This window comes from uncultured Campylobacter sp., assembly GCF_937959485.1.
Taxonomy (GTDB): domain Bacteria; phylum Campylobacterota; class Campylobacteria; order Campylobacterales; family Campylobacteraceae; genus Campylobacter_B.
This window is the reverse complement of sequence record NZ_CALGPY010000007.1, coordinates 1-55,693: the sequence shown is the minus strand read 5'-3', so window position 1 is coordinate 55,693 and position 55,693 is coordinate 1. Positions and strand designations below refer to the sequence as shown.

Annotated in this window: 60 protein-coding genes and 2 pseudogenes (1 of these 62 cut by a window edge); 13 read left to right on the top strand and 49 right to left on the bottom strand. The window is 47.6% G+C overall.

Annotation, left to right across the window (positions count from 1 at the left end; genetic code table 11):
- The 14 genes from hisC to Q0380_RS06400 all read right to left on the bottom strand — a co-directional run.
- Positions 1-620: the 5' portion of a histidinol-phosphate transaminase gene (hisC, locus tag Q0380_RS06465; RefSeq protein WP_298961596.1), read on the bottom strand. 490 nt of this gene lie to the left of the window's left edge; the window shows 620 of its 1,110 coding nt (coding positions 1-620); it begins with the start codon at positions 618-620; its stop codon lies off the left edge, out of view.
- The gene (pheA, locus tag Q0380_RS06460) at positions 620-1,696 is read right to left on the bottom strand and encodes a prephenate dehydratase (RefSeq protein ID WP_298961593.1); all 1,077 of its coding nucleotides are present in this window, start codon (positions 1,694-1,696) and stop codon (positions 620-622) included. Before pheA ends, hisC begins: the two co-directional genes overlap by 1 nt.
- Entirely contained in the window at positions 1,680-2,114 is a 435-nt protein-coding gene (locus Q0380_RS06455) for a hypothetical protein (protein WP_298961590.1), read from the bottom strand. The genes pheA and Q0380_RS06455 overlap by 17 nt, the downstream gene beginning before the upstream one ends.
- A complete protein-coding gene (lysA, locus tag Q0380_RS06450) occupies positions 2,111-3,544 on the bottom strand; it encodes a diaminopimelate decarboxylase (protein ID WP_298961587.1) in 1,434 nt (477 codons plus the stop codon). The genes Q0380_RS06455 and lysA overlap by 4 nt, the downstream gene beginning before the upstream one ends.
- Positions 3,545-3,589: 45 nt before the next feature.
- Positions 3,590-4,636, bottom strand: coding sequence for an LptF/LptG family permease (locus Q0380_RS06445; RefSeq protein ID WP_298961584.1), 1,047 nt, complete (start codon positions 4,634-4,636; stop codon positions 3,590-3,592).
- Entirely contained in the window at positions 4,633-5,190 is a 558-nt protein-coding gene (pth, locus tag Q0380_RS06440) for an aminoacyl-tRNA hydrolase (protein WP_298961581.1), read from the bottom strand. The genes Q0380_RS06445 and pth overlap by 4 nt, the downstream gene beginning before the upstream one ends.
- An 8-nt stretch (positions 5,191-5,198) precedes the next feature.
- Positions 5,199-5,735 carry a 50S ribosomal protein L25/general stress protein Ctc gene (locus tag Q0380_RS06435; protein ID WP_298961579.1) on the bottom strand — a complete coding sequence of 179 codons (537 nt, stop codon included), beginning with the start codon at positions 5,733-5,735 and terminating at the stop codon, positions 5,199-5,201.
- Positions 5,736-5,984: 249 nt separating this feature from the next.
- Positions 5,985-7,202: a PilT/PilU family type 4a pilus ATPase gene (locus tag Q0380_RS06430; protein WP_005869553.1), complete on the bottom strand. Its 1,218-nt coding sequence runs from the start codon at positions 7,200-7,202 to the stop codon at positions 5,985-5,987.
- A complete protein-coding gene (locus Q0380_RS06425; RefSeq protein WP_298961577.1) occupies positions 7,202-8,209 on the bottom strand; it encodes a transaldolase in 1,008 nt (335 codons plus the stop codon). Before Q0380_RS06425 ends, Q0380_RS06430 begins: the two co-directional genes overlap by 1 nt.
- Positions 8,202-8,825: a phosphoserine phosphatase SerB gene (serB, locus tag Q0380_RS06420; RefSeq protein WP_298961575.1), complete on the bottom strand. Its 624-nt coding sequence runs from the start codon at positions 8,823-8,825 to the stop codon at positions 8,202-8,204. The genes Q0380_RS06425 and serB overlap by 8 nt, the downstream gene beginning before the upstream one ends.
- 31 nt (positions 8,826-8,856) lie before the next feature.
- Positions 8,857-9,591 carry a metallophosphoesterase gene (locus Q0380_RS06415; RefSeq protein WP_298961573.1) on the bottom strand — a complete coding sequence of 245 codons (735 nt, stop codon included), beginning with the start codon at positions 9,589-9,591 and terminating at the stop codon, positions 8,857-8,859.
- Positions 9,592-9,634: 43 nt separating this feature from the next.
- Positions 9,635-10,642, bottom strand: coding sequence for an N-acetyl-gamma-glutamyl-phosphate reductase (gene argC / locus Q0380_RS06410; RefSeq protein ID WP_298961571.1), 1,008 nt, complete (start codon positions 10,640-10,642; stop codon positions 9,635-9,637).
- Position 10,643: 1 nt separating this feature from the next.
- A complete protein-coding gene (gene greA / locus Q0380_RS06405) occupies positions 10,644-11,135 on the bottom strand; it encodes a transcription elongation factor GreA (RefSeq protein WP_298961568.1) in 492 nt (163 codons plus the stop codon).
- Positions 11,136-11,183: 48 nt separating this feature from the next.
- Positions 11,184-12,371 (bottom strand): lipid-A-disaccharide synthase, encoded by a 1,188-nt coding sequence (locus Q0380_RS06400; RefSeq protein ID WP_298961565.1) that lies wholly within the window; start codon positions 12,369-12,371, stop codon positions 11,184-11,186.
- A gap of 68 nt (positions 12,372-12,439) precedes the next feature.
- Between Q0380_RS06400 and Q0380_RS06395 the strand changes: the two genes are divergently transcribed.
- The 12 genes and pseudogenes from Q0380_RS06395 (at position 12,440) to Q0380_RS06340 (ending at position 22,004) form a co-directional block, all read left to right on the top strand.
- Positions 12,440-12,940, top strand: coding sequence for a hypothetical protein (locus Q0380_RS06395; RefSeq protein ID WP_298961562.1), 501 nt, complete (start codon positions 12,440-12,442; stop codon positions 12,938-12,940).
- A 357-nt stretch (positions 12,941-13,297) separates the two neighbouring features.
- Complete coding sequence (surE, locus tag Q0380_RS06390; RefSeq protein WP_298961559.1) at positions 13,298-14,077, top strand: 5'/3'-nucleotidase SurE; 780 nt, start codon at positions 13,298-13,300, stop codon at positions 14,075-14,077.
- Entirely contained in the window at positions 14,070-14,735 is a 666-nt protein-coding gene (locus Q0380_RS06385; protein ID WP_298961556.1) for a ThiF family adenylyltransferase, read from the top strand. The genes surE and Q0380_RS06385 overlap by 8 nt, the downstream gene beginning before the upstream one ends.
- 688 nt (positions 14,736-15,423) lie before the next feature.
- Positions 15,424-15,921 (top strand): nitroreductase family protein, encoded by a 498-nt coding sequence (locus tag Q0380_RS06380; protein ID WP_291938251.1) that lies wholly within the window; start codon positions 15,424-15,426, stop codon positions 15,919-15,921.
- 2 nt (positions 15,922-15,923) lie between these two features.
- A complete protein-coding gene (gene modD, locus Q0380_RS06375; RefSeq protein ID WP_298961550.1) occupies positions 15,924-16,775 on the top strand; it encodes a ModD protein in 852 nt (283 codons plus the stop codon).
- 116 nt (positions 16,776-16,891) lie between these two features.
- Positions 16,892-17,137 carry a hypothetical protein gene (locus Q0380_RS06370; protein ID WP_298961547.1) on the top strand — a complete coding sequence of 82 codons (246 nt, stop codon included), beginning with the start codon at positions 16,892-16,894 and terminating at the stop codon, positions 17,135-17,137.
- Between the two features lie 44 nt (positions 17,138-17,181).
- A complete protein-coding gene (locus tag Q0380_RS06365; protein ID WP_298961774.1) occupies positions 17,182-17,595 on the top strand; it encodes a substrate-binding domain-containing protein in 414 nt (137 codons plus the stop codon).
- Entirely contained in the window at positions 17,592-18,260 is a 669-nt protein-coding gene (locus Q0380_RS06360) for an ABC transporter permease subunit (RefSeq protein ID WP_298961543.1), read from the top strand. The genes Q0380_RS06365 and Q0380_RS06360 overlap by 4 nt, the downstream gene beginning before the upstream one ends.
- 65 nt (positions 18,261-18,325) lie before the next feature.
- Positions 18,326-18,871, top strand: coding sequence for a superoxide dismutase family protein (locus Q0380_RS06355; RefSeq protein ID WP_298961540.1), 546 nt, complete (start codon positions 18,326-18,328; stop codon positions 18,869-18,871).
- A gap of 398 nt (positions 18,872-19,269) precedes the next feature.
- A complete protein-coding gene (locus Q0380_RS06350; RefSeq protein WP_298961537.1) occupies positions 19,270-19,803 on the top strand; it encodes a DUF1104 domain-containing protein in 534 nt (177 codons plus the stop codon).
- 518 nt (positions 19,804-20,321) lie between these two features.
- Positions 20,322-20,551, top strand: a pseudogene (gene nrdD / locus Q0380_RS06345) (anaerobic ribonucleoside-triphosphate reductase); the annotation flags it as partial.
- A gap of 232 nt (positions 20,552-20,783) precedes the next feature.
- Entirely contained in the window at positions 20,784-22,004 is a 1,221-nt protein-coding gene (locus tag Q0380_RS06340) for a hypothetical protein (RefSeq protein ID WP_298961534.1), read from the top strand.
- A gap of 352 nt (positions 22,005-22,356) precedes the next feature.
- On the opposite strand, the gene Q0380_RS06335 is transcribed toward Q0380_RS06340, so the two are convergent.
- The 6 genes and pseudogenes from Q0380_RS06335 to Q0380_RS06310 form a co-directional block, all read right to left on the bottom strand.
- Positions 22,357-22,953, bottom strand: a complete 597-nt coding sequence (locus Q0380_RS06335) for a phosphoesterase (protein WP_298961531.1) — start codon at positions 22,951-22,953, stop codon at positions 22,357-22,359.
- A gap of 84 nt (positions 22,954-23,037) precedes the next feature.
- A complete protein-coding gene (locus Q0380_RS06330; RefSeq protein WP_298961528.1) occupies positions 23,038-24,531 on the bottom strand; it encodes an RNA ligase in 1,494 nt (497 codons plus the stop codon).
- Between the two features lie 316 nt (positions 24,532-24,847).
- Positions 24,848-25,963, bottom strand: a complete 1,116-nt coding sequence (locus Q0380_RS06325; RefSeq protein WP_298961525.1) for a WG repeat-containing protein — start codon at positions 25,961-25,963, stop codon at positions 24,848-24,850.
- A gap of 24 nt (positions 25,964-25,987) precedes the next feature.
- Positions 25,988-26,236, bottom strand: coding sequence for an isoaspartyl peptidase/L-asparaginase (locus Q0380_RS06320; protein ID WP_298961771.1), 249 nt, complete (start codon positions 26,234-26,236; stop codon positions 25,988-25,990).
- Positions 26,225-26,536, bottom strand: a pseudogene (locus Q0380_RS06315) (isoaspartyl peptidase/L-asparaginase); the annotation flags it as partial. The pseudogene Q0380_RS06315 and the gene Q0380_RS06320, both read right to left, overlap by 12 nt.
- A 479-nt stretch (positions 26,537-27,015) precedes the next feature.
- Positions 27,016-27,453, bottom strand: coding sequence for a DUF417 family protein (locus Q0380_RS06310; protein ID WP_298961522.1), 438 nt, complete (start codon positions 27,451-27,453; stop codon positions 27,016-27,018).
- 242 nt (positions 27,454-27,695) lie between these two features.
- On the opposite strand from Q0380_RS06310, the gene Q0380_RS06305 reads away from it, so the two are divergent.
- Positions 27,696-28,802, top strand: a complete 1,107-nt coding sequence (locus Q0380_RS06305) for a PQQ-binding-like beta-propeller repeat protein (RefSeq protein ID WP_298961519.1) — start codon at positions 27,696-27,698, stop codon at positions 28,800-28,802.
- A gap of 295 nt (positions 28,803-29,097) precedes the next feature.
- Here Q0380_RS06305 and Q0380_RS06300 read toward each other — a convergent pair whose 3' ends face one another.
- The 29 genes from Q0380_RS06300 to obgE form a co-directional block, all read right to left on the bottom strand.
- Positions 29,098-30,318 carry a thiamine-phosphate kinase gene (locus Q0380_RS06300; protein WP_298961516.1) on the bottom strand — a complete coding sequence of 407 codons (1,221 nt, stop codon included), beginning with the start codon at positions 30,316-30,318 and terminating at the stop codon, positions 29,098-29,100.
- A gap of 656 nt (positions 30,319-30,974) precedes the next feature.
- Positions 30,975-32,339: a hypothetical protein gene (locus Q0380_RS06295; RefSeq protein WP_298961513.1), complete on the bottom strand. Its 1,365-nt coding sequence runs from the start codon at positions 32,337-32,339 to the stop codon at positions 30,975-30,977.
- A 624-nt stretch (positions 32,340-32,963) separates the two neighbouring features.
- Positions 32,964-33,266 (bottom strand): EexN family lipoprotein, encoded by a 303-nt coding sequence (locus Q0380_RS06290; protein ID WP_298961510.1) that lies wholly within the window; start codon positions 33,264-33,266, stop codon positions 32,964-32,966.
- Positions 33,267-33,403: 137 nt separating this feature from the next.
- On the bottom strand, positions 33,404-34,870 hold the full coding sequence (locus Q0380_RS06285) for an aldehyde dehydrogenase family protein (RefSeq protein ID WP_297942885.1): 1,467 nt from the start codon (positions 34,868-34,870) through the stop codon (positions 33,404-33,406).
- Between the two features lie 1,050 nt (positions 34,871-35,920).
- Positions 35,921-36,670, bottom strand: a complete 750-nt coding sequence (locus tag Q0380_RS06280) for an ATP-binding protein (protein ID WP_298961507.1) — start codon at positions 36,668-36,670, stop codon at positions 35,921-35,923.
- On the bottom strand, positions 36,667-37,365 hold the full coding sequence (locus tag Q0380_RS06275; RefSeq protein WP_298961504.1) for a 5'-methylthioadenosine/adenosylhomocysteine nucleosidase: 699 nt from the start codon (positions 37,363-37,365) through the stop codon (positions 36,667-36,669). The genes Q0380_RS06280 and Q0380_RS06275 overlap by 4 nt, the downstream gene beginning before the upstream one ends.
- The gene (locus tag Q0380_RS06270; protein WP_298961501.1) at positions 37,362-38,306 is read right to left on the bottom strand and encodes an ACP S-malonyltransferase; all 945 of its coding nucleotides are present in this window, start codon (positions 38,304-38,306) and stop codon (positions 37,362-37,364) included. The genes Q0380_RS06275 and Q0380_RS06270 overlap by 4 nt, the downstream gene beginning before the upstream one ends.
- Before the next feature lie 8 nt (positions 38,307-38,314).
- On the bottom strand, positions 38,315-38,965 hold the full coding sequence (locus tag Q0380_RS06265) for an FKBP-type peptidyl-prolyl cis-trans isomerase (protein WP_298961498.1): 651 nt from the start codon (positions 38,963-38,965) through the stop codon (positions 38,315-38,317).
- Between the two features lie 49 nt (positions 38,966-39,014).
- Entirely contained in the window at positions 39,015-39,833 is an 819-nt protein-coding gene (locus Q0380_RS06260; protein ID WP_298961495.1) for a tetratricopeptide repeat protein, read from the bottom strand.
- A gap of 1 nt (position 39,834) precedes the next feature.
- Positions 39,835-40,308, bottom strand: coding sequence for an OmpA family protein (locus Q0380_RS06255; RefSeq protein ID WP_177389412.1), 474 nt, complete (start codon positions 40,306-40,308; stop codon positions 39,835-39,837).
- A gap of 55 nt (positions 40,309-40,363) precedes the next feature.
- Positions 40,364-41,611 carry a Tol-Pal system protein TolB gene (gene tolB, locus Q0380_RS06250; protein WP_177389413.1) on the bottom strand — a complete coding sequence of 416 codons (1,248 nt, stop codon included), beginning with the start codon at positions 41,609-41,611 and terminating at the stop codon, positions 40,364-40,366.
- Complete coding sequence (locus Q0380_RS06245; RefSeq protein ID WP_297962711.1) at positions 41,608-42,021, bottom strand: hypothetical protein; 414 nt, start codon at positions 42,019-42,021, stop codon at positions 41,608-41,610. The genes tolB and Q0380_RS06245 overlap by 4 nt, the downstream gene beginning before the upstream one ends.
- A gap of 18 nt (positions 42,022-42,039) precedes the next feature.
- The gene (locus Q0380_RS06240) at positions 42,040-43,020 is read right to left on the bottom strand and encodes a TonB C-terminal domain-containing protein (RefSeq protein ID WP_298961490.1); all 981 of its coding nucleotides are present in this window, start codon (positions 43,018-43,020) and stop codon (positions 42,040-42,042) included.
- Positions 43,013-43,411: a biopolymer transporter ExbD gene (locus tag Q0380_RS06235; RefSeq protein ID WP_298961487.1), complete on the bottom strand. Its 399-nt coding sequence runs from the start codon at positions 43,409-43,411 to the stop codon at positions 43,013-43,015. Before Q0380_RS06235 ends, Q0380_RS06240 begins: the two co-directional genes overlap by 8 nt.
- On the bottom strand, positions 43,411-43,986 hold the full coding sequence (locus Q0380_RS06230; protein ID WP_177389416.1) for a MotA/TolQ/ExbB proton channel family protein: 576 nt from the start codon (positions 43,984-43,986) through the stop codon (positions 43,411-43,413). Before Q0380_RS06230 ends, Q0380_RS06235 begins: the two co-directional genes overlap by 1 nt.
- A gap of 3 nt (positions 43,987-43,989) precedes the next feature.
- Positions 43,990-44,394, bottom strand: coding sequence for an ATP synthase F1 subunit epsilon (gene atpC / locus Q0380_RS06225; RefSeq protein ID WP_295151009.1), 405 nt, complete (start codon positions 44,392-44,394; stop codon positions 43,990-43,992).
- A gap of 10 nt (positions 44,395-44,404) precedes the next feature.
- Positions 44,405-45,802, bottom strand: a complete 1,398-nt coding sequence (gene atpD, locus Q0380_RS06220; RefSeq protein ID WP_298961483.1) for a F0F1 ATP synthase subunit beta — start codon at positions 45,800-45,802, stop codon at positions 44,405-44,407.
- An 11-nt stretch (positions 45,803-45,813) separates the two neighbouring features.
- A complete protein-coding gene (gene atpG / locus Q0380_RS06215) occupies positions 45,814-46,722 on the bottom strand; it encodes an ATP synthase F1 subunit gamma (RefSeq protein ID WP_297883338.1) in 909 nt (302 codons plus the stop codon).
- 12 nt (positions 46,723-46,734) lie between these two features.
- A complete protein-coding gene (atpA, locus tag Q0380_RS06210) occupies positions 46,735-48,249 on the bottom strand; it encodes a F0F1 ATP synthase subunit alpha (RefSeq protein ID WP_298961479.1) in 1,515 nt (504 codons plus the stop codon).
- Positions 48,250-48,260: 11 nt separating this feature from the next.
- Positions 48,261-48,791 (bottom strand): F0F1 ATP synthase subunit delta, encoded by a 531-nt coding sequence (locus tag Q0380_RS06205; protein WP_295099002.1) that lies wholly within the window; start codon positions 48,789-48,791, stop codon positions 48,261-48,263.
- A complete protein-coding gene (locus Q0380_RS06200; RefSeq protein WP_298961476.1) occupies positions 48,791-49,306 on the bottom strand; it encodes a F0F1 ATP synthase subunit B in 516 nt (171 codons plus the stop codon). Before Q0380_RS06200 ends, Q0380_RS06205 begins: the two co-directional genes overlap by 1 nt.
- 10 nt (positions 49,307-49,316) lie before the next feature.
- Positions 49,317-49,739, bottom strand: a complete 423-nt coding sequence (locus tag Q0380_RS06195) for a F0F1 ATP synthase subunit B' (RefSeq protein ID WP_298961474.1) — start codon at positions 49,737-49,739, stop codon at positions 49,317-49,319.
- A 74-nt stretch (positions 49,740-49,813) separates the two neighbouring features.
- Positions 49,814-50,677, bottom strand: coding sequence for a ParB/RepB/Spo0J family partition protein (locus tag Q0380_RS06190; RefSeq protein ID WP_297989228.1), 864 nt, complete (start codon positions 50,675-50,677; stop codon positions 49,814-49,816).
- A complete protein-coding gene (locus tag Q0380_RS06185) occupies positions 50,665-51,456 on the bottom strand; it encodes an AAA family ATPase (RefSeq protein WP_177389424.1) in 792 nt (263 codons plus the stop codon). The genes Q0380_RS06190 and Q0380_RS06185 overlap by 13 nt, the downstream gene beginning before the upstream one ends.
- Positions 51,453-52,088, bottom strand: coding sequence for a biotin--[acetyl-CoA-carboxylase] ligase (locus Q0380_RS06180; RefSeq protein WP_298961471.1), 636 nt, complete (start codon positions 52,086-52,088; stop codon positions 51,453-51,455). The genes Q0380_RS06185 and Q0380_RS06180 overlap by 4 nt, the downstream gene beginning before the upstream one ends.
- Entirely contained in the window at positions 52,079-52,561 is a 483-nt protein-coding gene (locus Q0380_RS06175; RefSeq protein WP_298961466.1) for a hypothetical protein, read from the bottom strand. Before Q0380_RS06175 ends, Q0380_RS06180 begins: the two co-directional genes overlap by 10 nt.
- A gap of 59 nt (positions 52,562-52,620) precedes the next feature.
- The gene (fmt, locus tag Q0380_RS06170) at positions 52,621-53,541 is read right to left on the bottom strand and encodes a methionyl-tRNA formyltransferase (RefSeq protein WP_298961463.1); all 921 of its coding nucleotides are present in this window, start codon (positions 53,539-53,541) and stop codon (positions 52,621-52,623) included.
- 187 nt (positions 53,542-53,728) lie between these two features.
- Complete coding sequence (locus tag Q0380_RS06165; protein ID WP_298961460.1) at positions 53,729-54,070, bottom strand: hypothetical protein; 342 nt, start codon at positions 54,068-54,070, stop codon at positions 53,729-53,731.
- Positions 54,071-54,200: 130 nt separating this feature from the next.
- Positions 54,201-55,256 carry a GTPase ObgE gene (gene obgE, locus Q0380_RS06160; protein ID WP_298961457.1) on the bottom strand — a complete coding sequence of 352 codons (1,056 nt, stop codon included), beginning with the start codon at positions 55,254-55,256 and terminating at the stop codon, positions 54,201-54,203.
- Positions 55,257-55,693: the final 437 nt, after the last annotated feature.

Genomic DNA, 55,693 nt, shown 5'->3' with positions numbered 1-55,693 from the left:
CTCTTGCGCTCGTCTTTAAACGCTGCAAATTCGTTATATGCGGCATCGATCACTAAAAGCGTATTCTCATCTACGCTGCTGGCGAACTCATACACCGCCTCCGCATCCAAGCACTCGCCCAGCGGATTGTTCGGCACACACAAAAAGATGACCGAAATTTCATCCCTGTGCGCGTTATAAATTTTTAAAAGTTCGGCTAGGTCGTGCTCCTGCGCGCTCGTTTTGTAAACTTTAGCCTCGCAGTGGCTTGCGTAGATGCCGTACATCGCGAAAGTGACGCCCGCTTGCAGTATCGCGCGGCGCGAATTGAGCTTGGCGTGCAGCGCAAACTCAATGATCTGATCGCTACCCGCGCCGATGATGATATTTTGCGGCTCTACGGCGAATTTAGAGGCGAGCGCGCCCTTTAGCTCATACATCGAATCATCGGGGTAAAGATGCGCGCGTGCCGCGTTTTGCACGATTGCATCCTGCACCGCCTCGCTCGTGCCGAAGGGGTTTTCGTTGCTGGCAAGCTTTAACACGTCCTGCTTGCGGATACCAAACTCCCGCACCACAAGCTCGATCGGCTTGCCCGCTTCGTAATTGCTTAGATTTTCTACGAATTCGTTAAATTTCATCACTCCCCTCCGTTTATATAGCTTCCCAGCCAGGTGACTTCGTGCCCGTTTTTCTGCGCGTTTTGCAGCACGCGCGCCACGCGCTCGTCGTCGATGTGCCCCTCAAAATCGACATAAAAGACGCATTTAAAATCCCTAAGCTTAACAGGGCGGCTTTCTAATTTGGTTAAATTTATCCCCTCGTTGCGAAACATCTGCAAAAGGTCCACGAGTCCGCCCGGGCGGTCGTCGGTTTTGGCTAGAATGCTCGTTTTGTTGCGGTCGCTCTTTTGGTTTTTAAAGTCGCTGAGCACGAAAAAGCGCGTACGATTGGCGGAGTTGTCCTCGATCTTTTGAAACATCATCGGCACGCCGTAAAGATCGGCGGCGATCTTGGAGCAGATCGCGGCGGAGTGCGGCGTGGCAGCCGCCATCTGCGCCGCAAGCGCGGTAGATTTGGTCGCGGTAAATTTAACGCCGTTAAGGCCGTGATCGTCTAAAAATTTAAGACACTGATTGTATCCCTGCGGATGCGAGAATATCTGATCCACCGTGCTTACGTCGTCGCAGTGGCTCGCAAAGCAGTGGTGGATATCCATATAAATTTCGGCGACGATCTTGACGCCTTCGTATTTTCGTAAGCAATCAAGCGTCGCTCCCACCGCGCCTTCGGTGTTGTTTTCGATCGGCACGACGCCGTATTTGGCCTCGCCGCTATCAAGCTCCTTAAAGACCGCTTCGATGTTCGAGAGCGGCAGATAGGAGCTTACCGCGCCGAAGCGGCTCTTGGCGGCTTGGTGCGAATAGGTGCCGAAAGGCCCCAAAAACGCGACGATCTGCGGCTTTTCTAAATTTCGCGAAACCGAAAAAATTTCAAAAAATATCGCCTCGATCGCCTCTTTGCTTAAATTTCGCGCCTTCCCGCCGTCCAGCCTGCTAATGATCGAGCGCTCGCGCTCCGGGCGGTAGATCGCGCTGCCCGCGGTCTGCTTCAGCTCGCCGATCTTTTTGACAAACCCCATGCGCTCGTCGATAAGGCGCAAAATTTCATCATCCAGTCTGTCAATACAAACGCGCAGATCATCGATATTTTGCATCACAACCCTCCTTTTGCTCGCCCCTAAATTTCGGTTTTAAAAATTTCACGCCGCCACTCTTGCCGCAGGCTTTGAAATTCTTACCGCGCGATCTTAAAATTTCATCGCTTGCGATTGCCGCGCCGCAACTTCCGCGCGCTAAGAAGGCGCGATAAAATTCGTCGCAGCGAGATCTGAAATTTAAAGGGGCGCGGTTAAAATTTAAAACGGGGTCTTGTTTTGCCTTAAAATTTAGAAGCGCATTTTGTTTGGATTTGAAATTTGAAGCGGCGGTGCATCCTGGCTTGGAATTTAAAGCGACGGTGCGTTTAAAATTTAAGGCCGCGCTCGTTGCGGCGTTAAAATTTAAAGCCGCTGCACGCTCGGATTTGAAATTTAAAACCGCACCCTGTTTTAGACGGCTCGCCGCGCGGATCATACGAAATCCTTTTCGAGCGCGATTAGCTCATCAAAGCTTTCGCGCTTTCTAATCAGGCGGTCCTGCCCGTCGTAAACCGCGACCTCTGTGGCGCGACAGCGGGTATTGTAGTTGCTAGACATCGAAAAACCGTAGGCGCCGGCACTTTTTATCGCGAGCAGATCGCCGCTTTGTAGGCTAGGCAGGCTAACGCCTTTGGCTAAAAAGTCGCCGCTTTCGCATATCGGGCCCACGACGTCGCAGGAGCTTAAGCTCTCTGCGGAGCTTTGCGGCGCAGAATTATCCACGGCGGAGCTTAGATTAGAGGAATTCTGTGGCGCAAAATTTCCTTGCAAGCTTTGTGAAACGCCGTTTTGCGGCGTGGAATTCTGCGGTGCGAAATCCTCTGAAGCGGGCTTAGCCTCGATACCGAAAGCTTTGCTATGTGTGAAATTCTGCGCCGTAGAATTCTCGGTGTCGCTTTGGCTCGCGAAGCTTTCACAGGCGGAATTGCGCTCGCTTACAAGCTCGATTTTATGGTGCGCGCCGTAGAGGCTCGGGCGTATGAGATCGTTCATCGCGCCGTCAACTATGACGAAGCGCTTGCCGCAGTTTTGTTTTTCGTAAAGCACGCGGGTAAGAAATACCCCCGCAGCTCCCGTGATGAAGCGCCCCGGCTCGCACACGATCGTGACATCTAGACCGCTTAGGCTACGCAAAATCCCCTGCGCGTAGTCGTAGAGCACGATCTGTTTTTCATCCTCGTAGCGGATGCCGATGCCGCCGCCCACGTCGAAAAATTTTATATCGATCTCAAGGGCTCGTAGCTCTCGCAGCAGATCGCTTACTATTTTTGCGGCGTCGCAGATCGGAGAGATGTCCGTGAGCTGGCTACCGATGTGAAAGTGGATACCGACGGGATTTAAAAATTTGCTCTTTTTGGCGTAGATATACATCTTGCGCGCGGTCTCGATGCTGACGCCGAATTTGTTTTCGCTAAGCCCCGTGGAGATGTAAGGATGGGTCTTAGCATCAACGTTTGGATTTACGCGGATGCTGATGCGAGCGGGCTTATTTAGATTTTGCGCGATCCGCTCCAGGCGCAGCATCTCGGCCTCGCTTTCTAAATTTATCAGCAAGATGTCCGACTTTAGCGCAAACTCGAGCTCGCTGTCTTGCTTGCCGACGCCAGAGAATATGATCTTATAGCTCTTTGCGCCGATATACAGAGCGCGGCGCAGCTCACCGATGCTGACGCAATCAAAACCGCTGCCTAGATCTGACAAAAACTTCAAAACGCTAAGGTTAGAATTGGCTTTAATCGCGAAGCAGACGAGCGACTTGCGCGCCGCGAAGGCCTCTTTGAGCGCTATGAAATTCTTTTGTATCTCGTTAAAATCGTAAACGTATAAAGGGGTGCCGTATTTGCGGGCTAAGCTTGAAGAATCCATAGAATTTCCACCGATAAATTTTGCGCCATTCTAACAAATCAAGGCTTAACGATGCTTAAAAACTAAAAATGCCGCAAAGCCTAATAGCGCTGTTATGGGCACGATAATGCCAAGTTCTGGGATGATGACGCCGTTGAGAGAAAACCTAATTAACACGAAAAGCACGCCCCAAGCGCATAGCGTAGCGATAAAAAATCCAAAACTTAGCAGCGCGAGATTAAAAAATCGCCCCGTAACGGGCAGGTAATAATACAGCACCAATACCGCCAAGGGCGCAAATAACGGAAAAAATATCATATTATAAAGGCTTGCTTTTATGGTGGAGATATTAACGCCTTGATGCGAAAAGGTACGGATCGAACGCAAAGCATCCCTGATCGAATATACATTACTCGTATCATAAACGCTTGCAATTGAGCTTGGATCAAAGCCCTTAAGCGCCTCGCTCTGCGCGCTAAGCTTACTTTTTAATCCACTTCCTCCAAGCTTAAGCTGCACTGGTAAAGTCGTGGTATTTACGTCGCGCAGATGCCAAATTTTACCTGCGTATTCGCCAGAGCTTGCGTGCGAGCGCGAAGCAACGGAGTTATCACCCATATCAAAGATTGTTATATCATTTGCGTTTTTACCGTTTAGAGCTTTGATATAGACATATTTACCCTCAAATTTCAAAAACATATCTCCTCCCGTAGGCGATAAATCGGTTAAATTCTTTTGAAATTTTAATGCGTATGCAAACGGGGTGGAATTTAAAGCTATAAAGCCTGCAGTAATCGCAAGTGCGATCAAAAATGGAGGGATTATCAGAGCGTTTTTACTAACTCCAAGCGCATAAAAGCTCACCAGCTCGTTGCTACGGATCATATTAAAGCCCATCAAAATAAGCGCAAAAATAAGACTTAGCGGTAGCGTGTAGCTAAGCGCGACCGCTGCGGTTAGAGCGATATACAAAAGAGCGGCATTCGCGCTTGAGGGAAAATCTTTGAGATTTGTAAGCACATCGATGCCTACATAAAAGCACTCAAGGGCTATTAGCAGGATAAAAAAATACTTCAGATAGGAAAGAGCCGCGTATTTTACGTATAACTTCACACCCTAGCCTTTTTAATCGTAAATTTTTGCGCGATCTGCTCTATATCCGAGCAAATGAGTTCCTCTACCGCGCGCGCGACGTAGGGTAAAATTTCACTCAGCTTCTCGCGCTCGCTTTCGTTAAAATTTCCGAGCACGAAATTTGCCGCATCCTGGTCCTGCCGTTTTTTGCCCACGCCGATACGCACGCGCTCGTAATCTGCACCGATTAGCGCATCAATCGATTTGATGCCGTTGTGCCCGCCGCTACTGCCGCCTTTTTTAAATTTAACGGCGCCCAGATCCAAATCTATATCGTCGTGCACCACAATGATGCGCTCGGGCTTGTAAAAATCATTCACCGCCTTTACGGAGTTGCCGCTTAAGTTCATAAAAGTTTGGGGTTTTAAAAGAAGCAGCGAGCCCTTTTTAAAAAGCTCGCCTTGGAATTTAGACGCGCCAAGCTCGCTAAAACCGCCCGTCTTTAAAATTTCGTCGATTAGCATAAAACCGACGTTGTGTCTGGTGTCTGCGTATTTCTGAGCAGGATTCCCAAGTCCTGCGATCAGTATCATAGGCACCCCTATTTAGCCGAAGTAACTCCGACTACCGCTATTGAGCCGTCTAGGATGATGCTGACGCCCTCTTTTACCGGAATGTCGCGGATCAAAAGCGAATCGCCTACATCAAGATCACTCACATCGAGCGTAAAATCGTTTGGTAGATCTTTGCCTGCGCATTTTACGGCTATACGGCGCTTGGATTGCACCAAGATACCTTTATTTTTTAGCCCTTTAGCGACGCCAGTTACTTTAACCGGCACTAAATATTTGCTTACCACGTCATCCTGAACTACGCGCAAATCTACGTGGGTTAGGGTATTTGTGACGGGGTGCTTTTGGTATTCTTGCACGATGACGCGATATGTCTTACCATCCACGCTAACCTCGAAAGGAAGATCTTCTTTTGCGCGCATAGCTTTGATAAAGTCGTTTACTTTAAACGCTGCGTTAATATTTTCAAATCCTTTCGCATAAATATTAGCGATTAGATAACCATCTCGTTTTAGGGATTTTGAAGCCCTCTTACCGATACTATCTCTAACGATACCTTCTAACATTAGGTTTCCTTTGTGAAAAAATGAAGCGTTATAATAGCAAAATGTTGCTTTAAATCTATTTAAGCGCCACGATGAAATTTAGAAGTAAAGCCGCACGGAATTTAGCCGATTAAAATTTACGCTAAATCCTGCAAGTCACGGCATATTTGTACACAATGGGACAGACGAATAGAATTCTGCCTGCGCGGCGGCAGGCAGAATTCTTTAAAATTTTAAATTGCAAAAATTTAGAATTTTAAAATTTATGACTTAGCGGATCTCTTTTAGCTGTACGACTTCGCCGGCGAGCATCTCTTCGGCGCTCTCTCCGGATTCTGCTGCCAAATCCCTTTTTTTGGCAAGATCGACGTTTTTGATCTGCAGATCGAGGTCGTTTCGCTTAGAGGCCTTATCCAGCGCCTCCTCGCGGGTAATGACGCCATCTCTATAAAGATCGAGCAGGTGCTGATCGAAGGTCTGCATGCCGTAGGTGTTGCGACCATCGGCGATCGCGTCTGGAATTTCATCGTCACGCGCATCAAGTATCATATCCTTAATACGGGTGTTTTTGCGTAAAATTTCAACGACGGCTACGCGCTTGCCCTCGATAGTACGAGCAAGGCGCTGAGAGATGACTGCCTCTAGGACGGATGCTAGCGTCATTCGGATACGCTCCTGTTCCGCCTGCTCAAACATTGCGATGATTCGGTTTACCGTCTCTTTTGCGTCGATGGTGTGCACCGTCGAAAACACTAAGTGGCCCGTTTCCGCGGCGTGAAGTGCGGTCTCGATCGTCTCCAAATCGCGCATCTCGCCCACAAATATAACGTCCGGGTCTTCTCTCAGCGCAGCGCGAAGCGAATCTGCGAAGTTATTGCAGTCCTCGCCGATAGCGCGCTGATTGATGATGCATTTATCGTCTTTAAATACGAACTCGACGGGATCCTCGATCGTAACGACGTGGCTGGTTCTTTGCCTATTTATACGATTTATCATACTTGCGATCGTTGTCGTCTTTCCGCTTCCCGTAGGTCCCGTAAGTAGCACGACGCCGCGCATAGCCGTGTCGCAAATATCTTTGATCGAAGGCGGCAGACCTAGATCGTCGATCTCTGGAATTTTAACCGGGATCGTTCGGAAAACCGCGCTGATACCGTCGATCTGAAAAAAAATATTAACGCGGAAGCGATAATCTTCGTTTAGCTTGTAGGTAAAATCCACGCTCTTTTTCTCGATAAGCTCCGGAAAGCGCGTGATGAGAAGCTCCTTAGCTAGCGTCATCGCGTCTTCTTTTAAAAATGGCGTTTTGCTAAATTTTACTAGCTCGCCGTGGATACGACCTCTGATAACCGCGCCCGATTTTATATGAAGGTCGCTACCGCCATTTTGGATTAGAAATTCCAAATATTTATTTAGCCTGTCTCGCTGCTTAAAATCCAGCGTAGAAGCGTCAACTTGATACTGCGAATAATCTATAGAACCCGCCATCATTTCTCCTTTTTAAGTGTTTTTATTATCTCTTTAAATGCTTCTTCAAAGGCCACCAGTCCGTCATCCAGCAGCTTTTTATACGCCTTTTTCATATCGATCTTCGCCTCCGCTACGCGAGCGAAAAATTCCTCTATCTGCGCATCGCTAGGCGGCATTTTGGGCTTTTGATCGCCGCTTACAAAAGCCTCTATCGTCTCAAGTGGCGCGGTGTTTACGCAGCCCGGATACATCAGCTCGCTTACGTAGTAATCCTTCGGCAGATCGTCTCCTTTTACGCCCGTACTTGCAAACAGCGGCTTAGCGTAGCTTAAACCCTCTGCGGCTATGATATTATAGCACTTCGCGGCGTTCATTATGCCGATTTTGCCGGTAGGAAGGCCCGCCGTGGCCATTTTTTCATCCAGTAACCTATCGAAGCGGCTAACGAAGATGCTAATTACGGTTTTTGGTAAATTTGCTTTCGGGAAGTAGCGGCGAAAGCCTGCAATTCCCTCTTTTATCGCCTCGATACATTTTGCGGTCTGCTCAGGCGAAAAAACCAAGGTCGCGTTTACGCTGATCCCCTTTTTCAGTAGATCGCGCATCGCTTCGTAGCCCGCCTTGGTCGCAGGGATTTTGATCATAACGTTTGGCATGCCGATCGTGCCGTATAGGTGTTTGCCCTCGCGATACATCGCCTCGGCGTCGTCTGCAAAGTATGGATCGACCTCGATACTCACAAAGCCGTCATCGCCGTTAATAAAATTTTTAAGCAGGCTCTCCGCCGCGCTTCTGATGTCCGCGGTGGCTAAAATTTCATATAGCTTTTTAGGCTCTTTTTTTCTAAATTCCTCTTTGGCCGAGTCGTATGCGGGGGAGCTTAGGATTGCGTTTTTAAAGATCGCGGGATTGGAGGTAGCGCCGTTAATTATGCCTTTTTTGATCAGCTCGTCGAAATCTTTATCGATAAAATCGCGCTCCAAAAAGTCGCACCAAAGGCTGAAATTTAGGGCTTTATCATACATATTTCATAATCTCCTTCAAATCCTTTTTTTCAATGCATACGCTCGCGTGCTCTTTTAAAATTTCATTCGCGCAAAAAGCAATTTTAAGTCCCGCCTCGCGAAACATCGAAACGTCGTTCGCACCGTCTCCCACGCACATTACCTCGCTTGCTTTTAAGCCCATCAGCGATTTAAGCTGTGCAAGCAGGACGCCTTTTGAGTAGCCGAACATCATCTCGCCGCCGAAAAGCCCGGTTAAAATTCCGTCTTTTTCATGCAGATAGTTCGCAAAGCTTGCGTCAAAGCCTAGTTTTTTCTGCGCGGCGTCGGTAGCGAGATGAAATCCGCCGCTAAAGACGATCACCTTTATGCCTTTATTTTTCAGATACGCGATGATCTCGCTAGCGCCGCAAACGAAAGGCAGGCCTTCCGCGATAGCTTTAGCATCGCTAAGCTTCATTCCCTTTATCAGCGCCACGCGCTCGCTAAGGCTCTCGAAAAAATCAAGCTCTCCCGCCATCGCGCGCTTCGTAATTTCGCTAACTTGTCGCTGCGTGCCCATTTTAGCGGCGAAAAAACCTATCGTCTCGCCGTCCATCAGCGTAGAATCAAAGTCAAAAACACAAAGCTTTATCATAAATATCCTCGCAAAAATTTAGGAATTATAGCTAATTTAAGTTTAAGTTTTTTGGAATTAGCATAAATTTTTCGCTTTTTGCGACCTCGTAAATTTTGCTCCCAGCCCCGAACGAGCACAAATTTATATATTTTTTCTCGCCGAAATATAAAATTTCATCTTGATGATAGTGGCCTTCGATGATTAAATTTGCCGCATAAAAATCGATCTTCGGCGCGATTATATCCTTAAAATTTGGCATTTTTTTGTATAGATTTTTCCCCTCTTGCGATTTTAAGATCATCTTTGAAATTTTAAATTTTAAAGCGCGATCGAGTAGATCCATAAATTTCAGAAAAGCTCTATTTCGTAGCGAAAGCAGCGCAAACTGTGTCAGGCGCGGCAAAAACAGATCGCCGTGCGCAATCTGTACCGTCTCGCCGCTCTCGCAGATAAATTTAACGGGCTGCGCGGCGTTTGGATAAACTTTTGCGCGGGGGAAAATTTCGCGCAGATTAAAATCGTGGTTGCCCTCGAAGTAAAAAATTTCGCATTTTCGCGACAGCTCGTTTATTAGCGCGATCTCCTCTTCGTATAGGCGCTGCACGTAGGTCGTGTTTGCCAAAAAATCAAACATATCGCCCATCATAAAAATTTGAGGCGGCGGCGCGGGCTCAGCCTTCAGCGCGCGCAGAAATTTCAAAAATTGCGGTCTGCTTGCGCCCGCGTGCGCATCGCCGATAAAGATAGCACCTGGTTTTATCGTCTGAATTTGATCATTTTGCATCTAGGCTCCCGCGCGTAACGGCTTTTGCGAAAAAGTTCATCGCTTAAATTCCGTGTGCGATACGCGGCAACGCCGTAGCTTCGGCGAATCCGCACATTAAATTTGCGTTTGCGACCGCCTGCGACGATGCTCCGCGCAAAAGATTATCGATCGCCGAGTTAATCCAAATTTTATCGCCGGCAGTTTTTATAAAAATATCGCAAAAGTGCGTCCCTGCGACGTTTTTTATACTCACGGGCTCGCTTAGGACGCGCACGAAAGGCTCATTTGCGTAAAACTCCCGCAGCACCGCCTCTGCGTCCACGCTCTTTTGCAGTACGCCAAACGCGCTAACTAGCATTCCGCGCGTAATCGGCAGCAAATTCGGCACGAAAATCGTGCTAAATTCGCTGCCTTTTAAAATTTGCAGCTGCTCTTTGATCTCGTCTGCGTGGCGATGCGAGATCGGCGAGTAGGCGCCCGCGTTTTCGTTCGCGCTTACGAAATGGCTGCTCGTTTTAAGAGCCTTGCCCGCGCCGCTTACTCCGCTTTTTGCGTCGATAAATACGCCGATACTAGGATCTAGTAGCCGCACGAACGGCGCGAGCGCCAAAATAGAGCAGGTAGGATAACAGCCCGGATTTGCCGTAAGGCGCGCGGCGCGGATCTTTTCGCGATTTAGCTCAGGCAGTCCGTAAACGGCGTGGGCTAAATTACGAGGGTCTAAATGCGCGGTGTAATTTTTCTCGTAAAGCTCGCGGCTTAGGCGGTAATCGGCGGATAGATCGACTACCTTGACGCTTTTAAATTTTAAAATTTCGCGGGCAAATTTCATCGCTTTTTCATGCGGCAGCGCCAAAAAAATAAGATCGCACGCCTTTGCGGCATCGGCGGCATCGGCAACTCGTACCGGCATCTGCAAAACTCCGCGAAGTTGCGGGAAAATTTCGCTTATCTCGCCCTGCGTCGAGGCGCCTAAATACGAAATTTCAAAGCCCGGGTGGGAAAGTAGAATTTTAATCAGTTCAAGCCCCGTATAGCCGCTAACGCCGATGATTCCCGCTTTTTTCATCTTATTTTCCAAATTTGATCGGCCTGTATTCAACGCTTAGAATTTCTACGTCGCGCGTGCCGGATGGGAGCTGAAGCACCACCTCATCGCCCTCAGCTTTACCTAAAAGCTGGCGCGCAAGCGGAGTGTTTATATTGATAAGTTTGCGCGAGATATCCGCTTCGCTAAGGCCTACGATCGTGTAGATCTCCTCCCGCTCGGTCTCTACGTCCATAAAGGTAACGGTGGAGCCGAATTTTACGCGGTCGTGTTCGTAGGTCGAGGGGTCGATGATTTTACTTCGAGAGACGATGTCGCTAAGTTCGGCGATGCGCGATAGCAGAAACGCCTGCTCTTCGCGCGCCGCGTGGTACTCGGCGTTTTCTTTCAGATCGCCGTGTCCGCGCGCGATGTCGATCTGCTGGACTATGTGAGGTAGCTTCACGCTCTGAAGCTCCTTGAGCTCGGAGGTGATCTTTTCATATCCGTAAAGCGTCATTGGTTCTGTCGTCATAATCTTCCTTTCTTTTTATCAAATTATATAAGCTTTAGCCTTAAAATTTTAGCTCGCAGACTGCGTTAAAATTTTTGCCACGTTTTCGCTGGAGCCGAATTTCAGATAATCTAGCAGCTTCTCGCTCGCAAGTTTAAATTTAGCGGCGTCGCAGCGCTCGTATGCGGCGAGTAGGTTTTGCGCGCTTACTTCGCCTTGCAAAAGCTCCTCATGTAACGGCTCCTCGCCCAAAAAATCAAAAATAATATTCGCAAGCCCCACGTGCTTTAGCTTTACGAGTTTTCGCGCGAGCCAAACGTCAAACGCGCGCGCTTTGTAGCACAGCACGAACGGAGTGCCGATGAGCGCCGCCTCAAGCGTCGCCGTGCCAGAGCAGATGAAGGCAAAATCGCAATCCTTAAGCGTAGCAGGAGTATCGTTTGCGATGCTAAAGCCGTCCAGAGGCCCGTAAATTTCATCCCTTTGATCCATCAGATGCGGCGGGATTATCAAGGTTCGCTCGCTATTTTCAAATTTAGGCGCAAGGGCTCTAAAAATCGGCATCAGTCTTGAAATTTCAGCTCTGCGTGAGCCCGGCATAAAGGCGATCTTGCCCTGCTTTTCGTAGCTTGTTTTTTGGAATTTTATCTCGTCAAGCAGCGGATGTCCCACGAAAGAGTACTTTGCGGTTTTAGCGCTTTGCTCGCTCGGGTGCGAGGCATTCTCTTTCTGCGCAGCGTCTTTATCTTTTGTTTCTTGTGCTGCAGCATCTTTGCTCTCCGCTTCTTGCGGCACGGCACCTTTATCTCCCTCGCAATCCGCGCCGAAAAATTTCGCCTCAAAAGGCCAGATGGAGAGCAGATTATCGCAAAACGCCTTCAGCTTCTCCGCTCTGTGCGGCTTCCACGCCCAAACCTGCGGCAGGATATAATATGAAATTTCCGCGCGCGCGCCGCTTTCTTTGATCGCGCGAGCAAGCGGCAGATTAAATGCGGGCGAGTCGATCAAAAGCGCGCGATCGCATTCCGCCGCAAGTCGCGTCATCTGCGTTATCGCGCGCTTGGCTTTTAAAATCAGCGGCAAAATTTCTATAAAGCCCATCGCCGAAAATTCGCTGCTTTTGTATATCGGCGAGCCCAGCTTTTCATCGAAAATTCCGCAAATTTCGTAAGCGGGATCGAGCCTTTTAAGATGCGCTAGAACCTCTTTAAAATGCAGATTCGCCGAGGGTTCTAGGCAAGAGATTAAATATTTCAAATTTAGCCTTTTAAATTTTTGTTAATTATAGCAAAATGTGCTAAAATTAAGCCGACAAAGGATTTAAGATGAGAAATTTTAAAATTTTAGCGCTATGCGGCGCGTTCGCGATGTTGCTGGGCGGTTGCGGCGCGGCTAAATACCAAAAGCGTCAAGTCACCGAGGATCCCGCAGTAACGGCGCGTTTTGAGGCGCTTAGTAAGCTAGGCTCGCCCGCACTCGTCGCTAAAGCCGCAGCTAGCGAGATCGCAGCAGACGTAGGCGGCACCAAGTCTCACGTTAAGGTCGCGCAGTTTGCCTTCCTCGAAGAAATTAGCGCGCAAGGAAGCGATCTGATCTATGCCTACTCGCTAAGCCCTGGCTGGGCGAGCTTGAAAAGCTCCGATCGGCAAAAATATCTCAAACTGCTAACCAAGGATATTACCGAAAATGACTGCAACGCACCTAGTACGCGAGCTTTATTGCGAAGCGGAGTGCGTGAAGTGCACCGATTTTTCTACGATTATCCGAGCTCGCACCTACTTGATTCGCAGGTGAGCGAGGAGATATGCCGTAAAGCGGGGTTGTAGAATATCTCGCATAATTTTATGCCGCGGATTTACATCGGCGCGAAAATTTAAAAGGCGAGATTTTGCGGCGAGTTGCGGAGTGCGGTCGCAAAATTTAAGGAATTTCGAAAACTAAATTTAGGCGATGAAATTGCATAGCAGGCTATAAAATTTGTAGCAAAAAGACGGAATTTTTCTATGAATTTTGTGATCTAAGTTTCGTGATGGAATTTTTGCGAAAAAATTTGGCACGATGAAATTTTACGCCGCGCAAGCTAAGTAGCAATTTTTGCATAGTAAAGAATTGAGCGCTAGAATTTTTGCAGACGGAATTCTGCCCCGATAGGCCTGTCGTGAAATTTTAGCTAAAGAGAGAAAATGAAAGAAATTTTAATCACCAATGACGACGGATTCGAAGCGCGCGGTCTTTTAGAACTTGCAAGCGCGCTAAGATCGGTCGCAAACGTCACCATCGTAGCGCCAAGCTCGGAAAAATCGGCATGCTCGCACTCGCTCACGCTCACACGCCCGCTTAGATTTGTAAAGCTCGACGACGGATTTTTCAAACTCGACGACGCTACGCCCGCAGACTGCGTATATTTGGCGCTCCGCGCGCTGTATAACCGCAAGCCCGATCTTGTGATAAGCGGCATAAATCACGGCGCCAACGTCGCCGAGGACGTGACCTATTCGGGCACTTGCGGAGGCGCGATGGAGGGGGTTTTGCAAGGCATTCCCGCGCTTGCGGTGAGCCAGTTTTACGTCGCGGACTCGCTACAGCGATACGGGTTTGATCTCGCATGCGAGCTTGCGGTTGATTTGGTGGGAAAAATTTTCAAAAACGGCTTTCCGCTGCCGCCAAAGCAGTTTTTAAATTTAAACGTCCCTGCCGTTTCAAAGCAAGATTTTAAGGGACTAACGGTCGCGCCATGCGGCGAGAAGCTCTACGACACCGACGCACAGCTAAACCGCAATCCGCGCGGGATGGAGTATTATTGGCTCGGCAAATCTACGCTCAGTTTTGATGCGAGCAAAAACGAAAACAGCGACATTTCGGCACTTTTTGAGGGGCGGGCGACGCTAAGTCCGATTAAGCTAAATTTAACCGCGCACGAGCAGATGAGCGCGCTAGAAAGGTGGATGAGAAACGATGAGTGAGGTCGTAATAGACCGCTTTTCGCGCTCGCGCCTGCTTTTTGGCGAGGATTTTGCAAGGCTGCAAAGCGCTAAAATTTTAATCTGCGGCTGCGGCGGCGTGGGCGGAGCGGCGATAGAGGCGCTGTACCGCAGCGGCGCGGTAGGTTTAAGCGCGATCGATTGCGATCGCTTCGAGATCACCAATCAAAACCGCCAGCTTGGAAGCGAGCACGTAGGCGAGCTAAAATGCGAGGTTTTTGCGCGCAAATTTAAAGGCGTGACGCCGATCGCCGCTAGGATCGATGAGGAATTTTTGTCGGAATTTGATCTGGCGCAATTTGATTTCGTAATCGATGCGATCGACGACGTGGGCGCCAAGATCGCGCTTGCGCTGCGCTGCAGCGAGGCGGGCGCGGGCTTCGTAAGCTCGATGGGCGGCGCAAAGAGGCTCGATCCCGCTAAAATCGAAATCCGCTCAATCTGGCGGACGCAAGGCGATCCGCTCGCGCGCAAGATCAGATCTGAGCTGCGAAAGCGCGGCTTTGCGGGCGATTTTGACGTCGTCTGCTCGAGCGAGCCGCCGCGCGTCAAATCGATGGGTAGCTTCATGGGCGTGACTGCGAGCTTCGGGCTTTTCATCGCAAGCTACGTCGTGCGCAGGCTGATAGGCGAGCGATAAATTTAAACGCTTAAAATTTTATAGCGTTTCGGAGTGTGGATCTGCCTGATCGTGTTTAGCGGTTAAATTTTAGATATTTTGAGCTTACGATCCGAGCGCGCTTTGCATGCGGTACGGCTAGCTGGTGCTTTGCGGCGCGCGATGCGGTTAAAATTCAAAAGCGGCGAAAGCGGAATTTTACCGGACGACGAAGACAAAATTTCCTCGGCGCGAATGTGAAATTTAATTTGCAGCGAAGGATAAAATTTTATCCGCAAAGCTCAGCGCAGGCTCGGCGAGAGATAAAATTTAAAGATCACACAAGCTACGCGTGCATATCTATAGTATGCGGTGCGCCGTTTTAGCGGGCGCCAAATAGCGGTCTAGGATTAAAAATTTAAATAGGCGGGTCACGAGCTTGCTCGTGAGCGAAATTTAAGCAAGCCAAGTTTACGCAAATGTTCTTTGCGGCGGATTTTCATAGTAGCGCGGTAAAATTTTATCGCAGTTTCGCGTGCTCTCCGATGCAAAAAGAGGCGCGCTCAGGCAAGCAAAACCAAATTAGCGTGCATCAGCCGCCGCGTAGCGCCTAAATAAGCGTAAAGTGTAAGCAGGGCTCAAGCAAACGCAGCGGCAAGCCTACTTCTAAATTCCATTTTTTACCGCTCGCAAAAAGCGGAATTTAGAAATTTAATTTAAAGGAGCAGCGATGAATGAAATTTTTACACGCACGAGCGTGCGAAACTTTACCGAGAAAATGCCGAGCGACGATCAGATTGAGCTCGTGCTAAAAGCCGCGATGCAAGCCCCTAGCGCGGGCAACCAGCGCTCATGGGAGTTTTACGTAGTACGCGACCGCACCACGCTTACGCTACTTAGCAGCGTCGGCACCTACGGCGGCTGCACGAAAGATGCGCCGCTTGCGATCGTGGTCTGCACGCGCAAAAGCGGCTTAAAATTCCAACCCTACGCTCGCTACGACTGCGCTTGTGCGGCAGAAAATCTTTGGCTGGCGGCGCATCATTTAGGGCTTGGCACCACGTGGCTGGGCGTAGCGCCCGATATTTACGCGATGGAGCGCGTAAGAGAAATTTTGGATCTGCCTGGGCATTTGGAGGCGTTTTGCATTATGCCTTTGGGCTTTCCGTCTCGCGTCACAAAGGCGCACTCGCGCTTTGAGCCCGCTAAAATTCACTTCGTAGGCTAGATATGTTTATTTCGCAGAGTAAAATCGACGATCTAATCGCTAGCGACGGTGCGTTTTTGGACCTTACGACCGAGCTTTTGCAAGACTCCGTGGATCTAAACGCGCCCGCAAGACTTTCGATCGTAACGAGGCAGGATCTGATCTTTAGCGGCGGGCAGATCGCGCGCGAAGTAGCGGCGCGCTTTGGTTGCGAGACGCAGCATCTAGCGCGCGAGGGAAGCGCATTTTGCGCGGGAGAAGAAATTTTTAGCGCGCAGGGGAGCTTCGAGAGTTTGCATAAGGCTTGGAAGATCGTTCAGATCGTGTTTGAGTACTCCTGCAAAATTTCTACTTACGCGCACGAGATGGTTGCACTGATGCAAGAGGCGAATCCGCGCTGCGTGCTGGGTGCGACGCGCAAGAGCTTTCCTTTTGCGAAGGAGCTTTGCGTAAATGCGCTGATCGCGGGCGGCGGGACGATGCACCGCCTAGGGTTGCACGACAGCATCCTGTTTTTTTCAAATCACATTCGCGCGTTTGCGAGCTTTAGCGAGTTTTGCGCGCAGATCGCTAAATTTAAAGAGCGCGCGCCCGAGCGAAAGATAATGATCGAAGTGGCAAGCGAGCGCGAATTTAGCGAACTTTTAAGCTACGCACCCGATGTGATAATGTGCGATAAGATGAGCCCGGGCGAGCTTAGAGCCTGCGTTTTGAGGCGAGATGAAGCGGCGCCGCAGATTAAAATTTGCGCCGCTGGCGGTATAAATAAAAATAACTGCGCAGAGTTTGCAGCTACCGGCGCGGACGTGCTCGTAAGCTCGGCGGTTTGGAATCAAGGCGTGTGCGATCTTAGTGGAAAGATAGAATTTATATAAATATTAAATTTTAAATTTAAGGCGCAAAAGTCTAAAATAGGGCATAAAAAACGCAATTTATTAATAAATAAGAGTATATTTTGTAGAATTCTTAAAATTTTAAAAAAAGGATTTTCATGAAAAAAATTGCATTTATTTTGGCGCTTGCGGCAAGCGTTTCGTTCTGCGCGGATCAGCTGATAATCGCGGCCGGCGGCGGATACAAAAAGCCCGTCTCGGCCGTGATCGAAAATTTGAAAAAAGAAGGCATGGACGTGGTGGGATCGTTTGCCAACCTCGGCCAGCTCGTCATTCAGTCGCGCGAGAATAAAATTTCATTCATCGTGGGCGACGAGGCGTTTTTGAAAAAAAAAGCGATCTAAATATCACTAAATTTGAACGTATCGGGCGCGGCACGCTCGTTTTGGTGACGCCGAAAAATATCAAAATAAACGACGTATCGGAAATCGCAAAATTCGATAAGATCGCCATGCCAGATCCTAAAAAGGCGATTTACGGTATCAGGACGAATGAGTTTTTGCAAAACGCCAAGATGGATGGGGTAAAAGATAAAATTTTAGCCGTCGCGGGCGTGCCGCAAGTAGTCGCATACGTCATCAACGGCGAGGTGCAAGCAGGCTTTATCAACAGCACCGAGGCGGTCGCCAAAAAAGATGAGTTCGGCTCGATCATCTACATCGACGAGAGCCTCTACAGCCCCGCATTCATCGGCATCGCAAGGCTTAGCGCGTGCGGCGAGCAGGCGCTTTGCGAAAAGGTAATGGAGGAGTTTAAATCGGACCGCTCAAAAGAGATTTTTTCAAAATTCGGTCTTAAATGAGCGACATCGCTTGGATCACGCATCCTTTGCTTTTAAGCGTCAAAGCCCTGTTTTGCAGCTTTTTGCTGCTGATTACGGCAGGGCTAGCAATTGCGTATTTTTTAGCTTTCAGCAAAGCCAAATTTAAAAAGATCGTCGAAATTTTAGTGATTTTTCCGCTCATTTTCCCGCCGATCGCGACGGGATTTTTGCTGCTTTATGTTTTTGGAAAGAGCGGATTTATCGGCTCTGCATTAAATTTAGACATCGTTTTTAACTTTTCTTCATTAGTAATCGCCGCATTTTTGGTCGGGCTACCGCTGTTTGTAAAGCCGGTATGCGCGAGCTTTGAGCTATTTCCGAAGAGCCTAATCGAAGCCGCGCAAATTTTGGGCAAAAACAGAGCTCAAATTTTCCTCCTCGTCATCCTTCCAAGCTCGCTTAAAACGCTCGGCTCCGCGCTCATTTTAGCGCTCTCGCGCGGGCTTGGTGAAGTGGGCATCACGCTGATGCTAGGCGGAAATATCGTGGGCAAAACCGACACGCTAAGCCTTGCGATCATGGGTGCCGTGTATGACGGAGAGAACGAGCGAGCGCTGATTTTAAGCGTTTTGCTCGTAATTTTCAGCTTGATCTTATTCTTCGCGATAAGTCTTTTAGATAAAAAGCAAAATTTATCTAAATAAGAAAAATTATTTTTTAAGTATTTTTGGATAAAATTGCACTCGCATTTCATTTTAAAGGATTTATCATGAAGAAATTTCTAATTTCATCAATTTTAGTCGCAAGCGCCTTGATCGCTCACGAGCACGGCGATATGCAAAATTTCGACCCTAAGACCGGCAAGCACCTTGTCATCGCGATGGAGCAGCTAGGCGAGAAAGGTAATGTAGCCGTCGGCGAGGTCGTAGCGGTCGAGACAAACTACGGCGTGGCGTTTTTCCCGAATTTAAAGGGTCTTACTAGCGGCGTGCACGGCTTTCACGTACATCAAAACGCCGACTGTGGCGCGACCGAGAAGGGCTTAGGCATGAAAGCTGGCGGCCATTGGGATCCGAGCGATACCAAAAAGCACTCGTTTGCTTGGGATGATAGCGGCCACAAGGGCGATCTGCCTGCGCTTTTCGTGGATGCTGAGGGCAATGCGGTCTATCCGGTGCTGGCTCCGAAGATCAAGAGCCTAGATGAGCTAAAGGGCCACTCGCTAATGGTTCACGTAGGCGGCGATAACCACAGCGACCATCCGAAGCCACTCGGCGGCGGCGGCGCTAGAATGGTCTGCGGCGTCATAAAATAGGCTTCGTTGCGGATGAAATTTAATCATCCGCAATTTCTAAATTTAGCAGCCCTGCGGTTAAATTTACGCGATGAAATTTCGCCGTCCGCAGCGCCGAGACACACCCGCTTTGCCGTTAAATTTACACGCGGCGGGCTTTTAATGCAATCTATGCAGCGCGAAATTTTGTATTAAATTTGCGCGCCGCGCAGCACCCCCTCCCGCTTAAAATTTTAAAATTTAACTCCGTTTGCGCGCATTACGCCCTGTTTTTGCCGCAACAGCATCGCAAAATTTTTCAAATTTAAATCAACACTCTAAATTTACAGCGCCGAGCTATTTTGGCAGCGCGGGCTTCATTTAACTTTTTCTTCACGACTTTTTTCTACAATCACGCTAACTTTCACAAAGGAGAGAGAATGAAAAAGATTGTTTTAGCAAGCGTTTTAGTCGCGGGCGTGCTGTTCGCCGCAGATTTTCAAAATAGTACTCCCGAGCAGATCAATGCCGCAGTCGCTAGCGCGGACGCCAAGAGCCTAAGCGAAGCGGCGTTTGAGATCGATAAGCGCGCAGGCGAGTTAAGAGCGCAGGCAAGGGATCTTAAGCGCGGATTTAAGACGGAGTTTAAAAAGAAACTGGACGCTATGAGCGTCGAGGATCGCGAGAAATTCCTAGACGAGTTTAGAAAAAACTATAACGCCCAGGCGGGCAAGCTAAGCGTCGAGCAGGCGGATAGGCTGGATATCGAGCTTAAAGATCGCGGCAATTTCGGCAAATTTAAAAGGCCTGCTCGCGGGTTCGGTCCGCACAGATCGCAGGCAGCTCCAGGAGAGTGCGGTCATATGCCGCCTAAAGGAATGGGCGGAGACGCGGGGCGAGCAATGCCTCCGAGAGACGCGATGCCGTGCAATCAAAACGCGGGCGCCGCTCCGTGTCCTATGACGCAGCAATAGCCGCCCGCGCAAGCTATTTAGTTCCGCGCAGCATTTGCGCGGAATTTTGTTTTAACAAATCGCGGCGTAGAAATTTTAAAATTTAGCTTTGAAGCTTATGCGAGTCGATGAAATTTCACAAAATTTTATCGGTGCAGGCGAGGTTTTGAAATTCTGCGCGGCGAAATTTTAAAGCTCCGGCGTTTTGCCTATAAATTTTAAAATTCCGCGGCGTAAAATTTTAGCCTCTTGCGCCGCTTGGCGCACTGCGTAAATTAATTACCAGGCGAGCAATCTAAATTTACGAAGCGTGCCTTAGAGCCAAGACGTGCCGTTTTAGCCACGATAAAATTTGCCCTGAAATTTTGCAATTAAATTTTTACGTGGAATTTCACAGGGTATAATTTCAAAAATTCTACGCGAGGAGGCGGGCCATGGCAAGAGTTTTGATCGTCGAGGACGAGGGGATGCTGCTAGACATGATGTGCACCTACATGCGCGGCGCGGGGCACGAGGTAAGCGGCAGTAAAAGCTACGACGAGGCACTCGATCTGCAAGATGAACTGCAAAGCTCCTATACGGGCGGCACGGTGCTGCACCTGTATATGAAAGAGCGATCAGCTCGGTAGAAGCCTGCAAGGACCTCGTGCGCGGTGTGGTAAACAACTATAAGCTGCCATATATCACGATAACGCCTGCTTTTAGCGTCTGCGCCAAACACGGTTACATCAGCGGCGAGCACGAATACTGCCCAAAATGCGACGAGTAGCTTTTGGCGGAGTTTAAGACGGCAAATTCCTGATTAAATTATTTTAGATTAATAAGAATAAATCCCATAAGATGATAAAATACCGTTTTGGAAAAATTTGAAACGGTATTTTATGAAAGAAAGATATGGAATTTAAAGACTTTAAAGACGAAAACTATGTAAAATACGATTTTTTATTTTACAAACCCATATGATTGAGAATTTGTATAGTATAGAAATTAAGGAATTTGTAATGACTTTTAGATATAAAATTAAGTGTAATACTTGTGGTAGAAATATTTTAGTACGCTTTGGTATGGGGTATACAGAGTATCAAGAGTGTGAATTTAAATGTGATCAATGTTCATCTGATATAAAATTTTCCATAACAGCTAAACCCCCGCAAGCAATTATAGATTACCTAGAAAATTGCTCCTATAGTGATTTTCAAGATAGTTTATTCCCAGATGATAATAAAAAGTATTTAATAAAAAATTTTCATCAAGATTTTTTATCTACAAAAAAAGATGGTTTTTTTTATAGCGTATTAGAGTTAAATAAAATATTAGAGAAAAGATTTTCATATTCTGGTTCTGCCGAGGGGGTATTAGTGGCTAACTTTACTTTTTTAGAAAAAAATTGGAGAATTGTTAAGCAAGCATGGCAGATGAAGAATAACAATAATAATAATTTTATTGAAGATGTATTAAAAAAATATGAAAGTATAACCATAGAAGGTGTTTGTGGTTTTGAGGATATACTTTTTGACTTTAATAATACAGTGCTAGCGCCTGAATGTTTGAAATATAATAAAATTGCCGAAAAACTAGTACAAGAGTATAAAAGTAAAAAGAGTAAAAGAAAAGAGTTTTTAAAACTAATGGAATACTACAGAGATAATTTGATGGTAGATCATATGGAAAAGTTTTTTAATATATATAGTGACTTTTTCGACTTATACAATGATTTTAGACCTTTTTTAATGTATACAAACCATAAGCTTGATATAAATCTTGATATAAATATAGCAAATCATAATTTCCATAGAACTAAGATGTTTTATGGAAATTTATATGAAGCCTATACTTCAAATATAATTTTTATTTCTCTTTTGCATAACATACATAAAGGAAGGCGATTTGATGAATTTTGTAATTTGACCTTGTCAAAGTATTGTGGGCTCGATAAGTCAAAAAAAACCGAAAACTTTAAAAATACGGAAATGTTTATTTTTTTTGATGATTTTTTGACAAATAAATTGAGAAATGCCTCTCATCATGGGAATATTAAAATGATCGACAATGATGTTTTGGAATATAAATCTGGCAAAGAATCTTTAAAAAGGTACACTATGCATTATGGTCGATATATGCAGATATGTGTAGAATTATTTATTAGATTTGTATCTTTACTACAACTTGAGATATGCTTTTTTTATATATTTAATAAAAAAATAAAATCAGACTTGAAATAGTTTATGTTTGTATTTTAATATAAACATAAACTATGCTGTTTGCCTATCGAGATTCACTTAAAGACAAACTATATGTAGGTTTAAATTTAGCCGTGCCTGATGGAAACAGAGCTAAATTTACGCTTATTTCTCTCCTAGCGGCCAATAAACGATCGGCTTAGCTCCGAGTCTTGCTTCGCCGTGATACATGCCGAGCTTATCTTTCGTCCACGCAAAGCCCGTGTGTCCGTGCTTGTCGATAAAGATGCCGCCGAGCCCTTTGCCTATCCCTGTATTATGCGGGTGCTTTTGAAAGATATTGCCGCCGGCTACGCTTTAAATCAATGCTGCGGCTGTCCGTGTTTAGCCCGGATCACGAATATCTTGCCGCGATTTGCCTTTGCCCTAAAATTTGCACGATCTCCTCTAAGCTTAAAATTTTGCCGTGCGAGTCAAAGCCTACGTTTAGTATGCGCCCCTCCAGGCTGGAAGCGCGGTCGTGCAAGTGTCCGTGAAGCATAAAAGAGCCTTCCTGGGCGCGGTTGTGCTCCTCTACGGGATAGTGAAACATACAGATGCTCATACCCGTTTTGCCGTCCTTTATCGCGCCCGCGCCGCCGTCAAAATTTAGCTCCTTGTAGTGCAGGATATCGCTAAAGATAGGATTTCCGTCCTCTTTTAGCTCGCGTAGCAGCGCTTCTTTGTTTTGGCTAATGAGCGTATCGTGGTTGCCTAAAATCATCACATGCGAGCCGTTTAGCCTGCGCGCGACGCTTTTTAGATCCTTCAATTTATTACAAAATGCAAAATCGCCCAGATCATAAACCGTATCCTCGGACCCCACTACGGCATTCCAGAGCTCTATTAGCTTTTCGTTCATCTCGCCTACGTCGTTAAAAGCCCTAAATTTAGGGCAGTATTTCATAATATTTGCGTGATAAAAATGCAAATCGGAGGTAAAAAATATCATCATTTTTCCTTTAAGCTTTAATCGCTACATCAAATTTGAGCTTTACGTAAATTTACGCGGCGTCAAATATTCGCACGGTAATCGTTAAACTTTTTCTAAAAATTCTTTTATAAAGCCTAGCTTGCCCTGCTCGTCAAGGAATTTGAATTCTCGCTCGTTTGCTTTGATGTGATCGATCAAGGGGTGAAATTCCTCATCAAGCTTGGTTTTATCCAGTTTGCCGGAAAGCGCTTCGTTTTTACTGCGAGCGAAAAATTTATTCACGAGATAATAAGGCGTTTTCATCTTAAAGCAAAAATCGTTTTGGCTTGGGATATACACCATAAAGCCCTCGAATTTCGCCTCTTTGACTATATTTTTTAGCTCCGAAAAGCTCGTTTTTAGATACTGCTCGCCCTCCTTATAAAAAGGTCTTTTTAGCACTCCGGCAGTGCTTGCGGCGATCTTATCTAGCTCAAATTCGCTCTCTTGCGCGCCGGTTTTAGCGTCGATAAGTCCGATAAAAGTCTCGCCAAGCTCCTCTTCTACGATGTGCGGATCGCTCTCGTCGGTGATCTCAAATAAAAAAGTTTTATTTGGATAGCGTTTGAAAATCTCTTCAAATTTACAGCAGTGCTCGCGCGTCATCTGCGCAAATCTACTATCGGTCGATCCCGTCGTGGAGTAGATGACGCGGCGGTTAAAGCTCGCGCCGCTTTCGCCAATATCTACGTAGGTGCAACACCCCAAAAAGCCGTTTACCTTTCGCACGGCAAGCACGGGCGTATCGTCTGTGATATCGATAGGATAAAGGCTTTTGCGCGAGGTAAATTCCGAGTAGTTATAGACCTTTTTAAATGGACGCACGATGATATTTAGATCATCGTCCATTATGAGCCCGCGCATCTCAAGCAACGCCTTATCCCAATCGGCTTTGAAAAAGACGCGTTTTGAGTATTTATAGGTGCGAAGCTCGGGATAAAGCTCGCTTTGACGCGCGCTCCAGAGCCTTTTATCCTGCGTGGCGGCGATATATTTTTTCGTTACGTAGGTATTTTGCACCGTATCAAAGGGCAGATCGCGCCTGTTTAGAGCCGCCGCGTCTTTGATCTTTTGCGCTACGCTTTCGCTCATAGGATTGACGGGCGGGATCAAAATTTCGCCCTCTATTTTGTTGTTTGCGACCTTGATAAACATCGCTATCACCGTATCTTCATCGACGCCGTGCTCGGAGGCGAAGAAATTTTGCATTCTAAAGCACTCGAAAATAAATCCATTTTGGGCGGCTTGCTCTTTTAGGCTTAGCAGCTCTTTGGTGCGCGCGCTCACGTTGCTAAGCACTATAAGAACGTCTTTATCTTTGTTTTCCAGGACAAATTTATACGCCTGCTTTATCTCGCGGGCGACTTTGCGCTTTGCATCCTCCAAAAGCTTCGGCGACCAAGTATAAACCCCCATCTCATCGGTTAGAAACATATCGTTTTCCAGATGATAAATTTGCGCCTGCGGGTATTCGTTTTTAAATTCTTTAATTTTCTCTTTTGCGAAAGTCGTTTTACCCGAGCCCGCGTGTCCGCGAACGACTATAAATTTTCTCATTTTACCGCCTTGATTTTATGTGGCGATATTCTACCTGAAATTTGCATATTTTGCTATCATGTGCAAAAATTTAAGGCAAAAGTTAAATACGAATGAAAGTAAATTAAAACAACCGAAGTTTTATTGCCTGCGATAAAATTTAGTATGTAAATTTTCAAATTTAACTCGTATTGTAAAAATTAAATTTACGTTATTTTTTTAGCAAAATAGGCCTATTGGGGGTTATGTGGCATAAAGGCGAGAAATTTTAGCGACTGAATGCAGCTTGTTGGTTCAAAAGAAGCAAAGCGCTCGCCAAAACCGTCGCAAATTTGCCTCAATCTTCTATCTCAAAGTAGTAAGAAATAGGCAAAATTCGACCCTTTTTATCGATAAACACGCTTTTGTAGTCTACACTAGCGGCCGTCGCGTTGCCCTCAAAAACAAATATGCTATCGAATTTTGGTTCTATGGCGACCTTGCCGTCTATGTCTAGGCAACCGCTTTTTCTATTTACCTTGAAATTTAACATTCCGCCGTAAAACTCATCAAATATATAGTCGAATTTTTGTAGCTCAAGGATAAATTTATCGCTTTTATCTATGATACCCCACAGCTCGCCGATCCTCACTACGGCACGTTCTTCTTTAAATTTATTTACTTCGTCAAAACGCGGTTCTATCGCGAAATTTCCGCTTTTGTCTATGAAGCCCCATTTGCCGCCCGATTTTACGGCCGCTAGTCCTTCGCTAAAGAGCGACGCTAATTCAAATTTAGGCTCTATAACGACGCTTGCGTCCTTGTCCACAAAGCCATAAAGTCCGTTAAATTTTACGGATGCTAAGCCTTCTGTAAACTTTAATGGGTAGTTGAAATTTAGCTTTGAAACGGTAGCGCCGCTTTTGTCTATCACGCTCCATTTATCGCCGATGCGCACCGAGGCTAGTCCATCGGAAAACGACCTTACCTCGTCATAGCGCGGAGGAATGATTGTTTTGCCGTTTTTATCCACGTAGCCGTATTTCATCCTGCCGTATTTCATCTCACCCACGACTATCGCGCCATCTCTGAAGGCTATACCCATATCGTCAAATTTGGGTTCTACTACGACCTTACCTGTTTTATCTATGAGGCCGAATTTGCCGCTTTTGGCGATGCCTGCTAACCCCTCGGTAAAGCTAGTTTTAAAGCCCGTACCGGGCGCCAAACGTAAGGCAAGTCTGCCGCTTTCGTCCATAAAAAAGGTCTGTTCGCCTATAAAAACCACGCAAAGACCGTCAGAAAAGGTTCCTGTGACCATAAAATTTTTACCTACGGCTTTTATGTTGCCGTCTTTATCTACGGCGTTACCGTCCGCAAAAACCAGCCCGTAGTCCGCTAGCTCGCCCTGCCCAATTATTTTAGCTTCAAGACCTAGCAAGCCTAAAAGTAGCATCGCTAAAATTTTTTTCATTTTTGTCCTTTTGTAAATTTGAGGCTAATTTATCCCGCCCAGCAGCTCTTGCGTCTGCTCGAAGCTAAAGCCCTCTTCGGCGTCTTGTTTTAGGAAGTTATCTATAAATTCTTTTTTCGAGATAGCAAGGTCTAGCTCCTTGTCGCTGCATCTTTGATATGAGCCGATGCGGCCGGTCATTTTATTTGTCATGCCGCCGGTGCTGGTCGCCGCGGCTAGGTTACCATTTTTATCCATCGCGACCGCGCCCGCTTTTTTAGTCGAGCCGTCCATAATCGAGGCGTCGAGCTCGTTAAATCCGTCGGCGGTAAATACCGCGCCCTTGCCCGCGTTGAAATTCGGATCGTCCTCAAGCACCATTATCGCCGCCGTTACGGCATCCATCGCGCTGCCGCCTTTCTCAAGCACGGCTTGACCCGCCAAAAGCGCCTTTTTCATCGGCTCCTCGCGGATTTTAAATTCCTCTTTGGTTAGATCAAGTCCGCTGGTGCCGCCGTGAATGACGATAACTGGGGAAAATTTCTCCTGCGCATTCGCAGCCGTTAGCCCGAGCAGGGTCAAACTCGCCGCCATAAAAACGGCCTTTGAGAGTGAAAAGTGCTTCATATCTCGCCCTTTCGAAAAAATTGCAGAATTTCTAAGGAATGATATAACTTTGCGCTTTTCGTTTCGCTTAATCAAATGCGAATTTGGCTGGATCTAAATCTAATGCTTTGAGCTTAGGATTAAGCTTTCGCCGTCAAATTTAACGCGACTCAATTTGTAGCACAATCTGATGGATCGATTTAAATTTTATAAATTTGAGTTTGAGCGTTGGCAAAATTTAATTACTGTAGCTTGATAAATTTCAACCGTGCGTCATAAAATTTTAGCGCGCGGCCGTATTTTAAACGATGGTATGCGAGCGAGTTCAAGCGCAAAGCGCATAAATGCTAGCAAGGCGGGCTCTCGATCAAAGAGTTTGAAAAAAGCTTTAAATCAAAACGCCTCAAGCTCGCCGTGCGCAATCATTTAGTGTTGCGTCGGAACCGACGCCAGTATGTTTTGACGGCTCAATCGCAGCTTTTTTCTCCGCGGCAAAGGCGCGCCAGGTCGTATTTTAGCAGCACCAAGCCAAGGCCTAGCAAGAAAAGGTCTTTAAAAATAAAGCCGTCGATCTTGCCCAGCTGCGGCAGTAGGCTGAGCGTAGTCAGCGCCATGACGATCACGATGAGATCGCCCACGATGCCCGCCTTCGGCTTGAAAAAGCCCGCGATGAGCGAGAGATAACCCACGGTCTCCACCACGCCCAAAAAATAGCTCGCGCCGGCGTCCCCGAGCGCTGACGGTAAAAACGAAAGCCACGTCTGCGAAAAGAGCGGCTTTAAAGCCTCCACCTCGAACTCAAACCACTTGTAGTTACCCATCACGGCAAGCACGATGATAACGGAAAGTCTAGCGAATATAATATCCGCGTCGCCTGCGACAAATTTTTTTACGATCTCCCTCATACGGCTCCTTTGTAAATTGTGTAGCGGTATGATAGCGAGCTTGCGTGTAGGCTACGTGAAGGGGCGAAATTTCAAATCTACGGCTCCGCAAAATTTGAAATTCCATGCCGCGCGCCGTAAAATTTTAGCGTGCGCATCGTATGATTTAATGTGCACGCCGTAAAATTTTAGCGTGCATACAAAATTTTAAAATTCGCGCCCAAATTTAAGCTATAATCGCTTCAAATTTTAAGGAGCCGCAAATGCTAAAATCATATCCTCTTGCGATGCAAGGCGTGGAGTTTCGCGGACACGGCGTGACGGGCATTTATGAGATGGGCGAGCGGATTGCCTTCGTCCACTTTGCCTTTGCGGCCCCTAGCGAGCAAAATACCGCCGCGAAGCTAACGCCCAGCTACGTGCTGCTAGATACATTTTCGCGCGATTTTAGCGAACATAAAAGATCGGTGCTTGCCTACGAGCAGCGCGAAATTTTCTCTGCCGCCTCCGCGCTTTGTTACCCGCAGGACGGCCACTTCGTGCTAAATACGAGATACTACGAGGGCTTCGTCGATTCGCCCGCAAAGCTCATCAAAATACAAGACGGCGAAATGAGCGAACTTGGCGACGCTCCTGCGCCCGTGAAGCAGATCTACAACGATGCGCGAACCTACGAATTTGAGGGCTTTGCCGTGCGGATGAGTTCGCCCTTTATGATGGAGTGCATAGCTTCGCAGGACGAGTCAAATTTAAACGATGCGGCGGCTGATTTAGGCGGCACGCCAAATTCTAGCGGCACAATGGGCGAGAATTTAAAAAATTCCTCCGAAAATGTCGGCGCGGCGGCTGTTTGTAAAGCGAGCAAAAGCGATCCACGCAATGAAACGAGCGAGGCGAAAGATAAAATTTCAAACGGCGGCAAGCAAACGCGCAAAAAAGCGGTCGCAAAAGGCAAAACGCTTTGGCGGCTGAAGCTCGGCGCGTATCTATATACGCCTGTCTGCCTGCGCGGCGCAGCGGCGTCGCATTTTGATGCGCAAGGTAAGCGGCGGGGTCTCGAGACGCTGTATTTCGGCACCGCGGGCAAGGGCGGGCATCTATATGCCGTAGACGCGGCAAGCGGCGAGGTGATCTTTAAGCTTGACACCGGCGGCACCGAGCATTTCGCGTGGTGCGAGGATAAAATTTTACTCGCAAATCGCCGCGGCAAGCCCGTTTTGATTAGCGCGGACGACGGCTCGATCTTAAAAGAGGTGGAATTCGGCAAGTTTCAATTCGGCTCGGATCAGATCATGCTCGCTAGCGGCGGGCGCCTCTACGCCGTGGCAAACGACGGAGCCGCGATGCATGCGGTCTGCGCGGATATTTAAATTGGACAGATTAAAATTCGGCTTATAGTTGTAGATTAAATTTAAACGCAAGGCTTGAAGCGTCGAACGCTTTGGATATGAAATTTACCTATTTAAGTCTCATGTCCGCTAGCCGCAGCACCCTTGCGAGCCGCATCCCATCTCTCGCCCATTCGGAAAATGCCAAAAACCGCGAATTCTTTGGTATAAAGCACGCCGTAGCTCACTTACTAAGTAAAATTTACTCGCTTTGCGTGCCGTTTCGAACTGAAATCCAAATCCCGTGCCTTAAAATTTAAAGCGGTCGCGGCAAATTTCAAGGCACGAAGTGGTGCGAGCTGCCGCGAAATTCCATAGAGCTTTGCGGCGTGCGCGGGCAAACCTCGGCGATGATATTGATCGAAACGCCCGCCTTAGCGGCAATCGCGTAGATTTTAGGCAAAAACTTCGGCACGAAGCTAAACAAAATCTCGTACTCCTCGCCGCTTTGCAGCGCAGCCTCGCTAGGGCGGGCGATCCAGCGCGCACCCACGCCGCTAGCCTCCAGCAGGCGGGGCAGATCCTGCGCGAGCCCATCGCTAATGTCCATCGCCGCGCTGATGAACTTCGCCGCCTTGTAAAAAAACTTATCATGCAAAACGGGTCTGACGAAGCGCGAATTCTTTGAAATTTTTGCGCGCAGATCCTCGCGTAAGCGATATGAGCCACTACCCGGCACAGGATTTTCGCATGCGGAGCTTTGCGATGTAGAATTTTCGCATGCGAGGCTTTGCGCCGTAGGACTCTTGCGATCCTCTCCGCTATGCGACACGGAATTTTGCGCCGAAATTTCGGCATCCAAGCTCTGCGGCTTGACGTACGCAGGAAAAATTTTATCGTCCAGACTTTGCGGCTCAAGATCTAAAATTTGTATTGCCGAAGTTTCGGTGTCCAGGCTCTGCAGCTCGGCGCGCGCAGGTGAAATTTTATCGCCCGAGCTTTGCACCTCATCGCTTGGGTCTTGCGCCGACGAAATTTTATCGTTTCGGTTTTGCGTCTGCGAGCTAGTGGGCGAAATTTCATCTCTTAAAAGCACCGCCAGATCGCGCCCGACGCTGCCTAGCTCACCCGTATACGCGATGAGATCGCCCGCGCGCGCGCCGCTGCGAAACACGGGGCGCTTACACTTGCCGATCAGGCTCACGCTAAGTGCGATGCGATCCGAGCCGATCGTGTCACCGCCGATGATCCGTATGCCCCACTCGCGCGCCGTTTCGCTCACGCCCGCGCACAGCTCGTCGATCTCGCGCGTGCCGATCTCGCGCGGCAGCGCAAGCCCCAGCAGGGCGTATTTGGCGCGCGCATTCGTCGCGATCATATCCGAGATGTTTACGAGCATCGCCTTTGCGCCGATCTCGCGCAGGCTCAGCCAGCCACGGCGGAAGTGCACGCCCTCGACGAAAAGATCCTTGCAATACGCTCGCTCGCCGATTACGGCGCAATCATCGCCGTTAAACTTCGATCTAAATTTCTCAAAAATATACCGCTCTTTATCCATGCGCCCTCAGTTAAATTTAGCGTTACGCCGCAGCCTCGCGAAAGCTAAGAAGCCCGAATTTGCGGGCCTTTATTTAAATTTCGTCGCGCACGCGCAGCAGGAGTTCTACGCTCCGCTTTGTAAGATTATAGCGTAAATTTAGATTTTCGCCGCGCGAGTTTGGCTGCGGTTCGGTGCGACTCGATAGCAAAATTAGAAATCGCGTGAGTTTTGAGGCTTTAACGCGGCTCGGTACGGACGAGGTCTGCGATAAAACGGTGCCCACCGCACAAGCAGTCCCCAAAGCCTAGCTCTAGCTCGCGCGGCACCGAACCGCGTTCATAGCACGCTCAAAAGCGCCAGCAAAGCTTCATACGCTAGCAAAATTGCGGCTTTTAATGGCCGCAATGTAAAGACGATGCGCTGCGAAAACAAATCGCCGCGCAGGCACGCATGCTGCTTCAAATCTACGGCGCGGGTATAAATTTTGCTTTCAAAATCGGGCTTTAAAAGCGCGAGCTCCGCCGTGCGGTCTTAACCCGCCGCAAGCCCGCACCGCCTTCAAACGGCATAAAATTCTGCCGCGCCTCAAGCGCTCAAACCGCACAACGCCCCAAGCCGAATTTCGTCGCAGCGCAGCGGCAAAATTTCACGAAACGCCGCCGCCCGGTAACCCGCTAGCTTTTCTTTAGCTCCGCAAGCTCGCGCAGAACCGCCTCCTTGCTCTTGCGATCTTTTAGCGCATCGTAGCACTGCGCGAGCAGCTCTAGCGCGTGGGTCAGAGCCTGCTTATAGGCCGGCAGCCGCTGATATGCCAAAAGCGCCGCCGCGTCGTCTCTCATCGCCGCAAAATGCTTCAGCGCCGCGGACGGATCGCCGCGTATCATCGCGATCTCGCCTAAAATCTCGTGCCCGTCGTAACCCGAGTGCTCGTATGCGGTGTCGCGCATGCCCTCGTAGAGCTTTACCGATCTGTCCGCATAATCCTGCGCCGCGGCTAGATTTTTCTGCGCATAGCTCATAGAAATTTTACTCGCGCCCGCCTCTTTGTAAATCGCCAAAAATTGTCGCGCGATCTGTAGATAAAGCCTGCCCGTATCGGGCTCCGTCGCATCCGAAAGCTCCGCTGCGACAAGCAGATGCTCTAGCGCGGCGGCACACTCGCCCAGCCCCGCATGCAGCTGCGCGTAATCCCGCGCGAGCGAAGCCCTACGCGCGCGCTCGTCCGATCCGTCCTCTATAAACGGGCGCAGATGCAAGCAGTGCGCCTCCCATGCGGCCAAATCTCGCAGTGCGCGACGCTTGGGCTCAGGAGCGGGCTCATTCAAAGCGGAGCTAGCCTTAGCGCGCAGATACTCGCACGCGCCGCCAGCTCTTCCTTCGGCCTCATAAGGATCGGGCACGAGCGCTTGCAATCGGGCGAAAATTTCCTCCGCGCGCACGGGATCGCTCTGCAAAAACATAGTCCAAACAAACAGCGCCCGCCCATATTCGCGCACAGCGCCCTTACGATCGCCGCGAGCCTCGTAGATGCGCCCGAATGTATAAGCGCTCTCGTAATTTACGGCATCGGCATATATCTCCGCTACCCCGTTTCGCATGGAGTTTGCGTCCGTCGCCAGCGAGACGGCGGCGTCGGTATCGCCGCGCTGCAGCGCGATGCGCGCACGAATAAATCTGCTAAAAATCCGCCCTACTTCGATGCGCTTTAGCTCGCTAAGCTCCTGTGCCCGCACGGCGAGCTCTTCGGCGCGAGAGATCTCTTTAGCAAGCAGCGCCCGATCGGCATTTTCTAGCAATCTCCAAATTTCGCGCATAGAAGACGCGGTGGAATTTTTAACGGCAGCATTCGCGGAGGCTATGTTTTTTGGCATGGAAACCTCTGACGGGGCGGAATTTTTGACGGCATTACCTGCACCGGTAGAATTGTCGGCATCCTTTACGACGGCGCCGTTTGCGGCATGGGCGTTTTCGGCAGGCGGCGGGACCTGCGTGCAGGCGGCAAGGAGCAGGCCGAGCGCGATGTAAGGTAAAATTTTCATAGGTGACCTTCGGAATTTTAGCTCAATTATAGCAAAACAAAGTTTAAATTCCGCGGCGGAGCTTGCGTCTGCGCAGAGCGGCGAGCTAGCCTAGATAAAATTTTAAAATTCTACCGAGCGACGTTCGTAAGCTGCGCAAGTTTGGGCGCGGACTTGCGTACGGCTCGATAGCAAAATCGGCAATCGCATGAGCTTTGAGACTTTGATGCGGCTCGGTATGACTACTTGATGCGGACGGAGGCCTGCGATAAAACAGCGCCTGAGGCTATTTCTTGCTTGCGCCCGCCTACGCTCACTCGCGCAGATGACGGCTCTTTAAAACGGCGAGCTTGAAATTTTAAAATTTAGCCGTAGCCGCCGGCAAGATTAAATTTAAACGCTGCGTAAGCGTAGCAAGTCAAGTAATGTTTTTGTCGAGCCGCCCGCGACAAAAGTCATATCGGACGTTTGAACGCACGCGGCTGCAAAAGCTGCAATGAAATTTGGAAAAATTCCGAAGAATTAGAAAAAATTGAAGCTACTTAACGCTCGCCGTTAAGACTTCCGCTCCCTTTCTCTCTTTAAATTCCGCTTCAGAAAGACCATTATTAGCGCATTTGCGCTACTACTTTCAAAGATTGATTGTTATTTTTTAAGATCCTCGCTAATTCGCTCAGGGTGCTTTATATAAAAATCCACTTCAGACCAATGTCTATTGGGATCTCCGTTAAGGTGCTTTAAATAATCTCTTGCTTTGTTTGCATTATTACACTCTTTGTCGTTGATCACATCCTTTGGCTGCATTTTCTCGCAAAGCTCTAGTTTTGCTTTTGCTTCTAGCGGCGCGAGCAGATAATCCGCAACCGTTTTTTTAGGCTCGTCTTCCTTGCACCCGGTAAGACCTAAGCCTACGATAGCCGTAAAGCTCAACAAAAAAATTCGTCTCATTTTTTCTCCTTTTAAATGGTGCCTAATTGTATATTTATTAAACTTAATTTTCGTTTTTTATATTGTCTTTTAAAGCAGAATAAAATTTCGGGCGGCGCAAACCGCCCGAAACGTAGCCCGAAATACCGCGCTAAGCCTTACTGCTCGTAAAAGCCGCTCGGTTTGGAGATCGTGTCGATGTAGATGTTTTTGGTCTGGGTGTAGTGCTCCAGGATCATCTTGTGCGTCTCGCGACCGATGCCCGATTCTTTGTAGCCGCCAAACGGCGCGCCCGCGTGGATCTGGTTGTAGGTATTGACCCACACGCGACCCGTCTCAAGCAGGCGTGCGACCGTGAGCGCTTTTGCGATGTCGCGCGTAAATACGGCGCCGCCTAGTCCGTAGAGGCTGTCGTTTGCCATGCGGACGAGCTCGTCTTGATCTTTAAATTTAATCACGACGCCCACAGGACCGAAGATCTCCTCCTGCGCCACGCGCATGTCGTTGCGCACGTCCACGAGTAGCGTAGGCTCGACAAAAGCCTCTCCCGCGCTATGTCGCTTGCCGCCCACGGCGATCTTAGCGCCCTCTTCTACGCCGATTTTTACGTACTCTAAAATTTTATCGGCTTGCTTTTTGTTGATCTGGCATCCCATCTGGGTGTTCGGATCGAGCGGATCGCCCACCTTGATGCGCTTAAATTTCTCCACTAGCGCCGGTACGAATTTATCGTAGATGCCCTCCTGCACAAAAATTCTACTTCCCGCGCAGCAGACTTGACCTTGGTTGAAAAGGATCCCCAGCTGCACGCCGTCGATCGCAACGTCGAAGTCGCAATCGTCAAAGATGATATTTGCGCTCTTGCCGCCGAGCTCAAGCGTAGCGGGGATGATTTTTTGCGCTGCGGCTAGCGCTATGCCTCTTCCAACCTCGGTAGAGCCCGTGAACGCGAGCTTATCTAGCCCTTTGTGAGTGCGGACGAACTCGCCTGCCTTGCTTCCCTTACCGGTTACGACGTTGATGACGCCCTTTGGAAGCAGCGGCGCGATTAGGCGGATAAACTCCAAAATGCTAAGGCTGGTCTCGGAGCTTGGCTTAAACACGCACGTATCGCCCGCGGCAAGTAACGGAGCGAGCTTCCACGCGCCCATCAAAAACGGGAAATTCCACGGTACGATCTGTCCTACTACGCCGATCGGCTCGCGCAAGACGACGGATAGATAGCGCTCTTTTAGCATATTGGCGCTGCCCTCCTCGCCCAAGATCACGCCCGCAAAATAGCGGAAATGCTCGATCGACCACGCTACGTCGACCGCGCGCGTCTCGCGGATCGGCTTGCCGTTGTCGATAGTCTCTACGGTCGCGATGAACTCGGCGTTTTGCTCTAGGACGTCGGCGATCTTATTTAGCAGCGCGCTGCGCTCATAAACGCTAGTGCGGCGGAAGCTCTCAAACGCCTTGCGGGCCGCGGCGACCGCTCTATCGACGTCCGCCTTGCTAGCATCTGCGATCTTTGAAATTTTCTCGCCGGTAGCGGGATTAAAAACGTCTAGGCTCGCGCCGCCTTCGGCACCCACAAACTCGCCGTCGATGAAAAGCTTATAGCTTGGTTGGATTGTAGCCATGCTTACTCCTTACGTGAAATATGACATTCGCTATTATATATCCGCGGCGGTTAATGCGGCATAAATTTCGGAGCGAAAATCGGTTAAAATTTCGCGGTGTGCAAATTTGAGAAGCAATGCGACGCGCGCGAAATTTTAAAATTTGATCTGCGTGCGCGACAGCGGAGCTTTGAAGCGGCTTTGAAGCGGTGTGAAATTTAACCGAGAGCGAGCGGCGAAATTTCAAAAGGTAACGTTTACGAAACGAGAGCAGAAATTCGGCTGCGATAAAATTTCAGAATTTGGCTTTGCTAAATTCTGAAATTCGGTTGCGTTAAAATTTTAAAATTTGGCTCCGTCGGAATTTTGAACTCGGCTTCGTTAAAATTTTGAAATTTTGCGAAGTAAAATTTCTAAAAGATTTTGCGGAATAAATTTCTAAAACTATCTTTAGCGGAGCGAGCGGTTTAAATTTACGACGCGCGACGATCGAGTCCGCACCCGCAGCCCGAAAGGAAGCCTCCGATAAAATTTTAAAATTTTACGGGATTAAATTTCTAAAGCATTTTTTGAGATGGAATTTCTACAACTATCTTTCGCGCAAACTTTGCAAGCCCCTTAACGCTCGCCCGTAAAGCTCGCTTGGACACGGGCGACATCCGAGCAAGACGAAAGTGCGGCGCCGAAAGACGGCATTACAATTAACCTCAGGCGTTTCGTAAAAGCATATACAGGCGGCGTAACCCGCCCTACTCGCAGCCCTCGGGCGCAGCGAGCGTAACCGCTCTAGCGTGCAGCCTAAGCTCGTGTACACAGCTTTGGACGCAGAAGCACACCACTCTAGCGCAGTCGGACGCGGGAGCGCAATCGCTCGCACCGCAACCTAAACACAGTGATCCAACGCTCGCATCGCGACTCGCGACCCGTTCGAGCACAAGGGAGGACAACCGCTCTGCGTGTATCAGGCTTATTCAAGCCAAAAAATCAAACTATGCGCACAAAACTCATGTTATCGCAAGAAATGCGCGCTTTGAATTCGTTTGAGCGGGAGAGTGCAAACCGCTTAAAATTTTAAAATTTGGGCTCAAAAAAGGTTTCTTCGTGGATGTTGGCAAAGGCGGCTTGCAGGCTGATAAAAAACCTCGGATGGGTCTTTTCGTACTGCGCCAAAAGCTCCTTCGTAGCGGCACGCGCGGTAGGCTCCTTGCCACCGTATTGCTTCGCGGGGCAAACCTCCTCCTCGCGCATGATCGGAAGCTCGTTATCTCTAGCACAAGCGGCGATTTGGCGCTCGCGCGCAAGAATGAACGGACGGATGATCACAAGCCCGTTTTCGGCGACATAGCGCGGAGCGAGAGTTCGAAGCGCACCGTTGAAGGTGAAATTCATAAAAAAGCTCTCCGCGGCGTCGTCGAGGTGGTGGGCGATGGCGATCTTATTAAAGCCGTGTTCAAGCGCGTAGGAGTAGATGTATCCGCGCCTCATACGCGAGCAAAAGCTGCAAAACGTAGTGTTTGCGCGGATCTTTTCCTTGCCGAATTCAAAAATTTTAGTATCGATTATCTCGTAGGGGATCTCGTGCTCTTTAAAATGGGCGCTTATCTCGCGCAGGTCCTCGCCGATACCGTAGGTGACGGTAACGGCTCGAAACTCCCAATCTAGCGGGCTTACGCTTTGGAAGTGCTTCAGCACGTGCGCCAGGCTCATACTGTCTTTGCCGCCGCTAAGAGCTAGTAAAATTTTATCGCCGCGCTCGAACATCTTGTATTTGGCGTTGGTTTGTCCGACGCGGCGAAGTAGCTTTTTGGAGAGGTTTATCATAACCTCTCGATCATTTTTAGGACAAAATCTGCGCTCGTCTGCGCGCTTTTTACCATAAACTCGTCAAAGTCGAACTCGGCTTTGTGCCCCGCCTCGTCGCTTATCGCGCGCAGCACGCAAAACGGCACGCCCAGCGCGTCGCACACCTGCGCTACGCTCGCTCCCTCCATCTCGACCGCGCTCGCATCAAACGTCCGCTCGATCCAGCTTTTACGCTCCTCACCGCTTACGAACTGATCGCCGCTAGCTATGACGCCTGATTTTAGCGTGATGCCTAGCTGCTCGGCGACGCTTTGCGCGATGGAGTTTAGCTTCGTATCGGTTTGAACCGAAATTTTACTTCCCGGCACGAATCCGTACGGATGTCCAAACGCCGTGATATCTAGATCGTGCTGCACGAGCGAGGTGGCGTATAAAATTTCGCCGATCTTAATGCCGCGCTTCAAAGCTCCCGCGACGCCCGTAAAAATGAGCGCGCGCGCGCCGAATTTCTCGATCATAACCGTAGCGGTCAGGGCGGAATTTACCTTGCCGATCTTCGAATATGCGATCACGAGATCGTGACCGTTAAGCTTAGCGGCGTAGAATTTATTATTCGCATGCTCCACAGCCTCCACGCTCACGCCACGCTCGCGCAGCGCGAACAGCAGCGGCTCGATCTCTTCGGGCATCGCGCCTAAGATCGCAACTTTCATCCGTTCTCCTTTGCAAATTTCAAAAACTCATCTAAGCTCGCAAGATCCGTGATGCTGAAGGTCGGCTTCTGCGTGATCTTTTTGTTTATCCCTTTTAAAACCGCCGCGCCGAACTCGACAAAGCAGTCTGCCTCGCCCTCATAATTTTTGATGCTTTGCTTGTAAAGCACGGGGCTGATAAGCTGGGCTTTAAGCAGCTCCAGCGCTTCGGATTTTGTCATATATGTTCGCGCCGTGGCGTTAGCGACGACGGGAGCGAAGCTCTCTTTTAGCGCGGGGCGTAAAAATTCCAAAAGCTCGTCGCTGGCACTCCCTAGCATCGGGCAGTGGCTTGCGACGCTCATATTCAGCAGCATCGCGCGCTTTGCACCCGCAGCCTTAAACTCGCCCTCGAGTGCTGCGAGATCATCTTTTTTGCCCGCAACTACGATCTGCCCGTCGCAGTTATAATTCGCCGCCCAAACCTGCTTGCCTACACTCGCCGCATCCGCGCAAATTTTTTCAACCGCCTCGTCGGCAAGAGCCAAGATCACCATCATTCCGGCGCCTTTGCCCTCGCAGGCGTTCTGCATAAGCCTGCCGCGAATATTTACTAGCTTTAGCATCCGCTTTGGTTCTATGCCTCCCGCAGCGCTTAGCGCGCTAAACTCGCCCAGCGAATGCCCGAGCAAAAACTGCGGAGCGATATTAAGCTTTTCTTGATCCAGCCTTTCTTGCAGCGCCGCAAGCGCCATCATAGAATTTAGCGCGATAGCAGGCTGCGTAAATTCCGAAACGTCGAGCTTGTCGTTAGGCTCAAATAGTAAATTTTTAAAATCGATACCGGTAAAGTCTGAAGCCTCATCCAAAAGCGCGCACGCAGAAGCGGAGTTTTCGTAAAACTCCCTGCCCATGCCTACGCTTTGGCAGCCCTGTCCGGGGAAGATAAAAGCGAATTTCATAAAAAATCCTAATGCTCGTGGTGGTGCCCGCCGCAACACTCGTGATCTTTTCCGTGATCGTGACCTCCGCAGCATTCATGACCGTCTGCATGCCCATGACCTCCGCAACACTCGTGATCCTCCGCGTGATCGTGTCCGTGTCCGCCGCAACACTCGTGTCCCTCGTGATGATGGTTATGTCCGCAACCGCAGCTGTGCGCACCCTCCGGCTGCCCGGTAAGAATTTCGTCCGCCGTCGCTTCGCGGTTCTCGACGATTTTTACGTTAAATTCCAGCTCCTTGCCCGCGAATGGATGGTTAAAGTCGATGGTAACGTCCTGCTCGCCGATAGATTTGACGCTCACGCGGGTAGTCGCGCCGTCCTCCGCCTGACCGAAAAGCTCCATACCGACGACCAGATCGATGCCCGCAAACTGCTCTTTAGGCAGGATTTGCACGGCGTCTTCTCTATACTCGCCGACCCCGTCACTAGGGCTTATTAGAACCGTTTTGCTCTCGCCCGCTTGTAGATTTAAAATTTCATCTTCCAGCTTTTGGATGATTTGATCTTTGCCGCTAAGAAAGGCGATCGGGTCGGAGTTTAAATTTGACTCTAAAATTTCGCCGGTTTTGCCGTCTTTTAGCTCATAATGCATCTTTATAACTCGGTTGTTAGCCATAGTTTTCTCCTGTTTAGAATTTTATTTTGAGTTTGTATTTAAATTTAGATTATCTAGTGGGCGCGGCTTTGGCTTCTTTGGAGTCCGGATATGAAGCCTTTAGCGCTTTGTAGAATTTATCTGCGCTGTCTTTATCGCCGATCTTATCGAAGCTGATCGCGGTGTGATAGAGGAGCTTTGGGGTGTAGTCTTGGCTCTCGTTGTGCGAGATGCTCTTTTTGTAATAGTTTATCGCTTCTGCGTATGAGCCGGAAAAATATGAAATTTCGCCCAGCATATAGTTTGCCTTCGCTGGCTTGTAATTTTTGGATACTAGATGGGTGTAGCGCTCTTTTGCGCCGGAATAGTCTTTTTTAGCATATAAAGCATCGGCCTCTTTCAACACCGAAGCCTGATCTTTTGATTTAAAATCGGAATCTGTTTTTGTGCTAGCGGGAGCCGGAGCAGTGGCTGCGTCTAATTCAGCGTTTTTTTTTACGCTGCCGCCGCTACCTAATTTTTTATTGATCTCCGCGATTTGAGCTTTTATAGTAGCAATGTCTCGTTTCATCTGATCTAGCTCGCTGCTGCCTTGGCTTTTGCCGGTAGCGCGAATTTCTAGATCCGCTACCCTGTTTTCCAGGTTCGAAATTTTAGAATTTGTTCCTTCAAGGACACTTCGCAAACCTTCGACGCTCTCGCGTGTATTATCTACGCTAGTTTGCATCTCGCTTATACGCTTGCGATTGTCACGCAATACCTGCTCGTTTTCAGTTAGTCCGTAAGAGCTGCCTGAATCAATATTGCCAGCATCAAATGCAGAAGTTTCTGCATTTAAAAAAGTGGCAGCTCCCAAAAGAGCTGCCACCGTGAAATTTTTAAATTTCAAATTAGAATCCAACTTTGAATTCGTCGCGTCTGTTTTGAGCGTCGCACTCTTTAGAATGCTCTGTGCAAGCCATATTGCTCTCGCCGTAGCTTACTACGGAAATTCTGCTCTCATTTACGCCTTGAGCAACCAATGCGTCTTTAGCTGCAGTAGCTCTCTTTAGACCAAGAGCATAGTTGTACTCATCAGAACCCCACTCATCGCAGTTACCCTCAACTTTAACAGTTAGAGACTCTGCGCCTGCTTGGTTGAATAGAGCTGCGTTATTATTGATTGTGCCTTGTTGATCGGCTCTAATATTAAATTTATCAAAGTCGAAATAAACAGTGCCAACTTCACTTTGGATCTGAGATGCCAAAGCAGCTAGTCTATCTGCATCACTTGTACTTGTAGTATCGGCCTCTGGGGTCTTTTTAGAACAACCGCTCAATAGTAGAGCAGCAACTGCTATCGAAGATAAAACTAAATGTTTCATTTTCTATCCTTTCAAAAAAAATTGAAGTCATTATATCACGAGATTTTTTAATATTTTACCAATCAACCGATTGAATTTTACCCACTCTTAACGGAAATTGGAAACTTTTATTCTCATTAACTCTGATAATACCTACCGAGCTTCCGCTGCCGTCTTGCTTGATAAACATAATGCTGCCGCCATCGCTAGAAAATCTAGGAAACATATTTTTGCCGCTAGCCGTTAACTGGCGAATCATATCGGTTTGAGTTGAGATTAAATATATATTAAATCCGCCCCCGCCGTCGCGACTAGAGTAAGTAACATAATTACCATTTGTGCTGATGGAGTTATTATTTTTGCCGTGATAGACGAGCTGCTGAACGTTGCCGCCGTTTATGCTAGTGGCAAATACGTTCGGATAACCTAAACGATCGCTCACAAAAGCCACGCGCGAATCGCCGTCGATAAAATTTCCATTTACATCAATGCCAGCGTAATCTGTAATTTGCTTAGCGCTGCCCGAGGCTATATCATATAAATAAATATCGGGTTGATCTTTAGGCGCATTAGTGATTAAAAGCTTTCTGCCGTCGGCGCTTACATCTGAAGCTATTGTCATGCCGTGACCGGTAAAAATTTTACTCTTGCTACCGTTGGATAGATTAAATTTATAGATAGCAGGGGTATTTTTATTGACATAGTAGGTATAATAAAATTCGTTCTGCGCCGCGCTTGCCCATTTAGGGAAGATATTTAATCCGCCGCGAAGCACCACCTGCTGATAGGTAAGCGTATAATCAGCCACCATGATCTCGCTCTCACGCGTCGAAGTGTAGCGCGATAGCAAAATCATCTCCTTCATCCAATCGACGTTTGAGTACCCTAGCTGCTTGACGATCTCAGATACCGCCATATGGGCTAAAAACGGATATTTCTCGGCATTTGAAAGCGTAAAGCTCTTCTCGTACATCACCCTGCCGCTGTTCGCCTCGAGCACTTTGGCTTTTAGGCTCATCGGCGAGCTTTTATCACTTACCGCGTAGCGCACGATCAGAGCGGCACCGCTAGAGCCTAGATTATCGGAAGCGCCCGCATCATAGCTGCTTTGTAGATACTCGTCACTGACTTCAAAAGTCGCGCCGACCTTTAGATCGCCCACCATAAGTTTAAAGAATTTGTTGCCAAATTCTGAATTTGCAAGGTTCGATGCATCCTGAACAACGATTTTAGGGAGATTTACCCCTTCGTTTACGATAGACATAGTCGCATCTGCCGCGAAAATGCTACTACAAAATGCAAGAATCAAAAGTAGTTTCTTCATCTTTTCTCCTTAATTTGATCTGATTTAACATTATATTTTAAAAAAATCGCAAATTTACGAGGCTTATTGTCTGGCGCTTTTACAAAGCGTTGTTCCGAAAGCCTCACCAAAAAGTTCTTAAGTTTTTTGCGGAATATTTCATCCCCCTCCAAATAATCTGTGCTATAATCAATAACTTTCCCATCAGCACTTAAGCTTACGTTGAGTAGCACGCTGCCTTCAGCAGGAGTCATTTTTTGCGCCCACCACAAATAACCCAGCTGCTTTTTAACATCATTATAATAAATTTTAATTTTATAGGAATTTTGAATTTCGGTGTTTAAATTTGAAGAGGTAGAATTTTTAGCAGAATCCACATCTTCTGCAAAAAGCATACAGCAAAAGGCAAAAATACAAAAAAGTCTCTTCACTTTTTTCCCTTACAAATTCTAATTTGTCTTCATTACGTCGGACATCCTAGTATCAATCTCGTGCGACGCTCCGTCGGGAGATTTCGGGAAACTCTGAGTCGATAGATTATCCAAAAAATCTCGCAACTTCTGGTTAAATTCCGTCTCTCGCCCCAGCTCTATAATAGTATAATCCGCTACTCGCCCATCTGCGCTAAAGACTATCTTAATCCTTGCGTCGTCCTTCGCGGTTGCCACATATCTGCTCCATAGAACTTGAAGCTTCTTCTCGATAGCGCCGTAATAAGCGTTATACTCGCCCGTCCTTTGCGTCCTGCCGCCAAGCTTATCGGATTTGACCACAGCATTTTTAGATGCCGCTTTATCCTTAGCACTAGAGGTGGCGGTTTCTTTATCGGACTTTTTGTTACTCTGAACGGCGTCGCTAGCTTTAGCGCTCTCCTCAAGCTTCTTATTGTCCTTAGTCGTATCCGAAAAAAGATCGCTCAAGCTCGGTTTTTCCTCTTTTTTCGGCTCCGGCTTAGCTTCCTCTTTTTTCTCTACTACTTTTTCGGAAGGTTTATCTTCCAACTTAGGCTCAGGCTTGGGCTCCTCTTTTTTGGGCTCAGCTTTAGACTCGTCCTTTTTAGGTTCCGGCTTCGGCTCTTCCTTCGGCTTTTCGGGCTCTTTCGGCTTTGCCTGCACCGGAGAAGGCGGGACTACTTGCGCCGTAGTCTTAATTTTATCCTCCGGCACATCCTTCACATTCTTATTTTCAAACTCGCCTTGCTTTGTTTCTTTAGCGATTTCAGGCGCGGACGGAAGTTTATCATCTATTTCGAAATCAAAAGTAACATCCATATAATCGTTGGGATTGTCAGTATATTTTTTAAATTTTTCCTGTGGCTTTGAAATTTGATATAAAAGAACAAAAATCACCAGCAGATAGGCAAAAAGGGCGATTAAAAACGATTTAAAATTATCGTATTTAACCTCCGTAAAATTTGAATAATTAGCCATTTGTTTGAAGCGCGACTTTTGTAAAACCCGCTTGCTTTAGGCTCTTTAAAACAAACATTACATCGTCGTAAACGAGTCTTTTATCGGCTTGGATATAGACGGGTTTTTCCAAGCTATACTTGCCGGTGCCTTTAAGCAGCACGAGATTATCCGGGAATTCAGCTAGGCTCATCGAGCTTTTGTCGATATAAACCTTGCGATCTTCGCCGATACGCACAAGCAAGAATTCTGCGGTATTTTCCGAAACCTGTACTTTTGAGCCACTAGGCAGTTCGATCTTCTCATCGTAGATAATCGCCGTTTGCGCGACCATTAAAATCGCTAGCAAAACAAGCATAATATCGACGAGCGGAGTGATATTTAACTCTGGATTTTCGTCGAAATTATACATTAAATAGCTTTTCCAGTGTTTGCTTTAAATAGCAAAATATCTGCTGTACGATTTATAATGCTCATAACTTCGTATGCTTTGCGTTTTATAAGTAAGCTAAAGGTGTATGCGGGGATCGCTACAAAAATTCCACATCCTGTGGCAACCAGCGCCTCGCTGATCGCAGGAGCAATGGTGTCGATGCCGGAATTTCCGCCGCCAAGCTTGGAAAATGTGTGAAGTATGCTAACAACCGTACCGAATAGCCCAATAAACGGCGAAGTAGAGGCGACGATAGATAGCCAAGTAAGTCCGCTAGTGGAGTCGCGTTCGGCTTTGCCTTTATAAATTTCCAAGGCTTCTTTTGAAATTTTATCGGTATTTACTTTTTGAAAAATAGAGCCCGAAAGCGAAATCCTACCGCCCATCAGCAAGGATTCGAGTGCCTTTGCTTCGCGGTGTTGCCACGCACTAAGCCCTACAAATCTGGAGATCAAAATCGTAAAAGTGACGATAAAATAAATGGATAACCAAGAAAGCACGAATATCGTAATAAACGTGCTTCTCGTAAAATAACTTAAAATTAGATCTAGCATAATTTAACTTTGCCTTGCGAATTCGTCGACTCTAGCCATGATTGCTGCGGAATTTGCCGCATCGGAGCTAATAGACGCAAGCATATCTTTGGCGCGTTGCAAAGACTTCGCTACGGCGCTTTCGCTATTGCCTCCGATAGCCACGGCTTGAGTGGCTAGGATAGTAGTTTTTTCTTCGGTAACTTCCAAAAATCCGTCATTTACCAAAACAAGCTGCTTTTTGCCGTCTTTATCCACGATCTCGACGACGCCACCTTCACTTTTGTCTTTAAGTCCCGTTAGCAAGCTCGCATGCCCCGGCAAAATACCCATTTCGCCAGTAATGCCGGGGAGTTGGACGGATTTGACTTCGCCCGAAAAGACCATCCCTTCGGGCGTAACGATATCTAAAAGCAAAAATTCTTTCATCTTAAAATTCCTATGCTTTCATCTTTTCAGCTTTTGCCACTACCTCGTCGATATTTCCCACCATATAAAAGGCATTCTCCGGCAGATCGTCGTATTTGCCCTCTAAAATTCCCTTAAAGCCGGCGATAGTTTCCTCTAGCGAAATATATTTGCCCGGACTTCCGGTAAATACCTCGGCTACGAAAAACGGCTGAGATAGATAGCGCTCGATCTTTCTAGCGCGCTCGACTACGAGCTTGTCCTCTTCGCTAAGCTCATCCATACCCAAAATCGCGATGATATCTTGCAAGTCTTTATATTTTTGAAGTACCGCTTGAACGCCGCGAGCGACCTTGTAATGCTCCTCACCGATGATTTGCGGATCAAGCATTCTTGAGGTCGAATCAAGTGGGTCAACGGCAGGATAAATTCCTTTTTCGGCAATCGCTCTGTTTAAAACGGTCGTCGCATCAAGGTGCGCAAAAACGGTCGCAGGCGCAGGGTCGGTAAGGTCGTCCGCGGGCACGTAAACGGCCTGAACGGAGGTGATGGAGCCCTTTTTAGTAGAAGTAATTCGCTCTTGCAGTTTACCCATTTCGCTAGCAAGTGTAGGCTGATAGCCGACCGCAGATGGAATTCTTCCTAAAAGCGCGGACATCTCCGAACCCGACTGCGAGAAGCGGAAGATATTGTCAATAAACATCAAAACGTCAAGCCCAAGCTCGTCGCGGAAATACTCGGCCATCGTAAGACCGGTTAGCGCGATACGGTTTCTCGCACCCGGCGGCTCATTCATCTGACCATAGGTCAAGGCGACTTTATCCAAAACGCCCGATTCTTTCATCTCGTTATAAAGGTCATTTCCCTCTCTCGTTCGCTCGCCGACGCCAGCAAATACGGAGTAACCGCTGTGTTTGAAAGCGACGTTGTGAATCAGCTCCATGATGATAACGGTCTTACCGACGCCAGCACCGCCGAATAGTCCTACCTTACCGCCCTTTGCGTAAGGGGCGAGCAGATCGACTACCTTAATGCCGGTTTCAAAAATTTCGCTCTTCGTGCTTTGATTTTCAAAGCTAGGCGGATCTCTGTGAATGGACCAGCGGGTTTCAAATTTCTCATCCTCGCCCTCGTCGATCAGATCGCCCGTGACGTTAAAAATTCTACCCAAGACCTTCTCGCCCACCGGCACCGTAATAGGCGCGCCCAAAGCGACGGCCTCAAGTCCTCGCCTCAGTCCGTCGCTCATATCCATAGCGATCGTGCGAACGCGATTGTCTCCAAGGTGCGCGGCTACTTCCAAAATAAGCCTTCTTTGGCTACCTTCTACTTCAAATTTTACCTCGACGGCTTCATTGATCTTCGGCAAGTAGTCCTTAAAATCGACGTCGACTACCGGACCCATTACCTGAGAGATTATTCCTTTCATCCGTTTTCCTTTCATTTCATTGATTCGACGCCGCTTATGATCTCGATAAGCTCGGTCGTGATAGAGCCTTGTCTGGCTTTGTTATATGCTAAATTTAACTGCGATACGCGTTCTTTGGCGTTATTTGTCGCATTCTCCATCGCATTCATTCTCGAGCAATGCTCCGCCGCCAAAGAGTCAATAAGCGCGTAATACATGCTGTAGCTAAGATAGCTCTGGATTAAATTTAGCATCAATGTTTCTTCATCCTCAGGACTTTCAACCTCTACTTCCAATGTAGATGTTTTTAAAGCATCCTCACTAATTGCAGGCTCACCGATCGGCACCAACGTATTTACCCGCATCTCTTGAGTAATCATATTCAAATAGCCATTGTGGACGAGTATGACTTCATCGGTTTTGCCTTCGTTAAAGTCCTTAACTGCGGCTTGGACGATTTCGTTAGCTTTCTCAGACGATGGAGATGAGCTGACGCCGATATATCGCTCCAAAAGCTCAACGCCTTGAAAATCAAAATACTCTATCCCCTTTTTGCCGACGGCGCGAAGACGAACCTTGATCTTTTTCGCTTTAAGCTCCTCGATCAAAGCTTTGATCTTTTTGATGGTGTTGATATTAAAACCGCCGCAAAGCCCTTTATCTGCGGTGATAAACAGCAAATCAACCACCTTTACCTCTCGAGTGGTATCAAAAATTCTAAGTTTTTCGTCGTTGCCTGAATTATTGCCTACGTAATTTTTAACGCGCGCAGAAATTTCACCCAAGACCTCGTTAATCTTCACCGCATAAGCACGCGAGCGCATCGCCGCCTCTTTAGTATTTTTAAGCTTGACGTTGGAGACCAGCTTCATAGCTTTGGTAGTCTTCTCCGTATTTCTGACGCTCTTGATCTGTAGCTTTATATCCTTTAAATTTGCCATAATTTAGCCTTTTTAAGCGGCGAAGGTCGCTTTAAAGTCATTTAGAGCCTTGATTAAATTTTCTTCCAAATCCTTCTCGATGGTCTTTTTACTTCTAATTTCTTCAAAAATTTCAGGATATTTTGCCTCGATATACGGATAGAGCTCAGCTTCGAATTTACCAATTGAGCTCGTAGGCACGTCGTCTAAAAATCCGCGGCTTCCTGCAAAGATGATGACCACTTGATTTTCGACCGGAAGCGGCGAATAAGGAGGCTGTTTTAAAATTTCGACCATTCTTTGTCCGCGATCCAGCTGCTTACGGCTGCTCTCGTCCAAATCGCTCGCAAACTGCGCAAACGCCTGAAGCTCACGGTATTGAGCTAGATCTAGGCGCAAGGTTCCTGAGACCTTTTTGATCGCTTTAATCTGCGCGGAACCGCCGACGCGGCTAACCGAAAGACCTACGTTGATCGCAGGACGAATTCCTGAGTTAAATAGACCAGATTCTAGGAAAATTTGACCATCGGTGATGGAGATAACGTTTGTAGGGATATATGCCGAAACGTCGCCTGCTTGCGTCTCGATGATAGGAAGCGCCGTTAGGCTACCTGCACCGAGTGCATCGCTTAGCTTACTAGCACGCTCAAGCAAACGAGAGTGCAGGTAGAATACGTCGCCAGGATACGCCTCGCGTCCCGGTGGACGGCGCAAGATAAGCGACATCTCGCGATAAGCAACCGCGTGCTTGCTAAGATCATCGTAGATGATAAGCGCGTGGCGGGAGTTATCTCTGAAATACTCGCCCATAGTGCAGCCCGAATATGGCGCCAAGTATTGAAGTGCAGCCGCCTCGCTAGCACCCGCCGCAACTACGATCGTATAATCCATCGCACCGTACTCTTCAAGCTTTTTAACGACTTGTGCGACGGTGGATTGTTTCTGACCGATTGCTACATATATGCAGATGACGTCTTGGCCCTTTTGATTGATGATGGTATCAACAGCAACGGTGGTTTTTCCTGTTTGGCGGTCGCCGATGATGAGCTCGCGCTGTCCGCGGCCGATCGGCACTAGCGCGTCGATCGCCTTAAGGCCGGTTTGAAGTGGCTCGTGAACGGATTTACGAGCCATGATGCCTTTAGCCTTTTCTTCGACAAATCTAGTATCGCTGGTCTCTATCGCGCCTTTGCCGTCGATCGGTTCGCCTAGAGCGTTTACCACGCGACCGATTAATGCATCACCTACCGGAACGCGCAAAAGCTTACCCAGTCTTTTTACGCTGCTTCCCTCGTTTATGCCGCTAGTATCGCCTAAAATAACGATACCGACGCTGCTATCCTCTAAATTTAACGCGATACCACGAGCTCCGTTTTCGAATTCGACCATCTCGTTAGCCATTACGTTTTTTAAGCCGTAAACATTAGCAACGCCGTCTGCGACCGAAACGACCTTACCGGTTTCTTCGATATCAACGCTAAGATCGAAATTTTCGATTCGCTCTTTGATTATGCTGCTGATTTCGTCTGCCTTAATTTTCGCACCCACGCTTTACTCCTTTAAATTGCTTTTAAAATATATTCGCTCATTTTTTGTTTCAATCTATCAACTGAAAAACTAATCTCAAATCCAAGATCCTCGACTTCGATCTTAATGCCCTCAAGCTCGCTTTTAACAGGTTGTAGAGTAATATCTGCATTAAATTTCTTTGAAATTTTAGTCTCTAGCTCTTTTATTTTCGCGGCGTCTATTTCGGTAGCGGAATAAATTTTACCTAAGTATTTATTATCCAGCGCCGCAATATTCTTGCGCAGTTCCTCAACTATCTGCGGGATTAGCGCAATACGTCTATTTTTAGCTAGAAGTTTAATAAAATTTACGATTTTTTCGCTTGGATTTTTTATAAACGACGCAATAAGTTCCACTTTGGATTCCTCTTTTAGCGTCGGAGATTTTACAATATCTTGGAATTTTGGAATTCTAAATGCGCTCGCGACGCTCTCGAGCGTCTGCAAAACAGAGCCTAGTTCATCTTTTTTATAGCTCAGTATTAGGGCGTTTACATATCTTTTTGAGGTGTTATTTATCATCATCCGACCTTTTTCTCTACGATTTTAACCAGTTTGTCTTGACCAAATTTGATGTCATCCGATGCAAAAACGTCATCCAGTATCTCGCTTACGACCTCTTTTTTGATCTTGCGCGCCTCAAAGCTCTTTTGCTCATCGAAAGATTTTTGCAAATTCGCAATCTCTTGTTCGGTCGCATTTTTTATCTTTTCGGCAGCGAACACGATCTCTTTTTTAGCAGTTTCAATTAAAGCTGCGCCTTGAACCTTGGCATCTTGCAGATCTTTTTTAGCTTGCTCCTTGCGAGCTGCGGACTCTTTTAAAATTTTCTGATTAGCCTCAAGTCTAGATGCGATGCCGTCGATTCTACCTTGATATGCTGCTTTTGCAGGACCTTTTAAAAGATAAAACAAAATTCCGAAAAACAAAATGAAATTTATACTTCGCCACAGCACGTCGTAGTCTTTGACTCCATCGTGCTCGCCACTTGCTAAAACAAACGCCGGAATTATAAATAAAAATAGATATTTTTTCATACTAAAATCCTCATACTTTAGCCACAGCGCTGCTTAGAGCATTTTTAAATTCCGGAATTTTGGCTTGCAACTCATTTCTTAGGCTACGTCTTTGCTCATCCAAACCGCCTAAGAATTGATTGAAATCCTCCTCCATTGCGGCTTTTTTCTCAGCTATTTCTCTAGCAGCAACCTGCTTCGCACTATCCATCGCCTCTTGCTTTATTTTAACAGCTTGCAACTTCGCAGCATCCATGATTCTTACGATCTCTGCTTTATCGGCATCTGCATCCTGTGCATTTTTCATCGCATTTGTCTCATCTTCTTTAATAATAGCCTCTCGCTTTTCCATATGCAAAAGTAACGGTCTATAAAGCTTGATATTTAAGAAGTAAATCAAAGCCAAAAATACGACGATGGTCGTTATCATGGCGGTCAAACTTACGTCTAGCATCGCACCTCCTCTAGATTAGTTTTAAACAAAATGCGTATTTTACAATATGAAAAATTAAAATACACTATAAAAAATCATCCGATTTTCTTTAAAAACTCGGAAATTTGTAAAATTTCGCTAAATTCGATCGAAATTTTACGCTCTTTGATACTTATTTTACCAAATTGATCAAGCTTGGCCTTTAGCTTTAAAAGTTCAGGCTTGAAGCTTTGAAATTCCGCACCAGGCTTTTTCTCTTTTGGAACGGTTTTATCTTTGAGCTTTTTGACTAAAGTTTCAGTATCTCTTACGCTTAGACGCTGTCCTAAAATGGTATTTAGCGCTAAAATTTGATCCTCTTTTTCGAGTCCAACCATTATCTTGGCGTGCCCTTGCGAAATTTTATCTGCGCTTATGGCGTCTTGCACTTCGGAGCATAAATTTAAAAGCCTTAACGTGTTTGTAATCTGTGTGCGGGACTTTTTGATGATGTCGGCTAACTCCTCTTGCGTGATCCTGTATTCGCCGATGAGCTCCTTATAGGACTTAGCAAGCTCGATAGGATTTAGATCCTCGCGCTGGATATTTTCGATGAGGGCAAGCTCTCTTAAATTTTGAGATTTTATGTCCGCGACTACGGCTTTGATTTTACTCTCGCCCAAAAGCTTCGTCGCTCTTAGGCGTCGTTCGCCGGCGATAAGGACGTAAGAATCATCTTTTTGAATAACAATGATAGGCTGGATAAGCCCGTGGCGGGCGATGCTTTCGCTCAGCTGCCTAAGTGCCTCCTCATCGAAGCTCTGCCGCGGTTGATATGGATTTGGCTCGATTTTATCGACATCGATTTCGATAACTAAACTATCTGCATTTCCACTTTCTAGCTCCCTATTATAGGAGCTTTCTACGTCGTCTAAAATCGCACCGAGCCCGCGACCGAGTGCTCTTTTTACCTTGCCCATTTTTGCTCCATTATGGATTTAGCGAGGTCTTGATAGGCGATGGAGCCGGCGGATTTTATATCGTATAAAACCACCGGCTTGCCAAAGCTTGGGCTTTCGGCTAGCTTAATATTGCGCGGGATGATGACTAGATCATCACTCTTGCCGATACGAAAGAGCTTATCGTCGAAATACTCGCGTAAATTCGCAACTGTCTCTTTGGCGAGATTGTTTTGCAAACTATACATCGTAGGTAAAAATCCGCGAATTTTTAAATTTTTATTGAGCGTTTGCTTGACGACTTTTACGGTATTTAGGATCAGCGCGACACCTTCAAGCGCATAGAATTCGCACTGAATCGGGATGATGACGCTATCACTTGCGACCAAGGCATTTACCGTAATGCTACCGAGCGTCGGCGGCGAATCGATGATGATGAAATCGTATCTATCCTTAACCTCGGAAATTTTATTTTTTAGCATTAGTTTGAAGTCTTTCTCTTCACTTACTTCGCGCTCGATGCCTACAAGTCCGATATTTGACGGCACTAAATCCATAAACTCAAGTTCGGTCTTTTGGATCACTTCGGACATGCTCTTACGCCCTGTTAGGACGTGATAAATGTTAAATTCAAAGTCACTGCGGTTAAAGCCAAGTCCGGTCGTAGCGTTCGCCTGAGGGTCTACATCGATCAGTAGAACCCGCTTTTTCTTTATCGCTAGCGACGCAGCGAGATTAACCGCCGTGGTCGTCTTGCCGACGCCGCCTTTTTGATTTGCTATCGTAATTACTTCACTCATCTTAAAGCATAAACCCTTTCTTCATTTATTATGATCGATCCGTCCTCGCACAGCTTCGCCCGTGCAAGCGAAATTTTTTCGCCGCCTAGATGAACGCTAAATTTTTGCGATTTTTGGAATTGTAACGAAAAATTTCTAAAAATTTGCTTCCACGAGATTTTATTTTCATATAGCGCAAAAAAGCCCTCTATAGCGTCTTTTGCGCTGATTTTTATATCTAAAATTCCCGCATATTCGGGCGCACCGAGCAGGTTCATACCGATGCCGCAGACGAGGGTATTTTTGATCTTATTCGTCATCGTTCCGCCGATTTTACGCTCGCCCAGATAAAAATCGTTGGGCCATTTCAGCCAAAGCTGAGAACCGAGGGATGCGAGAAGCTCCTGCATAATCATCGCAAAATATATGCTCGCCGACTGAGGCGGCACATCTGCGGGCATATCGCTCTGCGCGACACAGAACGAAAATGCGAGATTGCCGCTCGCACCCTCCCAATCATTGCCGCGCGAGCCGATACCGGCACTTTGGCGATTTGCGGCGATCGCAAAAGGCGGCGTTACCCTGCCTTCGCGCACGGCGTTCACCAAAAACTCCTGCGTGGAGGGCATTTGCTCTACAAATTCTACTTGCAAAACCCGCTCCTTGCGTAAGGTGAAGGGCTCGGCTTGAAATATTGCAAGCGTTTAAATTCCGCGTAGTGATAGAATTTTGAGACAAGATAAAATTTAGCATGATTAAATTTTACGACATAGTGAAATTTTGTGCGATGGAATTTTACGCTCTTGCTAAATTCTTCGGCAATGCGGATTTTCCCAGCGGTATTTCGATAAAATTTTAAAGCTTTATCTCGCAAAAATTCTGCGGCACAATTATGGAATTTTAAGTGGTGCGTGTTTGACGCAGCGCCGTAAAGTCCACAACCGCGGTGGCGAAATTTAAAGCTCCTGCGAGCGTAAAATTTTAGAGTGTAGAAGCGAGGTTTTAAAATTTTATAAAGCCTTGATTTTGGAGCTTCGCTTCGAAATTCCTCGCAGCAAAATTTTACTTCACGATCGCAGCGATACCTGAGGCAAAATTCCGTCGTAACGCCAAAAGTGCGGCGCAAATAAAATCCCCGCATAGCATCAAAAGCGCAGCATAAAACGCGAGAATTTAAAATCCCGCTTAGCATAGCAGATCGCCGATCTTTAGCCGCTTGCCGTTTAGATACGCGCTAGCATCCACGGGCTTTTTGCCGGGCTCTTGCACCTTTATGATCTTAACCGCGCCCTCGCCGCAAGAAACGCAAAAGCCGAGCTTGTCGACGTGCAGAATTTCGCCCGCGCGTTCAAATTTACGCTCGCAATATTCGCGCAAAAGCTCTAGTTCTAAAATTTTTAACCCGCTAGCTAGATAAATCCCCGGCCAGGGCGTTAGCGCGCGAAATTTATTATAAATCTGCTCCGCGCTTTGTTCAAAGCTAAAAAGTCCGTCTGATTTGCTTATTTTTTTGCAATGCGTGGCCTGCGCGTCGTCTTGTTTGAGCGGCGTCAAATTCGCAAAATTTCGCAGCACTCGAACTATCAGCTCGCCCGCCAGATCCCCGAGCTCGTCAAAGAGCTGCACGGCCGTTTTGTCCTTGCAAGGCGTGTAGGCAAAATCAAGCATATCGCCCGTATCAAGCCCCGCATCCATCAGCATCGCCGTCACGCCCGTCTGCTTCTCGCCCGCTAGTAGCGCGCTTTGGATCGGGCTTGCGCCGCGGTATTTTGGCAGGATCGAGGCGTGCAGGTTTATGCAGGGCGCGACATCAAGGACGGCCTGCGGCAAAATTTTACCGTATGCCGCAACCACGATAAAATCAGGCTCTAGCTCTTTTATCTGCGCTGCGGCCGCCTCGTCTTTTAAACTCGCAGGCTGAAATATCGGCACGGCGGGCAGATACTGCTGCGCGTAAACTTTAACCTCGCTCGGAGTTAAAATTTGTTTCCTACCGACGGGCTTGTCGGGCTGCGTAAAAACGGCCGCGATCTCAAATTTCGCCTCCGTAAGCGCGCGTAAAATTTTAGCCGCATACTCGGGCGTTCCCATAAAAATTATATTCATTCTTTTCCTTTAAATTTAGCCAAATCAAGGCGCAAACGATCGCGCGGGTGCTAATCGTACTCGAAATAAATTTTTACGCAAACCGCGGAGCAAAACCGATCCGCACTCGCTCGCGCGAAGTAAAATTTATACGCGTCGCACAAACCAAACCCCGCGCAAACGGCAGCATTATTGCCGTTTTTCGCATTTATTTGACGGCGGATTGATTTTCATCTCCGCTTTGATCCTTCCACGGCCAAAAAGCGCACGGATCTTCGGACCAATCAATCTTTGCAGAGGATTTCGCCCTCAGCTCTTCTAGGCTAATCTTGCCGTCATGATTAGCGTCCAACCTCTTGAATTCCGAGCCTGAGCGCAGATTTAGCTCTACTTTCAGCCCGGACGGCACCTCGCTCGCCATCCACTCCTGCAAGCTCAGCGCGCCGTCGTGATCCTTGTCGTTAAAGTCCATAAAATTCGGCACCGGATCGGCGGGATCGCAACCGTATGCGCCGAAGCATAAAAATACTAGAATAAAAATTTTACTCATTTCGCCTCCTTAAATTTTATCTTTTTGCGGCTTTTGCGAGCGATAAACATAAAATTTACCCGCATATACGGGCGCATTGCTTAAGGTCTGCATTCGCAAAAGCCCTCTTCGGCGCGGCTTTTGGCGCAATCTACAGCTCCTTTTTAAGTAGCTCAAGCAGGTTAAATTTTAGCTCATTTATATTTTGTCCCGTAGCCGAAGATATCGGCATCACGAAAAACGGCTTAGCGGCGTCAAACTCATAAATATCTTGTTTAAATTTCATCTCGCCCGCCGTGCCCGCGAGCCCCAAATGCGACAAAAACGCGTCAAATTTTTCCTGCAAATTTTCTGCCGCGTCCGCGCGAGTTAGAGCGATCGCATAGTCTCTTTTTGCAAGTCCCTCTGAAAATTTCGCCGTCTCGGCCCTCAGCGCGTCAAACTGCTCCTCAAGGCTGCGGTAGTTCGCAAGATCGAGCATAAAAAGTAAAATTTTCGTGCGCTCGACGTGTTTTAAAAACTGCACGCCAAGCCCGCGCCCTTCGCTTGCGCCCTCGATAATGCCCGGGATATCGGCCATGACAAAGCCGCTGTATTCGTCAACCTCGACGAGACCGAGCTTTGGCGTAAGGGTGGTAAACTCATAGTTTGCGATCTGAGGTTTGGCGTTTGAAACGGTCGAGATTAGCGTGCTTTTGCCCACGTTTGGAAAGCCCACGAGCCCCACGTCGGCGATAAGTTTTAGCTCCAATCTCACCTCGCGCGTTTCGCCTTCAAGGCCTTTTTGCGCATATTCTGGGGCTTGATTGATCGAGCTTTTAAAGTGCACGTTGCCAAGCCCGCCTTTACCGCCCCGCAAAAACAGCTTCGTCTCGCCGTCGTTTAGCATATCAAGCACTAGCTCGCCGCTATCTTCGTCGTAAACGCTAGTGCCGGGAGGGACGATGAGATAGAGATCCTCGCCGCTTTTGCCCGTCTTTTTGCGACCCTCGCCGGGCACGCCGTTTTGCGCCTTAAACTCCCGCTTGCCCTTGTAGGATGAGAGGGTGTGGGAGTTTTTATCGACCCTAAAATACACGTCGCCGCCGTCGCCGCCGTCGCCGCCGTCGGGACCGCCTGAGATGACGAATTTTTCGCGGCGGAAGCTGACGCAGCCCGCGCCGCCGTCGCCTGATTTGACGCTAAATTTTACGCTATCTATGAACATTTTTTACCTTAGTTTTTAAGGGCGATTATATCCAAAATTACTAAAACTACAGCAAGACCGCTTTTAAAGCCGTAGTTTAATCTTAAAAATTTAAGTATTTCTTTCATAAAAATCTTTTCAAGACGAAAGGGCCGTAATCAACAGGACTTACCTTACGTCCATTCCTTTGTAAAAATTTACTATTTTAGCGTTGCTAGTATAGCTGTCGTTGCCGCACTTTTATTTAAATGCTTGAATGATATCTACAAGATTATAAAATTTTATCTGCTTAACGATCTAACAAAACAAAATTTAGATATGCGTCTTTTACCGATCGCTTGGTCTTTTTGTCCCCAAAACCTAAAGTTATTTTATCCAAATTTTCAAACTTTGCGACAAGCGGCGAAAAATCACAGTCCTCGGAATGGTACTCTTTCCTTACCCCCCCCCCCCCCCCC

What these genes read in the sequence shown, in the direction of transcription:
- pheA (WP_298961593.1), bottom strand. Translation starts at nt 1,696, where the DNA reads ATGCAAAATATCGATGATCTGCGCGTTTGTATTGACAGACTGGATGAT.
- Q0380_RS06455 (WP_298961590.1), bottom strand. Translation starts at nt 2,114, where the DNA reads ATGATCCGCGCGGCGAGCCGTCTAAAACAGGGTGCGGTTTTAAATTTC.
- lysA (WP_298961587.1), bottom strand. Translation starts at nt 3,544, where the DNA reads ATGGATTCTTCAAGCTTAGCCCGCAAATACGGCACCCCTTTATACGTT.
- pth (WP_298961581.1), bottom strand. Translation starts at nt 5,190, where the DNA reads ATGATACTGATCGCAGGACTTGGGAATCCTGCTCAGAAATACGCAGAC.
- Q0380_RS06435 (WP_298961579.1), bottom strand. Translation starts at nt 5,735, where the DNA reads ATGTTAGAAGGTATCGTTAGAGATAGTATCGGTAAGAGGGCTTCAAAA.
- Q0380_RS06430 (WP_005869553.1), bottom strand. Translation starts at nt 7,202, where the DNA reads ATGGCGGGTTCTATAGATTATTCGCAGTATCAAGTTGACGCTTCTACG.
- Q0380_RS06425 (WP_298961577.1), bottom strand. Translation starts at nt 8,209, where the DNA reads ATGTATGATAAAGCCCTAAATTTCAGCCTTTGGTGCGACTTTTTGGAG.
- serB (WP_298961575.1), bottom strand. Translation starts at nt 8,825, where the DNA reads ATGATAAAGCTTTGTGTTTTTGACTTTGATTCTACGCTGATGGACGGC.
- Q0380_RS06415 (WP_298961573.1), bottom strand. Translation starts at nt 9,591, where the DNA reads ATGCAAAATGATCAAATTCAGACGATAAAACCAGGTGCTATCTTTATC.
- argC (WP_298961571.1), bottom strand. Translation starts at nt 10,642, where the DNA reads ATGAAAAAAGCGGGAATCATCGGCGTTAGCGGCTATACGGGGCTTGAA.
- greA (WP_298961568.1), bottom strand. Translation starts at nt 11,135, where the DNA reads ATGACGACAGAACCAATGACGCTTTACGGATATGAAAAGATCACCTCC.
- Q0380_RS06395 (WP_298961562.1), top strand. Translation starts at nt 12,440, where the DNA reads ATGAGAAATTTTAAAATTTTAGCGCTATGCGGCGCGTTCGCGATGTTG.
- surE (WP_298961559.1), top strand. Translation starts at nt 13,298, where the DNA reads ATGAAAGAAATTTTAATCACCAATGACGACGGATTCGAAGCGCGCGGT.
- Q0380_RS06385 (WP_298961556.1), top strand. Translation starts at nt 14,070, where the DNA reads ATGAGTGAGGTCGTAATAGACCGCTTTTCGCGCTCGCGCCTGCTTTTT.
- Q0380_RS06380 (WP_291938251.1), top strand. Translation starts at nt 15,424, where the DNA reads ATGAATGAAATTTTTACACGCACGAGCGTGCGAAACTTTACCGAGAAA.
- modD (WP_298961550.1), top strand. Translation starts at nt 15,924, where the DNA reads ATGTTTATTTCGCAGAGTAAAATCGACGATCTAATCGCTAGCGACGGT.
- Q0380_RS06370 (WP_298961547.1), top strand. Translation starts at nt 16,892, where the DNA reads ATGAAAAAAATTGCATTTATTTTGGCGCTTGCGGCAAGCGTTTCGTTC.
- Q0380_RS06360 (WP_298961543.1), top strand. Translation starts at nt 17,592, where the DNA reads ATGAGCGACATCGCTTGGATCACGCATCCTTTGCTTTTAAGCGTCAAA.
- Q0380_RS06355 (WP_298961540.1), top strand. Translation starts at nt 18,326, where the DNA reads ATGAAGAAATTTCTAATTTCATCAATTTTAGTCGCAAGCGCCTTGATC.
- Q0380_RS06350 (WP_298961537.1), top strand. Translation starts at nt 19,270, where the DNA reads ATGAAAAAGATTGTTTTAGCAAGCGTTTTAGTCGCGGGCGTGCTGTTC.
- Q0380_RS06340 (WP_298961534.1), top strand. Translation starts at nt 20,784, where the DNA reads ATGACTTTTAGATATAAAATTAAGTGTAATACTTGTGGTAGAAATATT.
- Q0380_RS06335 (WP_298961531.1), bottom strand. Translation starts at nt 22,953, where the DNA reads ATGATATTTTTTACCTCCGATTTGCATTTTTATCACGCAAATATTATG.
- Q0380_RS06330 (WP_298961528.1), bottom strand. Translation starts at nt 24,531, where the DNA reads ATGAGAAAATTTATAGTCGTTCGCGGACACGCGGGCTCGGGTAAAACG.
- Q0380_RS06325 (WP_298961525.1), bottom strand. Translation starts at nt 25,963, where the DNA reads ATGAAAAAAATTTTAGCGATGCTACTTTTAGGCTTGCTAGGTCTTGAA.
- Q0380_RS06320 (WP_298961771.1), bottom strand. Translation starts at nt 26,236, where the DNA reads ATGGACGGCTCGACTAAAAAAGCGGGCGCGGTCGCGATGGATAAAAAT.
- Q0380_RS06310 (WP_298961522.1), bottom strand. Translation starts at nt 27,453, where the DNA reads ATGAGGGAGATCGTAAAAAAATTTGTCGCAGGCGACGCGGATATTATA.
- Q0380_RS06305 (WP_298961519.1), top strand. Translation starts at nt 27,696, where the DNA reads ATGCTAAAATCATATCCTCTTGCGATGCAAGGCGTGGAGTTTCGCGGA.
- Q0380_RS06300 (WP_298961516.1), bottom strand. Translation starts at nt 30,318, where the DNA reads ATGGATAAAGAGCGGTATATTTTTGAGAAATTTAGATCGAAGTTTAAC.
- Q0380_RS06295 (WP_298961513.1), bottom strand. Translation starts at nt 32,339, where the DNA reads ATGAAAATTTTACCTTACATCGCGCTCGGCCTGCTCCTTGCCGCCTGC.
- Q0380_RS06290 (WP_298961510.1), bottom strand. Translation starts at nt 33,266, where the DNA reads ATGAGACGAATTTTTTTGTTGAGCTTTACGGCTATCGTAGGCTTAGGT.
- Q0380_RS06285 (WP_297942885.1), bottom strand. Translation starts at nt 34,870, where the DNA reads ATGGCTACAATCCAACCAAGCTATAAGCTTTTCATCGACGGCGAGTTT.
- Q0380_RS06280 (WP_298961507.1), bottom strand. Translation starts at nt 36,670, where the DNA reads ATGATAAACCTCTCCAAAAAGCTACTTCGCCGCGTCGGACAAACCAAC.
- Q0380_RS06275 (WP_298961504.1), bottom strand. Translation starts at nt 37,365, where the DNA reads ATGAAAGTTGCGATCTTAGGCGCGATGCCCGAAGAGATCGAGCCGCTG.
- Q0380_RS06270 (WP_298961501.1), bottom strand. Translation starts at nt 38,306, where the DNA reads ATGAAATTCGCTTTTATCTTCCCCGGACAGGGCTGCCAAAGCGTAGGC.
- Q0380_RS06265 (WP_298961498.1), bottom strand. Translation starts at nt 38,965, where the DNA reads ATGGCTAACAACCGAGTTATAAAGATGCATTATGAGCTAAAAGACGGC.
- Q0380_RS06255 (WP_177389412.1), bottom strand. Translation starts at nt 40,308, where the DNA reads ATGAAACATTTAGTTTTATCTTCGATAGCAGTTGCTGCTCTACTATTG.
- tolB (WP_177389413.1), bottom strand. Translation starts at nt 41,611, where the DNA reads ATGAAGAAACTACTTTTGATTCTTGCATTTTGTAGTAGCATTTTCGCG.
- Q0380_RS06240 (WP_298961490.1), bottom strand. Translation starts at nt 43,020, where the DNA reads ATGGCTAATTATTCAAATTTTACGGAGGTTAAATACGATAATTTTAAA.
- Q0380_RS06235 (WP_298961487.1), bottom strand. Translation starts at nt 43,411, where the DNA reads ATGTATAATTTCGACGAAAATCCAGAGTTAAATATCACTCCGCTCGTC.
- Q0380_RS06230 (WP_177389416.1), bottom strand. Translation starts at nt 43,986, where the DNA reads ATGCTAGATCTAATTTTAAGTTATTTTACGAGAAGCACGTTTATTACG.
- atpC (WP_295151009.1), bottom strand. Translation starts at nt 44,394, where the DNA reads ATGAAAGAATTTTTGCTTTTAGATATCGTTACGCCCGAAGGGATGGTC.
- atpD (WP_298961483.1), bottom strand. Translation starts at nt 45,802, where the DNA reads ATGAAAGGAATAATCTCTCAGGTAATGGGTCCGGTAGTCGACGTCGAT.
- atpG (WP_297883338.1), bottom strand. Translation starts at nt 46,722, where the DNA reads ATGGCAAATTTAAAGGATATAAAGCTACAGATCAAGAGCGTCAGAAAT.
- Q0380_RS06205 (WP_295099002.1), bottom strand. Translation starts at nt 48,791, where the DNA reads ATGATAAATAACACCTCAAAAAGATATGTAAACGCCCTAATACTGAGC.
- Q0380_RS06200 (WP_298961476.1), bottom strand. Translation starts at nt 49,306, where the DNA reads ATGAAAAAATATCTATTTTTATTTATAATTCCGGCGTTTGTTTTAGCA.
- Q0380_RS06195 (WP_298961474.1), bottom strand. Translation starts at nt 49,739, where the DNA reads ATGCTAGACGTAAGTTTGACCGCCATGATAACGACCATCGTCGTATTT.
- Q0380_RS06190 (WP_297989228.1), bottom strand. Translation starts at nt 50,677, where the DNA reads ATGGGCAAGGTAAAAAGAGCACTCGGTCGCGGGCTCGGTGCGATTTTA.
- Q0380_RS06185 (WP_177389424.1), bottom strand. Translation starts at nt 51,456, where the DNA reads ATGAGTGAAGTAATTACGATAGCAAATCAAAAAGGCGGCGTCGGCAAG.
- fmt (WP_298961463.1), bottom strand. Translation starts at nt 53,541, where the DNA reads ATGAATATAATTTTTATGGGAACGCCCGAGTATGCGGCTAAAATTTTA.
- Q0380_RS06165 (WP_298961460.1), bottom strand. Translation starts at nt 54,070, where the DNA reads ATGAGTAAAATTTTTATTCTAGTATTTTTATGCTTCGGCGCATACGGT.
- obgE (WP_298961457.1), bottom strand. Translation starts at nt 55,256, where the DNA reads ATGTTCATAGATAGCGTAAAATTTAGCGTCAAATCAGGCGACGGCGGC.